The sequence below is a fragment of the Pseudomonas japonica genome (assembly GCF_900188455.1).
Classification (GTDB): domain Bacteria; phylum Pseudomonadota; class Gammaproteobacteria; order Pseudomonadales; family Pseudomonadaceae; genus Aquipseudomonas; species Aquipseudomonas japonica.
Genome location: NZ_FZOL01000007.1, coordinates 173,015 through 229,706 on the forward strand (window position 1 = coordinate 173,015; position 56,692 = coordinate 229,706).

Annotated in this window: 52 protein-coding genes and 1 pseudogene (1 of these 53 only partly in view); 33 read left to right on the plus strand and 20 right to left on the minus strand. The window is 63.9% G+C overall.

Features of this window, described 5'->3' with window-relative positions; genetic code table 11:
* Positions 1-146: 146 nt before the first annotated feature.
* From CHB99_RS11325 to CHB99_RS11360, 8 genes are read right to left on the minus strand one after another with little or no spacing between them, the layout of a single operon-like run.
* Positions 147-1,145, minus strand: coding sequence for a septal ring lytic transglycosylase RlpA family protein (locus tag CHB99_RS11325; protein WP_042123723.1), 999 nt, complete (start codon positions 1,143-1,145; stop codon positions 147-149).
* Positions 1,145-2,155, minus strand: a complete 1,011-nt coding sequence (gene mltB / locus CHB99_RS11330) for a lytic murein transglycosylase B (protein ID WP_042123721.1) — start codon at positions 2,153-2,155, stop codon at positions 1,145-1,147. Before mltB ends, CHB99_RS11325 begins: the two co-directional genes overlap by 1 nt.
* Positions 2,156-2,172: 17 nt before the next feature.
* Positions 2,173-3,276, minus strand: a complete 1,104-nt coding sequence (rodA, locus tag CHB99_RS11335) for a rod shape-determining protein RodA (RefSeq protein ID WP_042123811.1) — start codon at positions 3,274-3,276, stop codon at positions 2,173-2,175.
* 38 nt (positions 3,277-3,314) lie between these two features.
* Positions 3,315-5,216: a penicillin-binding protein 2 gene (gene mrdA, locus CHB99_RS11340; protein WP_042123719.1), complete on the minus strand. Its 1,902-nt coding sequence runs from the start codon at positions 5,214-5,216 to the stop codon at positions 3,315-3,317.
* 17 nt (positions 5,217-5,233) lie between these two features.
* Positions 5,234-5,701, minus strand: a complete 468-nt coding sequence (rlmH, locus tag CHB99_RS11345) for a 23S rRNA (pseudouridine(1915)-N(3))-methyltransferase RlmH (RefSeq protein ID WP_042123718.1) — start codon at positions 5,699-5,701, stop codon at positions 5,234-5,236.
* A 9-nt stretch (positions 5,702-5,710) separates the two neighbouring features.
* Positions 5,711-6,133 carry a ribosome silencing factor gene (rsfS, locus tag CHB99_RS11350; RefSeq protein WP_042123715.1) on the minus strand — a complete coding sequence of 141 codons (423 nt, stop codon included), beginning with the start codon at positions 6,131-6,133 and terminating at the stop codon, positions 5,711-5,713.
* Between the two features lie 51 nt (positions 6,134-6,184).
* Entirely contained in the window at positions 6,185-6,838 is a 654-nt protein-coding gene (nadD, locus tag CHB99_RS11355) for a nicotinate-nucleotide adenylyltransferase (protein WP_042123713.1), read from the minus strand.
* 1 nt (position 6,839) lies between these two features.
* Entirely contained in the window at positions 6,840-8,111 is a 1,272-nt protein-coding gene (locus tag CHB99_RS11360) for a glutamate-5-semialdehyde dehydrogenase (RefSeq protein WP_042123711.1), read from the minus strand.
* Between the two features lie 283 nt (positions 8,112-8,394).
* Between CHB99_RS11360 and CHB99_RS11365 the strand changes: the two genes are divergently transcribed.
* Together CHB99_RS11365 and CHB99_RS11370 are read left to right on the plus strand one after the other, a co-directional pair.
* Positions 8,395-9,087, plus strand: a complete 693-nt coding sequence (locus CHB99_RS11365) for a DNA-3-methyladenine glycosylase (protein ID WP_042123709.1) — start codon at positions 8,395-8,397, stop codon at positions 9,085-9,087.
* A 4-nt stretch (positions 9,088-9,091) separates the two neighbouring features.
* Positions 9,092-10,408 (plus strand): bifunctional DedA family/phosphatase PAP2 family protein, encoded by a 1,317-nt coding sequence (locus CHB99_RS11370; protein ID WP_042123706.1) that lies wholly within the window; start codon positions 9,092-9,094, stop codon positions 10,406-10,408.
* 3 nt (positions 10,409-10,411) lie between these two features.
* On the opposite strand, the gene CHB99_RS11375 is transcribed toward CHB99_RS11370, so the two are convergent.
* Genes CHB99_RS11375 through CHB99_RS11385 form a run of 3 tightly spaced genes read right to left on the minus strand, consistent with a single transcriptional unit; the run spans position 10,412 to position 12,087 of the window.
* Positions 10,412-11,002 (minus strand): LON peptidase substrate-binding domain-containing protein, encoded by a 591-nt coding sequence (locus CHB99_RS11375; protein ID WP_042123704.1) that lies wholly within the window; start codon positions 11,000-11,002, stop codon positions 10,412-10,414.
* Between the two features lie 9 nt (positions 11,003-11,011).
* Positions 11,012-11,728: an LrgB family protein gene (locus tag CHB99_RS11380; RefSeq protein WP_042123702.1), complete on the minus strand. Its 717-nt coding sequence runs from the start codon at positions 11,726-11,728 to the stop codon at positions 11,012-11,014.
* Positions 11,725-12,087: a CidA/LrgA family protein gene (locus CHB99_RS11385; protein ID WP_042123700.1), complete on the minus strand. Its 363-nt coding sequence runs from the start codon at positions 12,085-12,087 to the stop codon at positions 11,725-11,727. Before CHB99_RS11385 ends, CHB99_RS11380 begins: the two co-directional genes overlap by 4 nt.
* Before the next feature lie 172 nt (positions 12,088-12,259).
* Here CHB99_RS11385 and CHB99_RS11390 point away from each other — a divergent pair, with 172 nt between their 5' ends.
* From CHB99_RS11390 to CHB99_RS11400, 3 genes are all read left to right on the plus strand, one after another.
* Positions 12,260-12,715 carry a MaoC family dehydratase gene (locus tag CHB99_RS11390; protein ID WP_042123698.1) on the plus strand — a complete coding sequence of 152 codons (456 nt, stop codon included), beginning with the start codon at positions 12,260-12,262 and terminating at the stop codon, positions 12,713-12,715.
* An 88-nt stretch (positions 12,716-12,803) separates the two neighbouring features.
* The gene (locus tag CHB99_RS11395; RefSeq protein ID WP_042123696.1) at positions 12,804-14,525 is read left to right on the plus strand and encodes a C13 family peptidase; all 1,722 of its coding nucleotides are present in this window, start codon (positions 12,804-12,806) and stop codon (positions 14,523-14,525) included.
* Between the two features lie 27 nt (positions 14,526-14,552).
* Complete coding sequence (locus CHB99_RS11400) at positions 14,553-15,194, plus strand: oxidoreductase (protein ID WP_042123694.1); 642 nt, start codon at positions 14,553-14,555, stop codon at positions 15,192-15,194.
* 29 nt (positions 15,195-15,223) lie between these two features.
* Here the strand turns inward: CHB99_RS11400 and CHB99_RS11405 are convergent, their stop codons facing one another.
* The 4 genes from CHB99_RS11405 to CHB99_RS11420 all read right to left on the minus strand — a co-directional run bounded on the left by CHB99_RS11405 (position 15,224) and on the right by CHB99_RS11420 (position 19,481).
* A complete protein-coding gene (locus CHB99_RS11405; RefSeq protein ID WP_042123692.1) occupies positions 15,224-15,487 on the minus strand; it encodes a YceK/YidQ family lipoprotein in 264 nt (87 codons plus the stop codon).
* A 23-nt stretch (positions 15,488-15,510) separates the two neighbouring features.
* The gene (gene ubiX / locus CHB99_RS11410) at positions 15,511-16,140 is read right to left on the minus strand and encodes a flavin prenyltransferase UbiX (protein ID WP_042123689.1); all 630 of its coding nucleotides are present in this window, start codon (positions 16,138-16,140) and stop codon (positions 15,511-15,513) included.
* Positions 16,137-17,489 carry a UDP-N-acetylmuramate:L-alanyl-gamma-D-glutamyl-meso-diaminopimelate ligase gene (gene mpl / locus CHB99_RS11415; protein ID WP_042123687.1) on the minus strand — a complete coding sequence of 451 codons (1,353 nt, stop codon included), beginning with the start codon at positions 17,487-17,489 and terminating at the stop codon, positions 16,137-16,139. The genes ubiX and mpl overlap by 4 nt, the downstream gene beginning before the upstream one ends.
* Positions 17,490-17,555: 66 nt before the next feature.
* On the minus strand, positions 17,556-19,481 hold the full coding sequence (locus CHB99_RS11420) for a sigma-54-dependent Fis family transcriptional regulator (protein WP_042123686.1): 1,926 nt from the start codon (positions 19,479-19,481) through the stop codon (positions 17,556-17,558).
* 267 nt (positions 19,482-19,748) lie between these two features.
* Here CHB99_RS11420 and exaC point away from each other — a divergent pair, with 267 nt between their 5' ends.
* The 20 genes and pseudogenes from exaC (at position 19,749) to CHB99_RS11530 (ending at position 43,325) form a co-directional block, all read left to right on the plus strand.
* Positions 19,749-21,269: an acetaldehyde dehydrogenase ExaC gene (gene exaC, locus CHB99_RS11425; protein ID WP_042123684.1), complete on the plus strand. Its 1,521-nt coding sequence runs from the start codon at positions 19,749-19,751 to the stop codon at positions 21,267-21,269.
* A gap of 199 nt (positions 21,270-21,468) precedes the next feature.
* Positions 21,469-22,917, plus strand: a complete 1,449-nt coding sequence (gene eat / locus CHB99_RS11430) for an ethanolamine permease (RefSeq protein WP_042123681.1) — start codon at positions 21,469-21,471, stop codon at positions 22,915-22,917.
* Between the two features lie 48 nt (positions 22,918-22,965).
* The gene (locus CHB99_RS11435) at positions 22,966-24,360 is read left to right on the plus strand and encodes an ethanolamine ammonia-lyase subunit EutB (RefSeq protein ID WP_089266508.1); all 1,395 of its coding nucleotides are present in this window, start codon (positions 22,966-22,968) and stop codon (positions 24,358-24,360) included.
* A gap of 12 nt (positions 24,361-24,372) precedes the next feature.
* A complete protein-coding gene (gene eutC, locus CHB99_RS11440; RefSeq protein WP_042123678.1) occupies positions 24,373-25,191 on the plus strand; it encodes an ethanolamine ammonia-lyase subunit EutC in 819 nt (272 codons plus the stop codon).
* 110 nt (positions 25,192-25,301) lie between these two features.
* A complete protein-coding gene (locus CHB99_RS11445; protein ID WP_042123677.1) occupies positions 25,302-25,754 on the plus strand; it encodes a GNAT family N-acetyltransferase in 453 nt (150 codons plus the stop codon).
* Positions 25,755-26,005: 251 nt separating this feature from the next.
* Positions 26,006-26,656 (plus strand): DedA family protein, encoded by a 651-nt coding sequence (locus CHB99_RS11450; protein ID WP_042123675.1) that lies wholly within the window; start codon positions 26,006-26,008, stop codon positions 26,654-26,656.
* Positions 26,657-26,665: 9 nt separating this feature from the next.
* Positions 26,666-27,481 carry a M90 family metallopeptidase gene (locus CHB99_RS11455; RefSeq protein WP_042123672.1) on the plus strand — a complete coding sequence of 272 codons (816 nt, stop codon included), beginning with the start codon at positions 26,666-26,668 and terminating at the stop codon, positions 27,479-27,481.
* A gap of 91 nt (positions 27,482-27,572) precedes the next feature.
* Positions 27,573-28,100 (plus strand): inorganic diphosphatase, encoded by a 528-nt coding sequence (ppa, locus tag CHB99_RS11460; RefSeq protein WP_009397414.1) that lies wholly within the window; start codon positions 27,573-27,575, stop codon positions 28,098-28,100.
* Between the two features lie 209 nt (positions 28,101-28,309).
* On the plus strand, positions 28,310-29,023 hold the full coding sequence (locus CHB99_RS11465) for a LexA family transcriptional regulator (protein WP_042123670.1): 714 nt from the start codon (positions 28,310-28,312) through the stop codon (positions 29,021-29,023).
* A gap of 276 nt (positions 29,024-29,299) precedes the next feature.
* Positions 29,300-29,955 (plus strand): annotated as a pseudogene (locus tag CHB99_RS11475) (IS5 family transposase); the annotation flags it as partial.
* Between the two features lie 161 nt (positions 29,956-30,116).
* A complete protein-coding gene (locus CHB99_RS11480; protein WP_042123668.1) occupies positions 30,117-30,320 on the plus strand; it encodes a DUF1329 domain-containing protein in 204 nt (67 codons plus the stop codon).
* A gap of 325 nt (positions 30,321-30,645) precedes the next feature.
* On the plus strand, positions 30,646-33,108 hold the full coding sequence (locus tag CHB99_RS11485) for a LuxR C-terminal-related transcriptional regulator (RefSeq protein WP_042123666.1): 2,463 nt from the start codon (positions 30,646-30,648) through the stop codon (positions 33,106-33,108).
* Between the two features lie 371 nt (positions 33,109-33,479).
* Positions 33,480-34,316, plus strand: coding sequence for a phytanoyl-CoA dioxygenase family protein (locus CHB99_RS11490; RefSeq protein ID WP_042123665.1), 837 nt, complete (start codon positions 33,480-33,482; stop codon positions 34,314-34,316).
* A 28-nt stretch (positions 34,317-34,344) separates the two neighbouring features.
* Positions 34,345-34,749, plus strand: coding sequence for a RidA family protein (locus tag CHB99_RS11495; protein ID WP_042123663.1), 405 nt, complete (start codon positions 34,345-34,347; stop codon positions 34,747-34,749).
* A 138-nt stretch (positions 34,750-34,887) separates the two neighbouring features.
* The gene (locus CHB99_RS11500; protein WP_084702653.1) at positions 34,888-36,363 is read left to right on the plus strand and encodes an MFS transporter; all 1,476 of its coding nucleotides are present in this window, start codon (positions 34,888-34,890) and stop codon (positions 36,361-36,363) included.
* Positions 36,364-36,475: 112 nt separating this feature from the next.
* Positions 36,476-37,807, plus strand: a complete 1,332-nt coding sequence (locus CHB99_RS11505; RefSeq protein ID WP_042123661.1) for an NAD(P)/FAD-dependent oxidoreductase — start codon at positions 36,476-36,478, stop codon at positions 37,805-37,807.
* Between the two features lie 37 nt (positions 37,808-37,844).
* Positions 37,845-39,146 carry a flavin monoamine oxidase family protein gene (locus CHB99_RS11510; RefSeq protein WP_042123659.1) on the plus strand — a complete coding sequence of 434 codons (1,302 nt, stop codon included), beginning with the start codon at positions 37,845-37,847 and terminating at the stop codon, positions 39,144-39,146.
* Between the two features lie 392 nt (positions 39,147-39,538).
* Positions 39,539-39,910 (plus strand): DUF2946 domain-containing protein, encoded by a 372-nt coding sequence (locus tag CHB99_RS30560; protein WP_084702650.1) that lies wholly within the window; start codon positions 39,539-39,541, stop codon positions 39,908-39,910.
* A 140-nt stretch (positions 39,911-40,050) separates the two neighbouring features.
* A complete protein-coding gene (locus tag CHB99_RS11525; protein WP_042123655.1) occupies positions 40,051-42,087 on the plus strand; it encodes a TonB-dependent receptor family protein in 2,037 nt (678 codons plus the stop codon).
* 296 nt (positions 42,088-42,383) lie between these two features.
* On the plus strand, positions 42,384-43,325 hold the full coding sequence (locus tag CHB99_RS11530; RefSeq protein WP_170946378.1) for an MBL fold metallo-hydrolase: 942 nt from the start codon (positions 42,384-42,386) through the stop codon (positions 43,323-43,325).
* Between the two features lie 9 nt (positions 43,326-43,334).
* On the opposite strand, the gene CHB99_RS11535 is transcribed toward CHB99_RS11530, so the two are convergent.
* Positions 43,335-44,351, minus strand: a complete 1,017-nt coding sequence (locus CHB99_RS11535; RefSeq protein ID WP_042123653.1) for an AraC family transcriptional regulator — start codon at positions 44,349-44,351, stop codon at positions 43,335-43,337.
* A 105-nt stretch (positions 44,352-44,456) separates the two neighbouring features.
* Here CHB99_RS11535 and CHB99_RS11540 point away from each other — a divergent pair, with 105 nt between their 5' ends.
* Positions 44,457-46,013, plus strand: a complete 1,557-nt coding sequence (locus tag CHB99_RS11540; RefSeq protein ID WP_042123651.1) for a flavin-containing monooxygenase — start codon at positions 44,457-44,459, stop codon at positions 46,011-46,013.
* Between the two features lie 238 nt (positions 46,014-46,251).
* Positions 46,252-46,908: a TetR/AcrR family transcriptional regulator gene (locus CHB99_RS11545; RefSeq protein WP_052419411.1), complete on the plus strand. Its 657-nt coding sequence runs from the start codon at positions 46,252-46,254 to the stop codon at positions 46,906-46,908.
* A gap of 90 nt (positions 46,909-46,998) precedes the next feature.
* On the opposite strand, the gene CHB99_RS11550 is transcribed toward CHB99_RS11545, so the two are convergent.
* The gene (locus tag CHB99_RS11550; RefSeq protein WP_042123649.1) at positions 46,999-47,898 is read right to left on the minus strand and encodes a proline iminopeptidase-family hydrolase; all 900 of its coding nucleotides are present in this window, start codon (positions 47,896-47,898) and stop codon (positions 46,999-47,001) included.
* Between the two features lie 98 nt (positions 47,899-47,996).
* A complete protein-coding gene (locus tag CHB99_RS11555; RefSeq protein WP_042123647.1) occupies positions 47,997-48,758 on the minus strand; it encodes a LuxR family transcriptional regulator in 762 nt (253 codons plus the stop codon).
* A 177-nt stretch (positions 48,759-48,935) separates the two neighbouring features.
* Between CHB99_RS11555 and CHB99_RS11560 the strand changes: the two genes are divergently transcribed.
* The 6 genes from CHB99_RS11560 to CHB99_RS11585 are packed head-to-tail and all read left to right on the plus strand — an operon-like array spanning position 48,936 to position 55,154.
* Complete coding sequence (locus CHB99_RS11560; protein WP_042123644.1) at positions 48,936-49,823, plus strand: proline iminopeptidase-family hydrolase; 888 nt, start codon at positions 48,936-48,938, stop codon at positions 49,821-49,823.
* 3 nt (positions 49,824-49,826) lie between these two features.
* Entirely contained in the window at positions 49,827-50,774 is a 948-nt protein-coding gene (locus CHB99_RS11565; RefSeq protein WP_042123642.1) for an ABC transporter permease, read from the plus strand.
* Positions 50,771-51,628: an ABC transporter permease gene (locus tag CHB99_RS11570; protein WP_042123641.1), complete on the plus strand. Its 858-nt coding sequence runs from the start codon at positions 50,771-50,773 to the stop codon at positions 51,626-51,628. The genes CHB99_RS11565 and CHB99_RS11570 overlap by 4 nt, the downstream gene beginning before the upstream one ends.
* Positions 51,625-52,611, plus strand: coding sequence for an ABC transporter ATP-binding protein (locus tag CHB99_RS11575; protein ID WP_042123639.1), 987 nt, complete (start codon positions 51,625-51,627; stop codon positions 52,609-52,611). The genes CHB99_RS11570 and CHB99_RS11575 overlap by 4 nt, the downstream gene beginning before the upstream one ends.
* Complete coding sequence (locus CHB99_RS11580) at positions 52,608-53,582, plus strand: ABC transporter ATP-binding protein (protein ID WP_042123638.1); 975 nt, start codon at positions 52,608-52,610, stop codon at positions 53,580-53,582. The genes CHB99_RS11575 and CHB99_RS11580 overlap by 4 nt, the downstream gene beginning before the upstream one ends.
* Before the next feature lie 30 nt (positions 53,583-53,612).
* The gene (locus CHB99_RS11585) at positions 53,613-55,154 is read left to right on the plus strand and encodes an ABC transporter substrate-binding protein (RefSeq protein WP_042123636.1); all 1,542 of its coding nucleotides are present in this window, start codon (positions 53,613-53,615) and stop codon (positions 55,152-55,154) included.
* A 119-nt stretch (positions 55,155-55,273) separates the two neighbouring features.
* Here CHB99_RS11585 and CHB99_RS11590 read toward each other — a convergent pair whose 3' ends face one another.
* Positions 55,274-56,422: an SGNH/GDSL hydrolase family protein gene (locus tag CHB99_RS11590; protein ID WP_042123634.1), complete on the minus strand. Its 1,149-nt coding sequence runs from the start codon at positions 56,420-56,422 to the stop codon at positions 55,274-55,276.
* A gap of 1 nt (position 56,423) precedes the next feature.
* Positions 56,424-56,692, minus strand: the 3' portion of a protein-coding gene (locus CHB99_RS11595) for a DUF459 domain-containing protein (RefSeq protein WP_042123632.1). Its footprint extends 868 nt past the window's final position; 269 of the gene's 1,137 nt are visible here — the last part of the coding sequence; its start codon lies beyond the right edge, outside the window — the gene reads right to left on this strand; it ends in the stop codon at positions 56,424-56,426.

Sequence of the window (56,692 nt, forward strand, 5' to 3'; positions counted from 1 at the left end):
CCGTCTCTCGAAATGGCTAATGGGCTCATGCCCCAACGGGGCAAAACGTTATCAAGGCTGCGGCAATCCGCCGCGCCTGCGAGCAAAACCGCCATTGTACATGGCTGTTCGGCCCGCTTGCATGACAAACCGACCAGTCCCCCCGGTCAGTCCGCCGTGACTACTTTGGCTTGTCCCAGGTTGGCCAGGCGCACGCTGTCCTGCATCTGCTGGACCTCTCCCTGGCTGCGGATCGGCCCCATGCGCACCCGGTGCAGGGTTTGCTGGTTACGCACGATGGAGCTGATGAACACCGGCGCGCTGACCATGCCGCTCAGCTTGGAGCGTAGCAACTCCGCGGCATCCGGGTTGGCGAATGCGCCGACCTGCAGGTAAGTGCCGTTGCCGGCCGGCACGCTGTTGCTGGCGACCTGCACCGGCAGGACCGCGGCAGCGTGCTGCTGCGGTGGCGGCGTCCACTGCTCGACGGCACCGGTATTGGCGGGAATTGCCCGGGTCTGCGCCACTTGCGGCTGGTCCAGGACCAACGGCGCCTGGCGACCGCGCTGGGCCCACCACTGCTGCGGGTCGATACCTTCGACCCGGACCCGCGCGGTGCCGGTTTCGGCATAGCCGAGCTTCTTCGCCGCGGCGTAGGACAGGTCGATGATGCGATCGGAATAGAACGGGCCACGGTCGTTGACCCGCAGGATCACGCTGCGGTTGTTGTCCAGGTTGGTCACCCGCACGTAGGCCGGCAGCGGCAGGGTCTTGTGCGCCGCGCTCATGCCGTAGAGATCGTAGACCTCGCCGTTGGCGGTGTTCTGCCCGTGGAACTTGGTGCCGTACCACGACGCGGTACCCTCGGCGACATAGTTGCGCGACTCGGGAATCGGGTAGTAGGTCTTGCCCAGCACCGTGTACGGGTTGGCCTTGTAGGCACCGGTGTGCACGGTCGGGGTGGCGTCGGGGATCTTCGAGACATCGACGTCCCACCATGGCGCGCCGTCCTTGTGCGCCCGGTTGATGTCCAGGCCGGGCTTGGAACGGACGATGTTGCCGCTGCCCTGGGACGTCGGACGGCTCGACGAGCAACTCACCAGCAACACGCCGATGACCGCGCAACTCAGCAGTTTGAGGGATGAAGCGGAAAACATTACGCGCATTACCGGGCGCCCCTTGCCTGAACCAGCAGGTCTGAAAGTTGATGTACCGCCATGGCGTACATCACGCTGCGGTTGTAGCGAGTGATCGCGTAGAAGTTCTTCAGGCCGAGCCAGTATTCGGGGCCGTTATCGCCTTCGAGCCGGAAAGCGGTGACCGGCAGATCATCGCGCAGCGCATCATGACTCGACCAGCCCAGCGCCCGCAACTCCCCGACTGTCTTGACCGGATCGATGCCCGGGCTCAGGCCCTCGTCGACCCGCTCGCCGCGGACCATGGCGCGGCTCACCACCGGCTCGCCGTTGACCCAGCCGTGACGCTTGAAGTAGCTGGCGACACTGCCGATGGCGTCGTCGGGGTTGTTCCAGATGTTGATGTGGCCGTCGCCGTCGAAGTCCACGGCGTAGGCGCGGAAGCTGCTCGGCATGAACTGCGGCAGGCCCATGGCACCGGCGTAGGAGCCCTTCAGGGTGAGCGGATCGACCTGTTCCTCGCGGGACAGCAGGAGGAATTCGCGCAGTTCCTTGCGGAAGAACGGAGCCCGTGGCGGGTAATCGAAGGCCAGGGTCGACAGCGCGTCGATCACCCGGTAGTTGCCGGTATTGCGGCCAAAGAAGGTTTCCACGCCGATGATCGACACGATCACCTGGGCTGGCACCCCGTATTCCTGCTCGGCGCGGGCCAGGGTGGCCTCGTGCTGGCGCCAGAAGTCCACGCCGCGGGCGACCCGGGCGTCGGTGAGGAACATCGGACGGTATTCCTTCCACGGCTTGACCCGCTCCGCCGGACGGGAAATCGCGTCGAGGATCGCCTGCTTGCGCTGGACTTCACGGAACACGCCCATCAGCTGTTCACCGGCAAAGCCATGGTCACGGGTCATTTCCCCGACGAACTCGGCGACCTGGGGAGATCCCTCGTAGTCGCCGGCGCTGGCCTGCGGCACACCGCCGAGCAGACCGACGAGACCCGCCAGGGGCACACAACGGGCCATCCAGCCCCGTATTGCTTGCATCAAGAAATTCACCTTACTCAAACCTGCGCGATCCATTTGCGGTGGGTATGGATCGACATGAGAACGCCAAACGCTGACAGCAGCGTCACCAGCGAAGTTCCACCATAACTAATGAAAGGCAGCGGTACCCCCACGACGGGCAGCAGACCGCTGACCATGCCGATGTTGACGAAGACATAGACGAAGAAGGTCATGGTCAGGCTGCCGGCCAGCAGCTTGCCGAACAGGGTCTGGGCCTGGGCGGTGATGACCAGGCCACGGCCGATCAGCAGCAGGTAGATCAGCAGCAGCGCGCAGATGCCCACCAGGCCGAATTCCTCGCCGAGCACGGCGATGATGAAGTCGGTGTGGCTTTCCGGGAGGAAGTCCAGGTGCGACTGGGTGCCCAGCAGCCAACCCTTGCCGAACACACCGCCGGAACCGATCGCCGCCTTCGATTGAATGATGTTCCAGCCAGTGCCCAGCGGGTCGCTTTCCGGGTCGAGGAACGTCAGGACCCGCTGCTTCTGGTAATCGTGCATGACGAAGAACCACATCGCCACGGCCACCGGCACCGCCGCCGCGATCACGCTGAGGATCCAGCGCCAGCGCAGGCCGCCCATGAACAGCACGAACGCACCGGAGGCGAGGATCAGCAAGGCCGTGCCCAGGTCCGGCTGGCGGACGATGAGGATGAACGGCATGCCGATCAGGATCAGGCTGATCATGACGTGCTTCAGGTGCGGCGGCAGGGTGCGCTTGGACAGGTACCAGGCGATGGTCGCCGGCATGATGATCTTGAGGAACTCCGAGGGCTGGAAGCGAATCACCCCGGGAATGTTGATCCAGCGCGTCGCGCCCATGGCGTTGTGGCCCATGATGTCCACCACCACCAGCAACATCACCCCGACCACGTAGGCCAGCGGTACCCAGCGCGCCATGAAGCGCGGTTCCAGCTGGGCGATGACGAACATCGAGACCAGGCCGATACCGAACGAGGAGGCCTGCTTGAGCAGCAGGTCCCAGTTCTTGCCGCTGGCCGAATAGAGCACGAACAGGCTGCCGGCGGCCAGGGTCAGCAGGAGGATCAGCAGGGGGCCGTCGATATGGATGCGCTGCAGGAAGCTGGCGCGGCGGCGCATCACGTCCTCGCTGGAGAGCATGCGGTCGAAATTACTCTTCACTGGGCCGGTTCCTGGGCAACGGTGGCGGTGGTGTTGGGCGCGCTGTATTCAGGTTTAAGGCGGCCATGCTCGTCGAGCAGCCAGGCATCCATGACCTGACGCAGCACCGGCGCGGCCACGCCGGAACCGGACTCGCCGTTCTCGACCATCACCGAAATCACGATGCGCGGATCCTCGGCCGGGGCGAAGCCGACGAACAGGGCGTGGTCGCGGTGGCGCTCCTGGACCTTGTTGCGGTCGTATTTCTCGCCCTGCTTGATCGCCACGACCTGCGCCGTACCGCTCTTGCCGGCGATGCGGTACTGGGCGCCGATGGCGGCCTTGCGCGCGGTACCGCGGGCGCCCTGCATCACCTGCTCCATGCCGTGGGTGACCTTGGCCCAGTCGGACTTGTCACGCAGGATGATGTCTTCCATCGGGTTCGGGTCCACCGGCGGCTGGCCTTCGATGGTCTTGGCCAGGTGCGGGCGGTTCCACTTGCCCTTGGCGGCGATCAGCGCGGTGGCCTGGGCCAGTTGCAGCGGCGTAGCCTGCATGTAGCCCTGGCCGATGCCGAGAATCAGGGTTTCGCCGGGGAACCAGGCCTGGCGGCGGGTGGCGCGTTTCCATTCGCGGGACGGCATCAGTCCCGGCGACTCTTCGAACATGTCGAGGGCGACCTTCTGCCCGATACCGAAGCGGTTCATGTAGCTGGACAGCTTGTCGATGCCCATCTTGTGCGCGAGGTCGTAGAAGTAGGTGTCGTTGGACCGCATGATCGCCGTGTCGAGGTCGACCCAGCCGTCACCGGTGCGGTTCCAGTTGCGGTATTTGTGATCGTAGTTGGGCAACTGGTAGTACCCCGGGTCGAACACCCGCGACGACGAGGTCACCACCCCGGCGTCCAGACCGGCGATGGCCACCGCCGGCTTGATCGTCGAGCCCGGCGGGTACAGGCCGCGCAGGACGCGGTTGAACAACGGCCGGTCGATGGAATCGCGCAGCTCGGCATAGGCCTTGAAGCTGATGCCGGTGACGAACAGATTGGGGTCGAAGCTCGGCTGGCTGACCATCGCCAGCACTTCACCGGTACGCGGATCAAGGGCGACGATGGCGCCACGGCGCCCGCCCAGGGCCTGTTCGGCGGCTTCCTGCAGCTTGATGTCGAGGCTCAGGACGATGTCCTTGCCGGGAATCGGGTCGGTACGCTTGAGCACCCGCAGCACGCGGCCGCGCGCGTTGGTCTCGACTTCCTCGTAGCCCACCTGGCCGTGCAGCTCCGACTCGTAGAAACGCTCGATGCCGGTCTTGCCGATATGGTGGGTACCGCTGTAGTTGACCGGGTCGAGGGTCTTCAGCTCTTTCTCGTTGATCCGTCCGACATAGCCGACCGAGTGAGCGAAATGCGCGCCCTGTGGATAATGCCGCACCAACTGCGCCACCACTTCCACGCCGGGCAGGCGGAACTGGTTCACCGCGATCCGGGCGATCTGCTCCTCGGTCAGCTCGAACAGGATCGGCACCGGCTCGAACGGCCGGCGCCCCTGCTTCATGCGTTTCTCGAACAGCGCGCGGTCGTCCGGGGTCAGCTCCAGCACTTCGACGATGACGTCGAGCACCTGCTGCCAGTCGCCGGAGCGTTCGCGGGTCATGCTCAGGCTGAAGCTGGGTCGGTTGTCGGCGATGATCACGCCGTTGCGGTCGAAGATCAGCCCGCGGGTCGGCGGAATCGGCTGCACATGCACCCGATTGTTCTCCGACAGCGTGGAGTGGTACTCGTACTGGATCACCTGCAGGTAATACAGGCGGGCGATCAGCACGCAGATCAGCAGCAGGATCGCCACCGCACCGACCACGACGCGGCTACGCACCAGACGGGCGTCTTTCTCGTGGTCCTTGAGGCGAATCGGCTGCGACATTGAAAGGGCTTACAGGCTTATTTGTGGTAAGGGTGCCCGGACAGCACGGTCCAGGCGCGATAGATCTGTTCGCCGATCAGTATCCGTACCAAAGGGTGCGGCAGGGTCAGCGGCGACAGCGACCAACGCTGCTCGCTGCGCGCGCAGACCTCCGGCGCCAGCCCTTCCGGGCCGCCGACCATGAGGTTGACGGTGCGCGAATCCAGCCGCCAGCGGTCCAGCTCGACCGCCAGTTGCTCCGTGCTCCAGGGCTTGCCATGGACCTCCAGGGTGACGATCCGTTCCCCCGGCTGGACTTTCGCCAGCATGGCCTCGCCCTCCTGACGGATCAGGCGGGCGACGTCGGCGTTCTTGCCCCGGGTATTGAGCGGGATTTCCACCAGCTCCAGGGACAGCTCCGCAGGCAGGCGCTTGGCATATTCATGCCAGCCTTCCTCGACCCACTTGGGCATGCGCGAGCCGACCGCGATCAGACGCAGACGCACGACGCTACCTCAGTCCAGGTCTTTGTTGAGCTTGACGAAGTGCTCGTGGGTGTTTTCCGGGCTGTGGTGCTTGCCATCGGCGGCACGGCTCTGCTCGGCACCCAGCCACAGACGCTCCAGGTCGTAGAACTGGCGGGCGGCGGCGGTCATCATGTGCACGACGACGTCGTTCAGGTCGAGCAGTACCCAGTCGCTGTCGCCCTTGCCTTCTTCGCCCAGGGGCATGACGCCTTTCTGCTTGACGATCTCGCGGACCTTCTCGGCCATCGCGTTGATCTGCCGGTTGGACGTACCGGTGGCGATGATCATGTAGTCGGTCAGGCTGTGCTTATCGCGCACGTCGATGACCTGGATGTCCTGGGCCTTGACTTCTTCCAGGGCCAGTTTGGCCAGCTGGACCAGCTCTTCGCCGGCGATGTTTTGCTTGGTCATATAAAACTCGTTCAACTCATTGAAAGCAGCGCCCACCGGGCGCCTGCCGTTCTACGCACGATACAGGCCGTGCGTCTCGATATAGGCCAGTACTGCGTCCGGCACCAGGAACCTCACCGACTTGCCGCTGGCCAGCAGCTGTCGGATCTGCGTGGCGGACACCGAAAGCGGTGTCTGCCAGACGAACGAAATGTGCCCCGCCGGGCCGGACATGGCGGTGGGATCGCTCTCCGAGCGCGCAGCCAGCAGGTTGCGCAGCTCGTCTGGGGGTTCGACATCGGCATCCGGGCGTTGCAGCACCAGGATGTGACAGTGTTTCAGCAACTCTTCCCAGCGATGCCAGCCGGGCAGTCCACAGAAGGCATCCCAGCCCATCAGCAGGAACAGCTGGTCGCTGGCGCCCAGTTCGGCGCGCAGCGACTCCAGGGTGTCGATGGTGTACGACGGCTTGTCGCGGGACAGCTCGCGGTCATCCACGCTCAGCCGCTCGACGCCGTCCACCGCGCAGCGGACCATGGCCAGACGATCTTGCGCCGCCACCTGCGGTGTGTCGCGGTGTGGCGGACGGGCGTTGGGCAGCAGGCGCAGTTCGTCGAGCCCCATGAACTCGGCCACCTCCAGCGCGCTGCGCAGGTGACCGATGTGCACGGGGTCGAAAGTACCGCCAAGAATGCCGATCCGCCGGACCGTCGGGGCCTTGCTCAACTCAGCAGGACTCCTGGCCACGCAACTGGCCGTCGCCGACGACCACGTACTTCTCGCAGGTCAGGCCTTCCAGACCGACCGGGCCGCGGGCATGCAGCTTGTCGGTGGAAATGCCGATCTCCGCGCCCAGACCGTACTCGAAGCCATCGGCGAAGCAGGTCGGGGTGTTGATCATCACCGACGCCGAGTCCACTTCGGCGACGAAGCGCCGGGCCAGACCCTGGTGCTCGGTGACGATGGAATCGGTGTGGTGCGAACCATAGTGGTTGATGTGCTCGATCGCCGCGTCGACGCCGTCGACGATGCGGATCGAGAGAATCGCCGCCAGGTATTCGGTGTGCCAGTCTTCCTCGCTCGCCGGGGTCGCCTCGATGACCATGCGGGTGCGCTCGCAACCGCGCAGTTCGACGCCTTTTTCCCGGAATTGGCGGGCCATTTCCGGCAGGAACTCGGCAGCGACGCTCGAATCCACCAGCAGGGTTTCCATGGCACCGCAGATGCCGTAGCGGTAGGTCTTGGCGTTGAAGGCGATGCGCCGGGCCTTGTCCAGCTCGGCGTGCTCGCCGACGTAGACGTGGCAGATGCCGTCCAGGTGCTTGATCACCGGCACCCGGGCGTCACGGCTGATGCGTTCGATCAAGCCCTTGCCGCCGCGCGGCACGATGACGTCGACGAACTCCGGCATGCTGATCAGGGCGCCCACCGCTTCGCGGTCGGTGACCTCGACGACCTGGACCACCGCCGCCGGCAGGCCGGCCTCGGCCAGGCCGCGCTGGATGCAGGTGGCGATGGCACGGTTGGAGTGGATGGCCTCGGAACCGCCGCGCAGGATGGTCGCGTTGCCCGACTTCAGGCACAGACTGGCCGCATCGATGGTCACGTTCGGCCGCGATTCGTAGATGATCCCGATCACGCCCAGCGGCACGCGCATCTTGCCGACCTGGATGCCCGACGGCCGATAGCTCATGTCGCGGATCGCACCCACCGGGTCCGGCAGACTGGCGACCTGGCGCAGACCGACGATCATGCCGTCGATGCGTGCCGGGGTCAGGGCCAGGCGATCGAGCATGGCCGGTTCCAGACCATTGGCCCGGCCGGCGGCCAGGTCCAGCTCGTTGGCGGCGGACAGTTCGGCGCGAGCGGCGTCCAGGGCATCGGCGGCAGCATGCAGGGCGCGGTTCTTCTGCGCGGTGCTGGCACGGCCGATGACGCGGGACGCCTCGCGGGCGGCGCGACCCAGGCGGGTCATGTAGTCAAGAACGGACTCAGTCATGGGGCTCAGTGTCTTGGCGGAGGGGAAAATCGGACGAGTATAACTGTCACAGGGTTATACGCCCAGCGGTGACAGTCGGATGGTAGGAACTGTAGGAGCTGGCTTGCCTGCGAAGGACCGCGGTAGCGGTCCCGGACCCCACTGCAATCTGGGACCGCTTTGCGGTCCTTCGCAGGCAAGCCAGCTCCTACGGACAGCGCGCAGCCTTCTTCTGTGCTGTTCAGCTTCGATATAGCTTGAAGTTGCTATCATCCGCGAATCATTTCCCGATTCCAGACGCCCCATGCCGCAACCCGCCCCCTGCCCCACCCGCGCCCTGCCCGATTCGTTCTTCGACCGTGACGCCCAGGTCCTGGCCAGGGACCTGCTGGGCAAGATCATTCGCCATCGCCACGGCGCGTACTGGCTGTCGGCGCGAATCATCGAGACCGAGGCCTACTACCTCGACGAGAAAGGCAGCCACGCCTCCCTTGGTTACACCGAGAAACGAAAAGCCCTGTTTCTCGATGGCGGGCATATCTACATGTACTACGCCCGCGGCGGCGACTCGCTGAACTTCAGCGCCCAAGGGCCCGGCAACGCCGTGTTGATCAAGTCCGGCTTCCCCTGGGTGGATGCGCTTTCCGATAGCAACAGCCTGGCACAAATGCAATTGAACAATCCCGACGCCAGCGGTCGGATGCGTCCAGCGGAACGCCTGTGCGCGGGTCAGACCCTGTTGTGCAAGGCCATGGGTCTGAAGGTGCCGAACTGGGACGCCAGGCGCTTCGACCCGGAACGACTGTTCGTCGAGGATTGTGGAATCATCGTGCAACACATAATCCAGACCAGCCGGCTGGGCATTCCCGAGGGCCGCGACGAACATCTGCCGCTGCGCTTCGTAGATGCCGAATATGCCCGTTATTGCACGCGTAACCCGCTGCGTCGCGGCCAGATCGAAGGGCGCGACTTCACTTTTCTGACACAAGGACACTGACACGATGGGCCCATGGCTCGACAGCCTGACCGGCTGGCTCACCGCGAACCCGCAATGGCTGGGGTTGGCGATCTTTCTGGTGGCGTGCGTGGAATGCCTGGCGATCGCCGGGATCATCGTGCCCGGCACCGTTCTGCTGTTCGCCGTCGCCGTGCTGGCCGGCAGCGGCGCGCTGGCGCTGCATGAAACCCTGCTGCTGGGTTTCCTCGGCGGCCTCCTGGGTGACGCGATTTCCTACACCCTGGGCCGGCGCTTCCACCAGAACATCCGGCGTCTGCCACTGCTGCGTCATCATCCGGAATGGATCGGCAGCGCGGAGACCTATTTCCAGCGCTACGGCATCGCCAGCCTGCTGGTCGGCCGCTTCATCGGCCCGTTGCGACCAATGCTGCCCATGGTCGCCGGCATGTTCGACATGCCATTGCCGCGCTTCATCGCCGTCAGCCTGGTCGCCGGTGCCGGCTGGGCCGTGGCCTACCTGCTGCCGGGCTGGGCCACCGGCGCGGCGATGCGCCTGCCCCTGCCGGAAGGCTTCTGGCCACAGGCGGGGATCGTGGCCGCGGGGCTGGCGGTTCTCGTCGGGGTGAGCATCAGCAGCAGCCTGCGCGCCTTGCCTCGCGGCACCCGCCTGATCGGCGCGCTGAGCCTGGCGATGCTGGTCGCGATGTTCATCGGCTGGCCCTATCTCAACCAGTTCGACCAGGGCCTGATGACGCTGATCCAGGAACACCGCAGCGCCTGGCTGAACAGCGGCATGGTGGTCATCACCCGCATGGGCGACTTCCGGACCCAGTTCATCGCCGCCGCCGCACTGGTCGCCTTGCTTTTCCTCGCCCGGCAATGGCGTCCGGCATTCTTCGCCGCCGCGACACTTGGCGGCACGGCGGTGTGCAACGCGGCATTGAAATGGTTCTTCGCCCGTGCCCGCCCGGAAGTGCTGACCGATCCCCTGACCACCTACAGCATGCCCAGCGGTCACAGTTCGGCATCGTTCGCCTTCTTCCTGGTCCTGGCGGTCCTGGCCGGTCGCGGCCAGCCGCCGCGCATGCGCCTGACCTGGATCCTGCTGGGCTGCCTGCCGGCGCTGGCGATCGCCACGTCACGGGTCTATCTCGGCGCGCACTGGCCGACCGACATCCTCGCCGGCGGCCTGCTCGCCTGCTGTGTCTGCGCAATCAGCCTCAGCGTGATCCAGTACCGCGAGTCGCTGACCGCCATGCCGCTGCGGGTCTGGTGGCTGATCCTGCCGGCCTGCGTCGGCGTGCTCGGCTTCTTTGCCTTGCACGCCCTGCCGCACGCCTTGCAGCGTTATCAGTACTGAGGTTCAGGCGAACAGTTCACCCTGGATGCGATCGAGCAGCGACTGGATGGCCACCAGTCGCTGCGTCGGCGAGTCGATGGCCAGCAGTTTCAGCTTGTCCTGGTCATCGAACGGCAGCAGATAGGCCAACTGATTGGCCAGGGCCTGCTTGCCGCTGACCCCGCTGGCCATGTCCAGGCCCGAAACCATCGGGTGCTCGGCCAGGGCCAGGAGCAACGCCAGCAGGTCATCGTCGTCTTCGTCGAGAGGCTGATCGGCCTGCTCGTCGAGCCAGCGCACGTCGGCCACCAGCAGGTTGTCCTTGCGCACCTCGAAGTCATCGACCAGGAAGCGTCGCTCGCCCTTGACGCGAATGCCCAGCAAGCCGTTGTCCTGTTGCTGGAAATCCTCGATCAGTGCCTGACAGCCGATACTGGCGAAGGATTCCGGCGCCTTGCCGACCTGTTCGCCCTCGATGATGCAGACCACGCCAAAGCCTCCGCCCTGCTTCATGCAGCGGCCGATCATGTCCAGGTAACGCGCCTCGAAGATCTGCAAATCCAGGTTGCAGCCAGGGAACAGCACGGTATTCAGGGCAAACAGGGGCAAACTCATTGAGGTTCCTCAAGCAACCAGGCTGACCGCCAGCGGCAGGAATACCGCGGTAGCCACACCCATCAGGCTCATCGCCAGGGCCGCGAAAGCCCCGCACTCTTCACTTTCCTGCAAAGCCACCGAGGTCCCCACCGCGTGGGCCGTCAGGCCCAGCGCCATGCCCCGTGCCTCGGGGCTGCGCACGCCGAGGCGGGTCAGCAGCGCCGGGCCGAAGATCGCCCCGATCACCCCGGTGATCAGCACGAACACCGCGGCCAGGGCGGCCACGCCACCGATCTGCTCAGCCACCAGCATGGCGATCGGCGAGGTCACCGACTTCGGCGCCAGGGTCATCAGGATCATGTGCTCGGCGCCGAACCACCAGCCCAGCAGCAGGCAGATGCCGGTGGCGAACACGCCTCCGACTACCAGCGTAGTAAATGTCGGCCAGAACAGTTGGCGGATGCGCCGTAGATTGAGGTAGAGCGGTACGGCCAGGGCGACGGTGGCCGGGCCGAGGAGGATGTTCATGATTTCCGTGCTCTTGCGGTACTCGGCGTAGGTGAGGCCGCAGCCGAGCAGCACGCCGACCACCACCAGCATCGAGACGAGCACGGGCTGGAGGAAGATCCAGCGGGTCTTTTCGTAGGCGGCGATGACGATCTGGTAGGCCGCCAGGGTAATGCCGATGCCGAACAGCGGATGATGGATCACCGCCTGCGTCGCGCCATGCCAGTCGAGCATCATGGGCGCTCCTCGCGGTGCTTGCCGCGGTTGATCAGCTTCTGCATCAGCACGCCGCAGAAGGCCATGGCCAGCACCAGCGAGAGCACCAGGGCCCCGGCAATGGCCCAGAAATCGGCGACGATATCGGCGGCATAGACCATCACGCCCACCGCCGGCGGCACCAGCAGCAAGGGGAGGTAGCGCAGCAGACTGGAGGACGCCTCGCTCAGCGGCGCACCGACTTCGCCCCGCAGCATGAGGAAGATCAGCAACAGCACCAGGCCGATGATCGGCCCGGGCAGGATCGGCACCAACAGGTGATTGATCGCCGTTCCGAGCAACTGGAACAGCACGAGCCAGGTCAAACCGCGCAGCAACATCGCATACCTCCCGTCGAAACCGGCGGCCATTATAAGCACGCTATCGACAGCTCTATACCCCCGACATTCGCCCCACCCATGGGCACTTGACCAGGCCATCCGCGCGTGCTGATCTTAGGCACTCGTATCTTTGTTGGTCACAAATAACTCAAAGAAACTCAGGAGAGTCGCGATGCCCTATGTACCCGTTGCAGAGCTGTCGCAGTACGTTGGTAAGGAACTTGGACGTTCCGAATGGCTGAAGATCGACCAAGAGCGCATCAACCTGTTCGCCGAGGCCACCGGCGACTTCCAGTTCATTCATGTGGACCCGGCGAAGGCGGCAAAAACGCCATTTGGCAGCACCATCGCCCACGGATTCCTCACGCTTTCGCTGATTCCCAAGCTGATGGAAAACATCCTGGTCCTGCCCGAAGGACTGAAGATGGTGGTCAACTATGGCCTGGACAGCGTGCGCTTCATCCAGCCGGTGAAGGTCGACTCGCGGGTGCGCCTGGCGGTCAGCCTCGGTGAAGTCATCGAGAAGAAACCCGGTCAGTGGCTGCTCAAGGCCACCGCCACCCTGGAAATCGAGGGCGAAGAAAAGCCTGCCTACATCGCCGAACCGCTTTCCCTCGCTTTCGTCTGACCCCGCCTTACCGAAACGGCCTACGGGCCGTTTCGCCATATCCCAAGTTGTGCGGCATACTCGGGGCCTCAACCGCCCGGACCCTGTCATGCGCTCACTCGCTCCATTCGCCCTGATTCTGCTGCTCGCCGCCTGTGGTGACGGTGAGTCGCTGTCGCCACCCGATGCCCGCCTGCCCGATGGTGGGCGCTACCGGGGCCAGGTGGTGGACGGACTGCTGCAGGGCGAGGGACGCATCGACTACCCCAACGGCAGCTGGTACGCCGGCCATTTCAAGAACGGGCAGTGGGATGGCGAAGGCGAGTGGCACGGCAGCAACGGCGAGCGCTATGTCGGCCAGTTCCAGCAGGGCCTGTTTCACGGCCAGGGCAAGCTGAGCACGGCCACCAGCAACTACAGCGGCGGTTTCAAGCTCGGTCGCCGCGACGGTGAAGGCATCCTGCGTGACAGCGGCGGGCATTACCGCGGCCAGTTCAAGGACGACCAGTACAACGGTGCCGGGCAGCTGGTGCTGGAGGATGGCAGCCAGTACCAGGGCCAGTTCGCCAAGGGCAAACCGAACGGCGAAGGTGTACGCAGCGACTCCAGTGGCAACCAGTTCAGCGGCAAGTTCGTCGATGGCGAACTGAATGGCACCGGCACCTTCAGCAGCGTCGAGGGTGACCAGTACATCGGCGAGTTCAAGGCCAACCATCTTGAAGGTCGCGGGCGTTATGAAAACGCCGACGGCGACGTGTGGATCGGTGAATTCAAGGACGGCTCGCTGACCGGCGCGGGTGAACTGTTCGCCGTCGATGGCAGCCACTACAAGGGCGGCTTCCACGAGTGGCGCTTCGCCGGCAACGGTCGCCTGCAACTGGCGGACGGCAGTGTGTACACCGGCGGTTTCGAGAACGACGCCTACCAGGGCAGCGGGCGCCTGGTGCTGAGCGATGGCAAGGTCGAGGCCGGGCACTGGCGCAACGGCCTGCGGGTCCGTGATGAAAAGGGCCAGCTGTTGTCCGATCCGCTGGAGGAAGCACTGCTCAACCAGGGCGCCCTGCTGGAAGGCGAACTGGCGCAGGTGCCCGCCTCCTCCGCCGATATCGAGCTGTACAGCCTGGTGCTGGCCGGCGACGGCAACCAGAGCGTGTTCCTGCGCGAAGCCGATTACGTCAGCGAGATGCTCAAGACCCGCTTCGGCGCGATCGGCCAGATCACCCTGGTCAACCACCGTGACCACCTCGCCGACCGCACCATGGCCACCCGCGAGAACCTGGCGCGCGCCGCCGGGCGCCTGGCCGAACGCAGTGGCCCGGAAGACCTGGTGTTCATCTACCTGACCAGCCACGGCAGTCACGAGCACGAACTGGTGCTGGACCAGCCCCGCCTGCAACTGGCCGACCTGCCCGCCGACGAACTGGCCGCCGCCCTCGCCCCGCTCAAGGAGCGCGACAAGGTAATCGTCATCTCCGCCTGCTATTCCGGGGGCTACATCGAACCGCTCAAGGATGAACGCACCCTGATCATGACGGCCTCGCGGGCCGACCGGGTGTCCTTCGGCTGCTCCGAGGAAGCGGACTTCACCTATTTCGGCGATGCCCTGTTCGCCCAGGCCCTGAACCAGACCGACGACCTGCAACAGGCCTTCGAACTTGCCAGGACCCGTGTGGCCCAACGGGAACAGGCGGAGGACTTCGAGGCGTCCGAGCCGCAGTTATGGGCGCCGAAAGGGGTACTGGCGCATTGGCAGAAACTGCGCCAGCAACAAGCCCGCAAAGCCTTGCAAAGTACCGCCGCGGCCAAGGAAAAAAATGTCACCAGCCACTAAGCTGATGTGTATCAAGGGAGAAACATTATGTACTTGACGCCGCAGCACATTCTGCTTGCCGGAGCTACCGGCCTCACTGGCGAACACCTGCTCGATCGCCTGCTCAACGAGCCGACCATCAGCCGCGTGCTCGCGCCCACCCGCCGGCCGTTGGCCGAACACCCGCATCTTGAGAATCCGGTCGGCGACCCGGCGGTGTTTCTGCCGCAGTTGAGTGGCCGGGTCGATATCGCCTTCTGCTGCCTGGGCACCACGATCAAGCAGGCTGGCTCGGAACATGCCTTCCGTGCCGTCGACCTGGACATGGTCGTGGCGTTCAGCAAGCGCGCCCGGGAGATGGGCGCGCGGCACCTGCTGGTGGTCAGCGCGATTGGCGCCGACGCAAAGTCGTCGGTGTTCTACAACCGGGTCAAAGGCGAGATGGAAGAAGCGCTGAAGGCCCAGGACTGGCCGCAACTGACCATCGCCCGGCCTTCGCTGCTGCTGGGCGAGCGCGCCCAACCGCGGCTGGCGGAGAGGGTGGCGGGGAGTCTGTCGCGGTTGATTCCGGGCAAATACCACGGCATCGAGGCCTGCCAACTGGCGCGGGCGCTGTGGCGCCTGGCGCTGGAGGAGCAGGACGGGATCCGGATCGTCGAGTCCGATGAATTGAGGAAATTGGGGAAATAGCCTTGGGGCCGCGTTGCGGTCCCAGAACCTCAGAGTCCGCCCGAAGCCTGGAACCCCACACCCAACGCAGTCAACACCGACAACGGCAACAACAGCGTATCCAGCAGCGCACTCCCCGGCAGGTCCAGCCCCGGATACGCCGGTGCTTCAGCGCCGAAACGATCCTGCGCGCAACACCCGCCCTTCAACGCATACAGGTCCAGCCGCGTCCCGGAATAGACCACCGGTGCCCCTGGCTTTGCCGCGTCGAGGGTCCGCACCGTGGCGCAACCACTGACGGCCAGCACACCCATCAGCAGCGCCAGCGGCGCAACCTTCACTCCTCGCCACCGAGGTGATGCTCGCCCCAGCGCGGCAGCATGTCCTGGGGAATGTTCAGCAGGTTGAGAATCCGCGCGACGACGAAGTCCACCAGGTCATCGATCGTTTGTGGCTGGTGGTAGAACCCGGGAGCGGCCGGCAGGATCACCGCGCCCATCTGCGACAGCTTGAGCATGTTCTCCAGATGGATGGTGGAGAACGGCGCCTCTCGCGGCACCAGGATCAGTTGCCGACGCTCCTTGAGGGTCACGTCCGCCGCCCGCTCGATCAGGTTGTTGCAGGCGCCGCAGGCGATGGCCGACAGGGTCCCGGTGGAACAGGGCACCACCACCATCGCCGCCGGCGCGCCGGAGCCGGAAGCTACCGGCGACATCCAGTCTTCCTTGCCGTAGACGCGAATCTGCCCGGCACTGGCGCCGGTGTATTCGGTCAGGAACGCTTGCATTGCCTGGGGCTTGGCCGGCAGCACCACGTCGGTTTCGGTGGACATCACCAGTTGCGCCGCCTTGGAAATCAGGAAGTGCACCTCGCGGTCTTCCCGTACCAGGCAATCCAGCAGGCGCAGGCCGTACTGCGCCCCGGAGGCGCCGGTCATGGCCAGGGTGATGCGTTCCGGCCCGCTCATCCGCGCAGCGCCTCGGCCAACTTGCCGTGCAGGCCGCCGAAGCCGCCGTTGCTCATGATCACCACCTGGGTACCGGCACGGGCCTGGCCCTTGACCCGCTCGATGATGGCTTCGAGGCTGTCGGCGACCACCGCCGGCACCGCGCACTGCGCCGCGGTGGCGGCAAGATCCCAGCCGAGGTTCGGCGGGGCGTACCAGATCACCTGGTCGGCGTGCTTGACGCTCTCCGGCAGGCCATCGCGGTGGGCACCGAGCTTCATGGAGTTCGAGCGTGGCTCGATCACCGCGATCACCGGGGCGTCGCCAACGCGCTTGCGCAGGCCGTCGAGGGTGGTGGCGATGGCCGTCGGGTGGTGGGCGAAGTCGTCGTAGATGGTGATGCCGTGAACCTCGGCGACCTTTTCCATGCGCCGCTTGACGCTCTTGAATGCGCTCAGCGCGGCAATCCCCAAGGCTGGGACCACGCCGACATGACGCGCCGCCGCCAGGGTCGCCAGGGCATTGGCGACGTTGTGCTGGCCGGTCAGTTCCCACTCGACCACGCCCTGCACTTCGCCCTCGAAGCTGACCTCGAAGCGCGAACCATCGGCGCTGAGCAGGCGCACCTGCCACTGACCACCGGCGCCGGTCGTCTGCACCGGGGTCCAGCAGCCCATCTCGACGACGCGCTGGAGGGCCGGTTCGGTGGTCGGGTGGATCACCAGCCCTTCGCTCGGGATGGTCCGTACCAGGTGATGGAACTGCCGTTCGATCGCCGCGAGATCAGGGAAGATGTCCGCGTGATCGAACTCCAGGTTGTTGAGGATCGCGGTACGCGGGCGGTAGTGGACGAATTTCGAGCGCTTGTCGAAGAAGGCGCTGTCGTATTCATCCGCCTCGACCACGAAGAACGGCGTGGCGCCCAGACGCGCCGACACCGAGAAGTTCTGCGGCACGCCGCCGATGAGGAAGCCCGGGCTCATGCCGGCATGCTCCAGGACCCAGGCCAGCATGCTGCTGGTGGTGGTCTTGCCATGGGTGCCGGCCACCGCCAGGACCCAGCGCCCCTGCAGCACATGGTCGGCCAGCCACTGCGGGCCGGAGACGTAGGGCAGACCCTTGTTCAATACATATTCCACCGCCGGGTTGCCCCGCGACAGCGCGTTGCCGATCACCACCAGGTCGGGAGCCGGGTCCAGTTGCGCCGAGTCGTAGCCCTGGGTCAGCTCGATGCCCTGGGCTTCGAGCTGGGTGCTCATGGGGGGGTAGACGTTGGCATCGGAGCCGGTGACGTGGTGGCCGAGCTCCTTGGCCAGTACCGCCAGCGAGCCCATGAAAGTGCCACAGATACCAAGAATATGAATGTGCATGGTCAACCTCGGAAAACGTGCAGGCAGGGTAGCCCAGGGTGGGAAAAATCTCACCCTGTGTTTCGCTCAGACGCCCCGGGAAAGACCGTGTTTGCGCAGCTTCCGATACAAGGTGTTACGACTCACCCCCAACTGCGCCGCCACCGCCGTCATGTGCCAGCGTTTTTGCTCCAGGGCCGCCAACAATGCCTGGCGTTCGGCATCGTCCAGCGGGTGCGGCGGGTTATCCACAGGCACGACAGGTTCGGCCTTGAACGGCGGCGCGTTGCGGATCAGGGCCGGCAAGTCGGGCACGCCGATGCGCCCGTCTTCGCTCAGCGCCACCAGGGTCCGCAGCACGGTACGCAGTTGGCGCACGTTGCCCGGCCAACTGAAGTCCAGCAGCAGGCGGCGCGCCGCCGGGTCGAGCTGGACCGGCTGGCTGCCGGCCTCCTCGGCGAGAAGAAAATCGAGCAACGGCCCCTTGTCGCTGCGCTCGCGCAGGGCCGGCAGGGCCACTTCCAGGCCGTTGAGCCGGTAATAGAGGTCTTCACGGAAACTGCCGTCCTCGACCCGCTCCAGCAGGTTGCGGTGCGTGGCACTGACGATGCGCACATCGACGTCCTGCGGCTCGCCGCCGATCGGCACCACCCGACGCTCTTCCAGCACCCGCAGCAGGCGGGTCTGCAGGGCCAGCGGCATATCGCCGATCTCGTCCAGCAGCAGGGTGCCGCCATCGGCCTGTTGCAGCTTGCCGCGCATGCCTTCCTTGCGCGCGCCGGTGAAGCTGCCGCCGCGATAACCGAACAGCTCGCTTTCGATCAGGCTTTCCGGGATCGAGGCGCAGTTGAGGGCGACGAACGGTTTGCTGGCGCGCTGGCTGGCATGGTGCACGGCCTTGGCGAAGGCCTCCTTGCCGGAACCGGTCTCGCCGTTGAGCAGCAGCGGCACATCGCGTTCGAACACCCGCAGCGCACGGCGGAAATCGTTTTGCAGGGCGGGGTCGAGCAGGCAGATTTCCGCGCTCTTCGCCGCGACGGGCGCGGGCGCCACGGGTGCGATCGGCTGGGCCAGCGCCCGGGTCTGCCCACGCAGGCTGGCGAACAGCAGGCGACCGTCGCGGGTACGCAGCGGCCAGTTGGTAGTGGCCATCGCGGTGGCGCGGCCGAGCAGGTCGTCGAGACGGCAATCGAAGAACATTTCCACCGGCTGCCCGAGCAGGCCCCCGCGCCCATTGCCGAGCAGATTCAGGGCACTCTGGTTGACCGCGCAGACGCGCCCCTCACCGTCGAACGCCAGCAAGCCTTCGCTGAACAGACCAACGGACTCGGCCTGCAAATGGAAGCGCAGCAGCCAGTGGTTCTCGAAACAGCGCAGGAAATAGCAGCTCTCGATCATCTTCGCCGAGAGGTTGACCAGGGCCATGGTGTGGAACTGGCTCTGCCGCGAGGCATCGGCCCGCGCCGAGGACACGTCGAGCACCGCCAGCAGTTCGCCATGGGGATCGAACACCGGGCTCGCCGAGCAGGTCAGCCCGGTGTGGCGGCCGCGGAAATGCTCCTCCTGGTGAATCGTGACCGCCTGGCGCTCGACCAGGCAGGTGCCGATCCCGTTGGTGCCTTCCCGCGCTTCGCTCCAGTCGGCGCCCAGCCACAGCCCGGCGCGCTCGAAGATGCGCCGTTCGGTGGGCGCGGTGACGCAGTTGAGGATCACCCCGCGGGCATCGGTCAGCAGCACGGCATGGCCGGCGCCGGAGAGTTGCTGGTGCAGGCTGGTCATCTCGCCATCGGCGATCCGCAGCACCTGGCGCAGGCGCTCGCGGCTTTCCAGCACGCGCTCGTGTTCGAGCACGGTGGGCGCCACGGCCAGGGCCGGGTCGAGGTGATAGTCCTCCAGGCAGCGCAGCCAGGACCGGGCGATGGAAGGATCGCTGCCGGGCCCCTGCAGGCCACCCTTGCCCTGGGTGACGGTGAGCACTTGCCGGGCATGCCGGCTGAGATGATTGCCCTGCACTTTTTATTGTTCTCCGCGGGTCAGAGAAAACCAGCATCCTCCAGGCGCTGGCGCTTTGCAATGCCAGCTTGACCACCGGGTCACCGGCTGTACCGCAAGCGGTACAAAGTGTCACCCGCAGCGTACCGAACACGTCGCAGAGCGCGCCGAACACACCGGTAAAACTGCGCCAAGTCATTGATCCAGCGCCCTCCCCCGGCGCTGGCCCGACCTTTGCTCTACGCTTGCAATCCTCCCCAACAAAACTCATAAGCCAGGAGAGACACCATGCGTTACGCACATCCGGGTACCGAAGGCGCAAAGGTTTCGTTCAAGAGTCGCTACGGTAACTACATCAATGGCGAGTTCGTGCCGCCGGTGAAAGGCGAGTACTTCACCAACACCTCGCCGGTCAACGGCCAGCCGATCGCCGAATTCCCCCGCTCCACCGCCGAAGATATCGACAAGGCCCTGGATGCCGCCCATGCCGCCGCCGACGCCTGGGGCCGCACCTCGGTGCAGGACCGCTCCAACGTGCTGCTGAAGATCGCCGACCGCATCGAGCAGAATCTCGAAGTCCTCGCCATCACCGAAACCTGGGACAACGGCAAGGCCGTGCGCGAGACGCTCAATGCCGACATCCCGCTGGCGGTCGATCACTTCCGCTACTTCGCCGGCTGCATCCGCGCCCAGGAAGGCGGCGCCGCCGAGATCAACGAAGGCACCGTGGCCTATCACATCCACGAACCGCTGGGCGTGGTCGGGCAGATCATCCCGTGGAACTTCCCGATCCTGATGGCCGCGTGGAAACTCGCGCCAGCCCTCGCCGCCGGCAACTGCGTGGTGCTCAAGCCCGCCGAGCAGACGCCGCTGGGCATCACCGTACTGGTGGAACTGGTCGGCGACCTGCTGCCGCCGGGCGTGCTGAACATCGTGCAGGGCTACGGCCGCGAAGCCGGTGAAGCCCTGGCCACCAGCAAGCGCATCGCCAAGATCGCCTTCACCGGCTCGACCCCGGTCGGCTCGCACATCATGAAGGCCGCCGCCGAGAACATCATCCCGTCCACCGTCGAGCTGGGCGGCAAGTCGCCGAACATCTACTTCGAAGACATCATGAAGGCCGAGCCGTCCTTCATCGAGAAGGCCGCCGAAGGCCTGGTCCTGGCCTTCTTCAACCAGGGCGAGGTGTGCACCTGCCCGTCCCGCGCACTGGTGCAGGAATCCATCTACGACGAGTTCATGAGCGTGGTGATGGACAAGGTCAAGAAGATCAAGCGCGGCGACCCGCTGGACACCGACACCATGGTCGGCGCCCAGGCCTCGCAGCAGCAGTTCGACAAGATCCTGTCCTACCTGGAGATCGCCGAGAAGGAAGGCGCCCAGTTGCTCACCGGCGGCCAGGTGGAAAAACTCGAAGGCAGCCTGTCCACCGGTTATTACATCCAGCCGACCCTGCTCAAGGGCAACAACCGCATGCGCGTGTTCCAGGAAGAAATCTTCGGCCCGGTGGTCAGCGTCACCACCTTCAAGGACGAAGCGGAAGCCCTGGCCATCGCCAACGACACCGAGTTCGGCCTGGGTGCCGGCGTGTGGACCCGCGACATCAACCGCGCCTATCGCATGGGCCGCGGGATCAAGGCCGGCCGCGTCTGGACCAACTGCTACCACCTGTACCCGGCCCACGCCGCGTTCGGTGGCTACAAGAAGTCCGGCGTCGGCCGTGAAACCCACAAGATGATGCTCGACCACTACCAGCAGACCAAGAACCTGCTGGTGAGCTACGACATCAATCCGCTCGGGTTCTTCTAACCCCCATTGGGGCCGCTTTGCGGCCCTTTCGCGGCGGTTCGGCGCCCCGACAAGCCACGCTCCTACAGAAGCACACCGTCCCCGGTAGGAGCTGGCTTGCCTGCGAAGGACCGCAAAGCGGTCCCCAAATCCAGAGCCAACCGCTCTGGCTCGCTTCCTGCAACGCAATCACCGCTTAACAACAACTACAGGTGACTCCATGCCAAGCGATCATTCCGCCGGTGCGCCGGCAGGCTCTTCCGTAGATTTCGAAAAGGTCGGTTCCGACTACTTCCAGCAACGTGAACTGAAAAAGGGCGCGGCAGGCTGGGTGCTGCTGGTCGGCCTCGGTGTCGCCTACGTGATTTCCGGCGACTACGCCGGCTGGAACTTCGGCCTGGCCCAGGGCGGCTGGGGCGGGATGTTCCTCGCCACATTGCTGATGGCCACCATGTACCTGTGCATGTGCTTTTCCCTGGCCGAGCTGTCCTCGATGATCCCCACCGCCGGCGGTGGCTACGGCTTCGCCCGCAGCGCGTTCGGCCCCTGGGGCGGTTTTCTCACCGGCACCGCGATCCTCATCGAATACGCCATCGCTCCCGCGGCGATCGCCGTGTTCATCGGCGCCTACTGCCAGTCGCTGTTCGGCATCGGCGGCTGGATGATCTACCTGGCCTTCTACATCATCTTCATCGGCATCCATATCTTCGGCGTCGGTGAAGCGCTCAAGCTGATGTTCATCATCACCGCGGTGGCGGCCATCGCCCTGGCGGTGTTCCTGCTGGCGATGGTGCCCCATTTCGATGCGAAGAACCTGTTCGACATCGTCCCCACCGAGGCGGTCGGCGCCAGCAGTTTCCTGCCCTTCGGCTATGTCGGCGTGTGGGCGGCGATTCCCTACGCGATCTGGTTCTTCCTCGCCGTCGAAGGCGTGCCCCTGGCCGCCGAGGAAACCAAGAACCCCAAGCGCGACCTGCCCCGCGGCCTGATCGGCGCCATGCTGGTACTGCTCGCCTTCGCCCTGCTGATCCTCGTGGTCGGCCCTGGCGGCGCCGGCGCCGAAGCGCTGAAAAGCTCCGGCAACCCGCTGGTGGAGGCCCTGGCCAAGGCGTATGGCGGCTCGACCTGGATGGGCGGCTTCGTCAACCTGGTCGGTCTGGCCGGGCTGATCGCCAGCTTCTTCTCGATCATCTACGCCTATTCCCGGCAGATCTTCGCCCTGTCCCGCGCCGGCTACCTGCCACGGGCGCTGTCGCAGACCAACAAGAGCAAGGCGCCGGTGCTGGCCCTGATCATCCCCGGCATCATCGGCTTCGCCCTGTCGCTGACCGGCCAGGGCGACCTGCTGATCCTGGTGGCGGTGTTCGGCGCTACGCTGTCCTATGTACTGATGATGGCCGCGCACATCACCCTGCGCATTCGTCGCCCGAAAATGGAGCGTCCGTACCGCACCCCGGGCGGCATCTTCACGTCGGGCGTCGCCCTGGTACTGGCCTGCCTTGCAGTGGTCGCCGGTTTCCTGGTGGACCCACGGGTGGTGATCGGCGCCGCCATCATCTACGGCGTGCTGATCGCCTACTTCGCCCTGTACAGCCGCCATCACCTGGTGGCCGGTACGCCGGAAGAAGAGTTCGCGGCGATCCAGAAGGCCGAAGAAGCCTTGCACTGACGGAAACACCGCGCCGCCGGTCGAACGGCGGCGCTCTGGAGATTGCACATGGCAAGTTTCGTACACACGGTCGGCCAGCAGACCTTCCGCTTCGACAGCCTCAAGGAAGTGATGGCCAAGGCCAGCCCGGCCCGCTCCGGCGATTTCCTCGCCGGGGTCGCGGCGAGCAACGACGGCGAACGGGTCGCCGCGCAGATGGCCCTGGCCGACATTCCCCTCAGCCATTTCCTCAACGAAGCGCTGATTCCCTACGAACAGGACGAAGTCACCCGACTGATCATCGACAGCCACGACAAGCAGGCCTTCGCCCCGGTCAGCCACCTCACCGTCGGCGGCCTGCGCGACTGGCTGCTCGGCGACCAGGCCGACGAAGCCAGCCTGCGCGCCCTGGCCCCGGGCCTGACCCCGGAAATGGCCGCGGCGGTATCGAAGATCATGCGCGTGCAGGACCTGGTCCTGGTGGCGCAGAAGATCCGTGTGGTCACCCGTTTTCGCGGCACCATGGGCCTGCGCGGGCGCCTGTCGACCCGCCTGCAGCCCAACCACCCCACCGACGAGCCGGCGGGCATCGCCGCGAGCATTCTCGACGGCCTGCTCTACGGCAACGGCGATGCCATGATCGGCATCAATCCGGCCACCGACAGCATCGCTTCGATCTGCGCGCTGCTGGAAATGCTCGACGCCATCATCCAGCGCTACGACATCCCGACCCAGGCCTGCGTGCTGACCCACGTCACCACCTCGATCGAAGCGATCAACCGTGGCGTGCCGCTCGATCTGGTGTTCCAGTCCATCGCCGGCACCGAGGCGGCCAACGCCAGCTTCGGGATCAACCTCAACGTCCTGCAGGAAGGCTACGAAGCCGGGCTCAGCCTCAAGCGCGGCACCCTCGGGCAGAACCTGATGTACTTCGAGACCGGCCAGGGCAGCGCGCTGTCGGCCAACGCCAACTTCGGCGTCGACCAGCAGACCTGCGAAACCCGCGCCTACGCCGTGGCCCGACATTTCAAGCCGTTCCTGGTCAATACCGTGGTCGGATTCATCGGCCCCGAATACCTGTACAACGGCAAGCAGATCATCCGCGCCGGCCTCGAAGACCACTTCTGCGGCAAGCTGCTCGGCGTGCCCATGGGTTGCGACATCTGCTACACCAACCACGCCGAAGCCGATCAGGACGACATGGACACCCTGCTGACCCTTCTCGGGGGCGCCGGGATCAACTTCATCATGGGCATCCCCGGCTCCGACGACATCATGCTCAACTACCAGACCACCTCGTTCCACGACGCCCTCTACGCGCGCCAGACCCTGGGTCTGAAACCGGCACCGGAATTCGAGGCGTGGCTGGCGCGCACCGGCATCTTCACCCAGGCCGACGGCCGGGTGCGTTTCGGCGACAACCTGCCACCAGCCTTCCGCCAGGCCCTGGCGCAACTGGGATAAGCGAGCGATTTCATGGACAAGCAACCCACGCCCAGCGACAACCCCTGGCTGGAACTGCGCCGCCTGACCCCGGCGCGGATCGCCCTGGGGCGCACCGGTACCAGCCTGCCGACCCAGGCGCAACTGGACTTCCAGTTCGCCCACGCCCAGGCCCGCGACGCGGTGCACCTGCCCTTCGATCACGCCGGTCTGCGCGCGCAACTGCAGCAGCGTGGCCGTGACAGCCTGCTACTGCGCAGTGCCGCCCAGGATCGTCATCACTATCTGCAGCGCCCGGACCTTGGCCGGCGTCTGCACGAGGACTCCGCCGAACGCCTGCGCGAGCATGCCCGCGCCAATCCCGGCGGGGTCGACCTGGCCATCGTGGTCGCCGACGGCCTGTCCGCCCTGGCCGTGCACCGGCACACCCTGCCGTTTCTCACCCGCCTGGAAGAGCAGATCAGCGGTGACGGCTGGTCGACCGCGCCGGTCCTGCTGGTGGAACAGGGCCGCGTGGCGGTCGCCGACGAGATCGGCGAACTGCTCGGTGCGCGGATGACCGTGATTCTCATCGGCGAACGCCCCGGCCTCAGTTCGCCGGACAGCCTCGGCCTGTATTTCACTTGGAACCCGAAAGTCGGCCTGACCGACGCCTACCGCAACTGCATCTCCAACGTCCGCCTCGAAGGCCTGAGCTATGGCATGGCGGCACACCGCCTGGTGTACCTGATGCGCGAGGCCTTTCGCAGACAGCTTTCGGGGGTGAATCTGAAGGATGAAGCGCAGGTACAAACACTGGAAACGGAAACAAGCGCGCAACAAAACGGAAACTTCCTACTTGGAAAGTCCTGAGTAACCGCTACTTTTTTCGCCGATTGCGCTTTTTTTCCGCTTTAGGCAGCATCTGGGGCGACGGCTGCCCGAGATTCGCCGCCATTCCCAACGAAACACGAGGCCTGCTTATGCGAATCATCCAAGCAACCCTTGAGCACCTGGACCTGCTCGCCCCGCTGTTCGTCAAGTACCGCGAGTTCTATGGGCAACTGCCCTATCCGGACAGCTCCCGCGCTTTTCTGCAAAAGCGCCTGGAACGCGGCGAGTCGATCATCTATCTGGCCCTGCCGGACGACGATGACAGCAAACTGATGGGGTTCTGCCAGCTGTATCCGAGTTTTTCCTCGCTGTCGCTGAAGCGTGTGTGGATCCTCAACGACATCTACGTCGCCGAAGACTCGCGCCGCATGCTGGTGGCCGACCACCTGATGCGCGAAGCCAAGCGCATGGCCAAGGACACCAACGCCGTGCGCATGCGCGTATCGACCAGCAGCGACAACGAGGTGGCGATGCGCACCTACGAGTCGATCGGTTTTCGCGAGGACACCGAGTTCAAGAGCTACGTGCTGCCGATCAACTGAGGGCTTGCACAACCCCTTGTGGGAGCTGGCCGGCCAGCTCCCACAAGGCCTCTACAAACCTCGAAGGCGTGCTGCAAGCGCCCGTCCCCGCACATTCAGCTACAAACTGCGTAAGCAGAATCCCCTCATAGCCGTATAATGATTCCCTTCGCCCTGTGTGAATTTTTACCTCCCCTGCAGGTAGCGCTCACGCCCTCGCACTGCCAGCCATCGCACGCCCGCAAGACCGGGTTCTGAACAAGGTGCTGTACATGGATTTCAACCCGCTGGACCTCATTCTGCATCTCGACGCCTACCTCGACTTGCTGGTCAACAACTATGGTCCCTGGATCTACGCGATCCTGTTCATGGTGATCTTCTGTGAAACCGGCCTGGTGGTCATGCCGTTCCTGCCTGGCGACTCCCTGCTGTTCATCGCCGGCGCCGTGGCCGCGGGCGGCGGCATGGACCCGGTGCTGCTGGGCGGCCTGCTGATGCTGGCGGCGATCCTCGGTGACAGCACCAACTATGTGATCGGGCGAACCGCGGGCGAACGCTTGTTCCGCAACCCCAACTCGAAGATCTTCCGCCGCGATTACCTGCAGCAGACCCATGATTTCTACGAGCGCCACGGCGGCAAGACCGTGACCCTGGCGCGCTTCCTGCCGATCCTGCGCACCTTCGCGCCGTTCGTCGCCGGTGTGGCGAAGATGCCCTACCCGCGCTTCTTCGGCTTCAGTGTCGCCGGCACCGTGCTCTGGGTCGGCGGCCTGGTGACCCTCGGCTACTTCTTCGGCAACGTCCCGTTCATCAAGCAGAACCTGTCGCTGATGATCGTTGCCATTATTCTGCTGTCGCTGCTGCCGGTGATCATCGGCGTGGTCCGCGGCCGCATGAACCGTGGCCCGGCCAAGGCACACTGACCGACCACCATGTGGAGTTTCAGCGCCTGGCGGCGGCGGCGGACGATCGCGCGGCATCCGATCGACCCGGAGAGATGGCAGCAGGTGCGCGAGCGCCTGCCGATCCTCGACGGCATCAGCGAGGCCGAGGACCTGTGGCTGCGCGAAGCCTGCGTGCTGTTTCTCGCCGACAAGCACCTGACCTGCCTGCCCGGCGTCGAACTGGACGACACCGAGCGCCTGTTCCTCGCCGCCCAGGCCCAACTGCCGCTGCTGCACCTGGGCGAGTTGAACTGGTACCAGGGCTTCCACGAACTGATCCTCTACCCCGACGACTTCCTCAGTCCGCAGCGCTATCGCGACAGCAGCGGCATCGAGCACGAGTGGGACGCCGAGCACAGCGGCGAGGCCTGGCAACAGGGGCCGGTGATCATGGCCTGGCCCGGTGTGCTGGCCAGTGGCGGCTGGGAAGGCTACAACCTGGTGATCCACGAACTGGCGCACAAGCTGGACATGCTCAACGGCGGCGCCAATGGCCTGCCGCCGCTGCACGGCGACATGCACGTCAGCGACTGGGCCGAGGCCATGCAACAGGCCTATGACGACCTCGACCGCCAGCTCGAGCGCAACCCCGACGCCGAGACCGCCATCGATCCCTACGCCGCGGAAAACCCGGCGGAATTCTTCGCCGTCACCAGCGAATATTTCTTCAGCGCCCCCGACGTACTGATGCAGGCATACCCCACGGTCTACGCGCAGTTGCGCCATTTTTACCGCCAGGATCCGCTGGCGCGCCTGCACCAGCTGCAGGCCAGCCATCCACTCTACAAAGATGCCGTGGAGTGAAACGGTCAAGCATCGGGGCGGGCGTGGCAAGCATTGGCGAATGTGCCTATAATCGCGGCCAATTTTTGGTCAAACACGGGGGCAACGCCCAATGAGCTACAGCAAGATCCCGGCTGGCAAAGACCTGCCGAACGACATCTACGTCGCCATCGAGATCCCGGCCAACCACGCGCCGATCAAGTACGAGATCGACAAGGACAGCGACTGCCTGTTCGTTGACCGCTTCATGGCCACCCCTATGTTCTACCCAGCCAACTACGGCTTCATCCCGAACACCCTGGCCGACGACGGTGATCCGCTGGACGTGCTGGTCGTGACCCCATACCCGGTCGCCCCGGGTTCGGTGATCCGCGCCCGTCCGGTTGGCGTGCTGAACATGACCGACGACGGCGGCGGCGACGCCAAGATCATCGCCGTACCGCACGACAAGCTGTCGCAGCTGTACGTCGACGTGAAGGAATACACCGATCTGCCAGCCCTGCTGCTGGAGCAGATCAAGCACTTCTTCGAGAACTACAAGGATCTCGAGAAAGGCAAATGGGTCAAGATCGATGGCTGGGGCAACGCTGACGCTGCCCGCGCCGAGATCAGCAAGTCGGTCGCAGCCTACAAGGGCTGAGTCTCCTTGCCACGAAAGAGCCCCGCATTCGCGGGGCTTTTTTGTTGGCGCGGACGGCAGAACCATCCGAACAAAGTGAATACGACATAAATAGAGAAAAGCCCTACAAGATTGTCGGCATCTACTGTAATCACACCCTAAAAGTACCCGACGATCCCTCAACCGAATGTTTATAGGAAGCCTTGCCCCGGGCCTCTAGAATCGAGCGCATGAATACATCCGGTGATCGATTGAAGGCCCTGCTGAGCGAGTGCAACCTGAGTGCTTCGGACTTCGCGGCGCAACGCAAGGTAACCCCCCAGCATGTGAACAACTGGTTCCATCGTGGCGTGCCCCAGGCCCGGCTCGATGAAATCGCCGAACTGCTGTGCGTACGCAGCAAGTGGCTGCGCACCGGCGAAGGCCCCAAGCACAGCATCCCCCTGCCGCGGATCAATCGCGGCGATACCGGCCAGTGTCGAAACGAAGCACCGGATCACAGCGCCCTCTTCGCCTACGGCGAGAACGACGTCCAGGTGCCATTCCATTACCTGCGCGGTTGCCAGCTGGAAGCAGTGGAGGCGCGCTACCTGAGCCTGCCGCGTCATGTCCTCGACCGCCTCGGTGTCGATCCGGCCCAGGCCGTCGGCCTGAGCATGCCCGACTATAACATGACCCCGCTGATTCCCTACGGCGCACCGCTGGCCATCGACCTCGGCCTGACCCGCGTGGTCGACGGCGAGCTCTATGCCGTGCTGCACAATGGCCATCTGCGCATCAACAGCCTGAGCAAGCGCGGCAACGGCGCCTTGCGCCTGCACAGTCATGACAGCGAGGGCTTTCCCTGCGAGAACTACAGCATCGGCCAGTCGCGCAGCCAGCAGCTGGAAGTCCTCGGCTGGGTGTTCTGGTGGGCGCAATTCCGCGGCGAACGCCCGGACTAGTGGATTTTTTGCTGGGCATTGCGAGTCATTCCCAGTATGCTACGCGCCACCTCCGCCCCTGACTGCCGCTTGCACGTCACGGGCCGGGCGAGGCCTCACACAGCCCTCGCCCTACGACATCCCAGTGTGTCGTCCAACGATTTGAAGGCGGTTGCGGCTTGCCAAAAGCCAGCCAAGACTGTCCCCGAGAAGCCGGCCACAAGCCGGCTTTTTAATGCCTACAGAAATCCACCAAGATCTACCAACCTTAGAAAATCAAGGGTTTGAGGCGTAGCCTTGTCTCAAGGCATCCACCTACGATTGGCAGAATCCATCGCCAAAGTGTGGGTGAAGGTGTGGGTAAGGCGAGGAGTCTGCGAGATGGGGCTCGGCCCACTCCCGACCATTCCCCCAAGCCAAGCGCGCCAGCTCGCAGCGGATCAACGAAAACTTCTCGCGACGGGGATTGATCCCCTGGAAGCCCGAGATGCAGAGCGAGAATCGAAACGAGAGGCTGAGCGTCAGGCAGCAGCGCGGCGCAGAGACATGCCTGAGCGATACGGTCCTTGGTCCACGGTTTATCAGCGATTTCGGGATTGGCGGAATCAGGGCATCTTCAACAAGATGCTCAAGCGGATGCACGTCAAACTCAACGCACAAGGGCTGATCGATCTGGACACCTGGTGCATTGATTCAACGGCAGTCAAAGCAACCCGGGCTTCCTCTGGGGCAGGCCAAAAAGGGGGGCGGAAGAACCAGCGGACCACGCACTTGGGAGAAGTCGGGCAGGGTTAACGACGAAAATTCATAGGGTCTGCGACGCCCGAGGTGTGCCACTGCATTTCACTCTCTCTGGCGGGCAAGCCAGCGATATTTCGCATGCTCAACCCTTACTCGATGGTGTCCAGGTTCCAACCGGCTGGGGCAGGCCTCGCAAACGATGCCGCAAGCTCGCAACAAGTTATGCGGCCATGGCCAGCATTGGCCTGCTGGCGGCGGTGTTTACGACACCTCATTTCGTACAGTGCATAGAACAGTTACCAGTTGACCTCACCTGCGCTCAGGTACGACGAGGTCATCGAACCCGGGCACATCAACCAGGACCTGACTCGCCATGAACTGCACCGGATCAGGGGGCGAGGCCAAAGTGCGCGAAGGACAACGGAACAATTACGCCAAGCGTGTCTTCCTCGTGGACGAGGGCAGCCGGCAAATTGCCTTGTCCGAGCAATATTACGGTCGTGGCCAGCTCTGGCATGTCGAGGAGGGCCCTGCCATGCGCTACTTCAATCGCCAACACATGGGGCTACACGCTTAAAAGTACTGTACAACCTGCTGGCCGGCCGATATTTCGCGCCGGACATGAAGAACGAGGAAAGCCGCAGCTTGGAGTATGATTTCACGGCGAGAATGAGTGACTTCACGCCTTTGGCGCTGCACAAGAGCGGGGTCCGTTGAGGATATGCCGGTCCGGGGGGAACCGCCTTGGACGGGACTAAGGATTCAAAAGACCCAGATGAATGACGAGTGGAAAGGCAATCGCTCGGCGCCTTCCACCTGAAGCACTTGCCGGGCGGTGGAATGAATGCTGTCACCGGGACTTTCCCATACCTCCTCAACCCGGAAACGGGAGAGCAGAAAACATGACCCATTCTGATGAAGTGTCGAAGGCGACCGACCTGCTTGTTCGTCCTCGTCTATTGGAAAAGCTGGATTCTGGTCGGCGCATTCGCCTGCTGTGCGCGCCGGCAGGGTTCGGCAAGAGCGAACTGGCCCGGCAGTTCGCTGCACGCGTGTCGCATTGCCCGCTGCTGTGGCTCGACCTGCAGAGTACCGAGAAAGGCCTTGATCAACTCCAGGGCCGATTCGCCGAGGTTCTGGACCTCGATGAACTGTCGCCATCGGTAGAAGAGGTGCTGAAGCGCCAAAAACAGGGCCTAGTCGTACTGGATGGCTACTGCCCGGAAAAAACCACGGATAAATGGCTCGAGCATCTGTTCGAGCACTGTCCCTGCACGCTCCAGTGGCTGGTCTGCACACGTCGCCTTCCCTCCTGGAGAGTCGGCAGGTGGCTGCTGGCCGACGAACTCACCCTGCTGGATGCAGAGGAGCTGGCGCTGACCGTAGCCGAGACAAAGCTGCTGCTTTCTCAGCTCAGGATGAGCCGACGCATCTCCGCAATGGAGCTACAGCGACAGAGCGATGGCTGGATAGCGGGCATCAGCCTGCACCTGCTGTCACTGCAGTCAGGAGTCGACAGAGCCTTCGGCCTGTTGCATCGCAATGCGTTGGTGCAGGACTATATTGACAGCGAAGTACTGGAACACCTGCCGGCGGAGATGCTTTCTCTCCTGTGCATCATCGCCCAGGCACCTTTCGTCGACGCCCCGCTCTGCGCGTTCCTGGCCGATGATCCCATGGCCTTGCGCAAGCTGCGCCGCGAGCAGGTGTTCCTCCGCCACCTGTCGGGCTCAACGGACCGCTTCACGCTATTCGAACCACTCAAGCGGCTTCTGCAGGAGCGCTACCCCGACCAGGCCGCTCCCCTGCTCGCCGCCAGCCAATGGCTACACCTGGCCGGTGCCCACGTGGAAGCCTTCCGCTACACGCTGGCCATCCCGGACACCTCACGCGGGCTGGTGTCCGTAGGCCAGATCGCCCTACGGGAGCTGTATTCCGGACAGAACCTGAACTACCTCCTGGAAGGTATCGACCGGCTTGGCCTCACCTGGATCGAACAAAACCCGCAAGGTCTGGAGGTCGTTTCCAGGGCCTTGCTGCTGGGGGGACGCCTGCAGCAGGCCGAGCGCACCATCCATCTCATTGCAGAGCAAGACATCGACCTGCACCTCGCCCTGAGCGCCGAGTTGGCTCTGCATCAAGGGCACGCTCAGGAAGCGCAAAAAACCGGATACCGGGCTCTGGAGCGCCTGGCGGAAAATGAGCGCTGGGCGCAAATGATTCTCTGCTTCTCGTGCCTGTCGCGTGCCAGCCTCACCTTGGGTGACGTTGTGACGGCCAAGCGCCTTCAACACCAGGGTATCGAGCTTTCGCGCCGCAAGGGAGAAACGCTGTTCGAGTGCCTGCTGATGCTGGACGACGTACTGATCCAGGAACTGGCCGGCAATCTGCTTCGGGCTCTACAGGCACTGGACCAATTCGATCAACTCCTGGTCCAAGGCCCAGGCTCGGCACTTCTGCAAGGTGCGGCGTTGATCCGGCGCGGCTGGCTTCTGATTCTGACCGGACAAGAAAGGCAGGCTCGTGACGCCTTGGAAGAAGGCTTGTTGCTCTCTTGTGCAAGCCGTAATCCGGTGGCTTGCCACGCCCCGGCGATGCTTGCGCAGCTCGATGCTAACAATGGCGACTTCGCAACGGCACAACAGCGACTGGCGGATGCGCAACGACTGATGCATTCCTGGAACGTCGCCGAAGTGATTTATAGAGGGGTCCTCGACCTGTGCACCGTCAGGATCTGGATGAAGGCCGATCGCTACGACTCGGCATCCCGACTGCTTTCCCGCGTACGCGAGCAGTACGAAGGCGAGCATGCCCTCACTCCGCCCAGTACATACCCCGATCTTTACGCCCTGGTGGGCTTCCTTCAAGCAGAAGTACTATGCTCCCGGGGTTCCTTCGGCGAGGCCAGCACGCTACTCGACCAGCTACTGCAACGAGCCGAGGGCAATGCGTTCAATATCATCGTCTGCCAGGCCCAACACGCCTTGGCCGAAGTTGTCCGCCTGAGGGGAGACCTGCACAAGGCAGAACGGCTCCTGGCCTCCGCGGCCGCCATGGCATTACGCCAAGGACAACATAACCTGCTCATGGGACCCCATACGGAAACCCTCCAGCTCAGCCTGCAAGCGGGGCCGATCGCGGCCTTGCCGACAGCCCCGGCGCCAGAGGTCGAGTTGCTAAGCCCGCGCGAGCTGGCAGTACTCAGCTTGATAGCCAAGGGCTACTCCAACGTCGAGATCGCAAAAATCCTCTCGCTGTCCCCCTACACTGTCAAAACCCACGCCAAGCACATCAACTCAAAATTGAAAGTCAGCAGCCGGACGATGGCGACGGCCCGTGCGAAGGCCCTCGGTCTTTTGCTTTAAGCCAAGGCAATCGATCCCGAGCCCGGCTCTCGCGTCGGGCCACCACTTCGGACCAGTCCTCAGCGTTCACCCTGCCTCGTACATCGCGACCCGTTGCGCGCCCTAGCCAAAGAGCCCCTCACAGCCCGCAAACAAGCCCGTTCGCTGCACATTTGACTGACGACCAGATCACCTCGCTGGCGGACCACCGTGCCCGTCAGAAGCCGGCAAGGACGACGACCCCGGCCAGCGATAGCGTAAACGCGCACCGCCCGGGCCCTCAGCGCTGAGGGGGGGGGGGTAATACCGAATACCCACTTGGAGGCATTCACCTTGCCAGGCCCTATCCGTGAGTCTGCTCCCTACACCCCCGACAAAAAAGGAGACTCCCCATGCCCATCACCCCATCAGTGCGCAAAGCCTTTCGCAATGACGGCGCCGTCCTTGTCGAAAACTGCCTCGACGAGACGCAACTGGCGCAGTGCTACGAGGCGTTCAAGTGGAACGTTGCCAACCCAGGGCCGTACAAGTTCCAGGCGCTCGACGGGACCAAGCTGCAGACCCACATCGACAATGCCAACCCGGTCGTCAAGGACAAGTACGACGATCTGGTGATGACGCTCCCGTTCGGGAAGCTGTTCCAGGAGCTCTGGGGCTCTGAGCATGTCTGGTACTTCGCCGAGGAGGTGTTCGTCAAGGAAGGCGGCAAGAGCGGTCGCGGGCCGTGGCATCAGGACACCGCGAACCTGCCCTGGGCCGGCGAGCACTGGGGCAACGCCTGGATCACCTTCAACAAGATTCCCAAGCGGAACTCGCTGGAGATCGTACGTGGCTCGCACCGTGGCATCCAGTACGACGGGGCCAGCTTCGCCAACGCAGAGGATCCGACCGACCCGCTCTACGGTGACGGCTCCCTGCCTCGCCTGCCGCACATCGACAAGGAGCTCGCGGAAAAACCCAACGCCTGGGACGTAATCTCCTGGCCGATCACGCCCGGTGATGTCGTTTTACTTCACCCACGTTCGCTGCACGGCGGCGCAGCTGTCGATGCCGATACCCCGGATCGCCACACACTGGTGCTGCGCTTTTTCGGTGACGACGCCAAGTTCCGCTGCCTACCGACGTCGAACCCGACATACGCACGCAACGGCGTCCTCTTCTCCGAAGAGATGGCCAAGCTCAACGAGGGAGAACCGTTCCGCTCGCCCATTTTCCGCCAAATCGTCTGATCTGAGCATTGCCAGGAGTATTTCGAACATGAAACGACTGATGATCAACCCACCGCATACCGAGGAGCTGTACGACCGACTCCACTTCTCACAAGCAACCCGAGTCGGCGATCTGATCTGGGTGTCCGGTCAGGTAGGAGTCGATCGGATAACGCAGGCGGTGGGAAATGGGATGGAGGCACAGGCCCGGCTGGCATTCGACAACCTGAAAAGCGTCCTCGAAGCAGCGGATGCCAGCATGGCCGACATCGTCGAGCTGATGACGTTCCATACCGATCTGCGGGGCGACATCCAGGAATTCATCAAGGTCAAGGATGAATTCATCTCCGACCGCTACCCCTCGTGGACAGGCATCGGTGTCAGCCAGCTCGCTCGCCCCGAGTTCCTGATCGAAATCCGCGTCGTCGCGGTGGCCGGCAGCGGTGCCGACTGATACCGCCATAGGATTTCCGCTGAATGGCGCTTTGACGCACTGGCGCAACTGCTGGCGTCTCATCGTCCGTAATCACGCGTCGGTACAGCTTCATCAAGAAGACAACAGAACAAATACAAAAAACTGATGGAGACAACCATGAACCGCCTTGACGGCCCGGGGCAATCCGCTCCCCACGAAAACCCGCTGAACCTGACGGCCCGGCTCGATCGCTTGCCAGTGATGGCCACTCACTACATCTGGGCTCTGTTACTTGCGGCCAACCTGATGCTGGAGTACTACGACAACGCCATCTTTGCCTACTCGATACCGACGATTAAAACGCACACCGACCTGAGCCTGGACCAGATCGGCTTCATCAGTAGCGCCTTCTTCGTGGGAATGGTGATCGGAGCACTGGTGGGCGGGAGGCTCTCGGACAAGTGGGGACGCCGCTCCGTGCTCGTCTGGTCCACCGTCCTCTACTCCCTGGGAGCACTGGCGACGGCGTTCGCGCCGGACTTCGAGATCATGCTGATCTCCCGTGTGATCACGGGCATCGGCGTACAAGCGGCCACATCGGTCCTGCTCGTGTACATCGCCGAGATGTTTCCGAGCAAGGCGCGTGGCCGCTTCGTGTCCATCGTGACGCTGGGTTTCGTGGTTGCCGGAGTGGGTGCGGCGGCACTCGCCATGTTCTTTCTCCCCCATGGTGGCCCCAACGCCTGGCGTCACCTGCTCCTCGCCGGCAGTGTCGGTCTGCTGATCGCTCCCATTGTGCGTTACGTCCTGCCGGAATCGGTGCGCTGGTATGTCTCGCGGGGGCAGATCGAGCGCGCCGAGAAGATCGTCCGCAAGCTGGAAGCGCGAGCACTACGCCACGGCCCGCTGAGCGAACCGCAGGTTGCGAACCTGGAAAGGGTCGAGGAGCCATCGCTGCGCCAGCTCCTGAGAAACAAAGCCGTGCTGCGCACCATGGCCGTGGTCACCGTCGGCTATTTCGGCTCGAGCCTGGCCTACTACCTGTTCGCGAACTGGGGCGTCTACGCACTCATCCATGGCCTCCAATACACTGAGGACCAAGCGTACCGGACCATGTTCGCCTGGAACCTGGTGTATTGCGTCACGCCATTCCTCACCTACCTGTTCCTGGACCGGTTCGAGCGCAAGACAACCATCCTCGCTACCTCCATCCTCAGCGCGATACCGCTTGTGATGCTCGGCCTCTCGACCAACAGCACAGTGGTCATAGTCGCGGGCGGGGCCACCGCCATCATCACCGGGCTCGTCATCAACGCCTACTACACCTATATCCCGGAAACCATTCCCACCCGGTTGCGTGCCCTGGGCAGCGGCATCGTGATGTCCGGAGGCCGATTCGGCGGGGCCGCCTCCGGCGTCCTGGGCGCAGCGCTCTTCTCCAACGGGGGTATCGAGAGCGTGATGCTCACCGCAGCGGCCTGCTACGTCATTTTCGCCATCCCTGTCGTCCTCTATGGGCCTCGTACCACGAAGCGTTCGCTCGACCTGGTCACTGGCCAGGAACTCGGCGCTGCAGACGGATCGCAACCGGGCTCGGGAGCACGCAGAACACTGGCATCTCACCTGCCCGACTCAGGAGGGAAATTTTCATGACCGATCTGTACGACGCTGCGCGGGCTGGGGCTGCGCTCGCCAGCGTGACCGTGGCCAGGGCAATTCGGCCAAGCAATGCGTGCAAGCTGAAACAATGGAAAGAGGCCGTGCGATGACCAGACTCGACGACAAGTATCGAACCCTGGGCGGATGGGAAGAAAAGCCGGAGGACCTGCAGCCGGATCTGGTAGGCAATGTCACTGCGGATGTGGTGATCGTTGGCGCTGGGCTGGCCGGCCTTTGCGCGGCATTGGAGCTTGCCAGGCAAGGAACCCGCGTGGTCGTCCTCGAACGTGAATTCGCCGGCTTCGGCGCAAGCGGGCGTAACGCGGGCTATCTTGCCGGCGGGCAAGGGCTCGGATACGACTTCTTCCTCAAGAAGATCGGCACCGAGAAAGCGAGGCAGGTCGTCCGGTTCTACGAGCAAGGCGTCGCTTTCGCCGAAGCGAAGTTCGAAGAGCACGAGATCGACTGCGACTATCTTCAGTCGGGGTTGATCCGCGCCGGCGTCGATCCCTCCCAGGAAAGGCGACTGCGCGAAAACATGCGGATCGGCGCCGAGCTCGGTTGTTCATCGGAGTTTCTGGATCAAGCCGAGATGCGCGCGCGCGGAATCCCGCCGGCGTTCCTGTTCGGTAGCTACGTGCCGCGCGGCGGCACGCTCAACCCAGGCAAGTACGTCCTGGGGCTGCGGCGTGCGGCCATTCGGGCTGGCGTGCGGCTCTACGAGAACACGCCACTGCTGTCCTATACCGAAGGGCCGCTTATCGAGGTGCAGACTCCGCGAGGCAGCACGAGCGCACCGGTGCTGATCTTCGCCACCAACGCCTATACGCCGCAGCTCGGCTTGCTCGGCAACAAGATGGTGCCGTTGCGGGTCTCGGCAATCGAGACGGAACCTCTTTCCTCGTCGCAGCTGGCGGCACTGGGCTGGCCGGGACGCGAAGGCATAACCACTGCGCATTTGACCATGGAAAGCCACCGCCTGACGGCACGCAACACACTCGTGCTGACGACCAAGCGGCTGCGCTATGCCTATGGCTCGAAAACACCGAGCACGCCTGAGCACCGTCACTATCAGGCGCTGAGGGTGGCTTTGCACGAGCGCTTCCCGACCTTGAAGGGCATCCCCATCAGGAGTTGCTGGAGCGGCTACATCAGTTTTGCCAACGATACGTTACCCGTCATCGGTACAACCGGACCCCATCGGAACATCTACTACACCGCAGGCTGTTCCGGGCATGGTCTCGGCACCCAGGGCCTGGTCGGACACATGCTCGCCGAGCGAATTCGAGGCGTCGAGAACTCGCTGCTGACGATGCTGATGAGCCACGACACGCCATCGACATTGCCCGAGCCACTGCGTTGGTGTGCCGTCAACGGGGCATTCGCGACCGCAAACAGCATGGACGAGCGCATCAATCGCAAAGTACGCACCGCCTAAGCGGCACTTACCCCTTCCCTCTCGAAGAGAAAGTCATATGACAGATCTGTACGACGTCGTCGTGATCGGCGCTGGCTTCGCCGGCGTGAGCGCCGCCCGCGACCTCAGCATGGCGGGCCACTCGGTTGCGCTGCTCGAAGCGCGCGACCGCATCGGCGGCCGCACCCACCTGGGCGAAGCATTCGGCCGCCGGCTGGAGCTGGGCGGCACCTACGTGCACTGGACCCAGGCGCATGTCTGGCGAGAGCTCAAGCGATACGGCATTGGCTTGGCAACACCACTGCCGATTGCCAAATCCTACTGGCTCGCCAACAGCCAGGTGCACTGTGGAACCCCGGCTGAATTCGCCCGGCTGACCGACCCGCTGATCGCCCGGCTCTTTGCCGACGCGCGAGCGCACTTTCCACAGGTGGACGACATCGAGGGCATCGACGCCAGTACAGTCGACCAGCAGACCATCGGAGACCGGATCGATTCACTGAACCTTTCCGCCCATGACCGTGATCTCCTGGTCAACGTGATGGCAACCCTGATCAGCTCCGAGAGCGAACAAGGGCTTGCCCAGTTCCTGTTCTGGAGCGCGATCTACTTCGGCAACTGGAACGCCTTCATGGAAGTGGCCGGGCACTGGCCGATCGAAGGCGGAACCGGACGACTGCTCAGCGCGATGGCTGCCGATTCGACAGCCGAACTTCGCCTGTCTACGCCGGTGGCTGCGATCGAGGACAATGGGGACGAAGTCATCGTGACCACCCGTGACGGACAGCGTATCCGCTCGCGGCATGCAGTGGTGGCACTCCCCCTCAACACGCTGGGCGACGTTTCCATCGAACCGCCGCTTGCACAAGCGGTACGCGCCATGGTCGAGCAGAAGCACCCGATTATGCCGAGCAAGATTTGGGCGCGGGTCAAAGGCGAGATCGAACCCTTTCTCAGCCACGCCCCGGTCGGCAAGCATCCCATCAGTACCGCCCGTACCGAATGGCGTCACGACGGCGACACGCTGGTCGTATGCTTCTGCTCGGATGCGTCGGCGCTCGATGGCAATGACCACGACGCCGTGCAGCGAGCACTACGGGTCTTCGTCCCGGATATCGAAGTGCTGGAAACCGCCTGGCATGATTGGGCGAGCGATCCCTTCTCACAAGGTGGATGGGTTCATCACCGTCCTGGCAACCTGACCCAGGTGGTTCCCCAGATGCGTAGGCCCCATGGCCGCATCCATTTTGCCGGAGGGGATATCGCGGCGATTGGTGTCGGTGGCATCGAGGGTGCCATCGAGACTGGCGCCAAGGCTGCCTGTGACATTGCTCGCGCATTGGGTGGCGCTGGCCATTGACAGCACTTGTTGTCGATGGGGCTGGCATTGTGGCAGGCCGCAGCCCCATTGAATCCCCATTCGGGGCGTCAAAGAAGAACTGCCAATTCAGGAAAGAAGCCACCATGGACCCGGCAGCAAGCCATCCCGCTTCGCACGTATCCATCCAACGTCTCGATTTCGGCCGAGTCTCTGTCTTCTTCGGCGAGAAGAGCGGGAAGTATCCGGACGGAAACCAGGTGCTCATCCACGGCTCCGACATGCGTGCGGCGTTCGACACGCCCATCGTGTGCTGGTCTAATGCCCCCGGACACCTCAATGGGTGGGCACACATCAATCGGCTAGCAAAAAGCCATTTACTGTGGCCATGATAAGAAACAACAAAAAACCACCTTATCCACAGAGTCACCTTCATGCGTGTTGTTCGGCGTCATCGCTCTCTGATCGCTTGGATTCTCTATGCCTGTGTCGTGTACAGCGCATTGGTGTGCAGCATCAATCACGGCCAGCAGAGCGCTTTGGAACTGGGAATCGGTGGCATCTTTTGCTCGATCGACAACCATTCCAGAGTAGCGCCGAACATCGATACCGGTGACTCGCAAAGTCCTGTTCCGATGCCCAGCACGGGCTGCCCGTTGTGCAGTGTCGTCACCCTGAGCATTGCGGCGCTGCTCTGTCTCAGTTGGTTACTGCGCTCACCTGGCAAGACCTTCGTCGCTACTGAGCAACGAACCAATGCTTCTCCCCGCGTCACTTGGCCCCCGGCCAACCCCCGCGCTCCTTAGTTTCGTTCGACGCATTCACATCTGCACCTTCACTGCGGGCACCTGCGTGCGCCTGCCTGAATGGTTCAGCTGGTGCTAGCTGGCCAGAAAAACACTCTCTGCCAAACCGAACGACTACAAACTGAAGTAAGGAGCGCGCGATGCGCCGTATCCATTTGCTGAGCCTGGCTGTGAGCCTGGGCCTGATCCCTCTTGCATCCGCCGAGCAAGTTGAACTCGGAGAAACCCTGGTCAACGACGAGTACCGCAAGGACCCGACCGCGCCAACCATTAGCGAAAAACGCGCCGATTTCTCGCGCATCCCCGGCGGTGCCGAGGTGGTCGACGCCGAAACCTACAAGACCGGCCGCAGCAGTACCCTGCAGGATGCTCTAGGCCTGGCCACAGGCGTACTCATCCAGCCGAGGTTCGGCGCAGAAGAATCGCGGCTGTCGATCCGTGGTTCCGGCCTGCAACGCACCTTCCACGGCAGGGGCCTTTTGCTGATGCAAGACGGTGCTCCGGTCAACCTGGCCGACGGCAGCTTCGACTTCCAGACCATCGAACCACTGGCCACCGACCACATCGAGGTGCTGCGCGGCGCCAACGCCTGGCGCTACGGCGCGGCCAACTTGGGCGGCGCAATCAACTTCGTTACGCCCACCGGCAAGACCGCGCCACCGGTAGACCTGCGCTACGAGGGCGGCAGTTTTGGCTACCAGCGCCGCTATGTTTCTTTTGCCCAGGACTTTGGTGACTGGGATGGTTTCGTGAGCCTGTCCGATTCAAACCAGGATGGCTACCGCGATCACGCCAAACAGGATAACCAGCGCTATTTTGCCAACCTTGGCGGGCGCATCAATGAGCGCCTGGCCACTCGGTTCTACCTGACCCATGTGGAGAGCGACTCCGATCTGCCCGGTAATCTGACCAAGGCACAAATGCGCAGAGATCCCAAGCAGGCGTCAGCAGCTAGCATCAGCGGCGATCAGCAACGTGATTTCCTCCTGAACCGCGTCGGCAACATCACCACCTTGCAGCTGGAAGGTGGCCACAGCCTGGAACTGTCGACTTACTACAGCGAAAAGTCGTTGTTCCACCCAATATTCCAAGTACTCGATATCAACAGCGAAGACTATGGAGCGCGACTGGCCCACAAGTGGCAGAACGAACAAGGCTGGCGGTCGATCGTTGGTGTAGAAGCCAGCCAGGGACGTAACTGGGACTCCCGCTATATCAATGTTTCCGGGCACAAAGGACGCAAGGTTAACGAACTGCACCAGACCGCGCGCAACCTCAATGCTTTCGGCGAACTGGAGATCCCGGTGGCCGAGCGCTGGGCGCTGATCGGTGGTGCTGCGTGGCTGCATCAGCAACGCGAAGTAGACGACCGCCTCAAGTGCAACGCTTTCGTCTCGGCGTTTTGCCTACCACAAGATGAGTCGTTCAACGCCACCTACCAGGGTTATATCGGTCGCATCGGTGTACGCCATGATTTAGCCGAAGGCGTGCAGATGTTTGCCAACCTGAGCCAAAGCCTGGAACCGCCGACCTTCAGTGAACTCACCGGCGGCCAGGTGGTGACCCAGAACGACGAGCAAAAAGCCAATACCCTGGAAGTCGGAATGCGTTGGTCGCGTGAAACCCTCGACCTGGACCTCGCGGTGTATCGCAGCGAAATCCATGACGAACTGCTCGCACTCAATGACAGCAGTGGCCAGCCACTGGGAACAGTGAACGCCGAGCATACGATTCACCAAGGTATTGAATTGGGCGCAACCTGGACTCTTGGCCAGTTCGTCCTACGCGGCCAGTACCTGCTCAATGACTTTCGCTTCGATGGTGACAAGGTCTATGGCGATAACCGCCTGGCCGGTGTCCCACGGCAATTTATCAAGGGCGAAGCCTTGTGGCAGTTGCATGGTTGGTACGTCGGGCCGACATTCGAGTGGGTACCCACTCATTACAACGTGGACCACGCTGAAACCTTGTATGCCGATGGCTATGCAATCTGGGGCCTGAAAGGTGGTTATCGGCCGGCGACAGGACTGGGCTTCTTCGTTGAAGGGCGCAACCTCTCCGACAAGACCTACGTCGCTACGACTGGGGTGATTGCCGACGCCAAGGGGCAGGACAGCGCTCAATTTCTCCCAGGCGATGGGCAAAGCGTGTTCTTTGGACTGGAATGGCGGATGTAAAATCGCTATCGCCCCCCATCCTCGTGACGGTGCTCTTGCGGCCACCGTCACGAGGATGGCCGCGTTACCCCTTGGATCACGCACTCTTTCAGGCAGTCAGCGCAGGCTTTGCATTCGGCGTGCTTGTTCTCGTCCTTACGGCGTTGCATTTCGCAACGGGCAAACACGCCGGCGATATAGCACACCAGCACCACCACTCTCGCCAATCACGCCACATTCACGCGCCAAATCCTGTTTCCTGACGGCGCCAACTTTGTAGTACCTAATTACCGCTCGTCTGAGTGGAGATCACCAGAATGTCCAGCGTGAATGCGAGCAGCGACAGAAGCCGGTCACCACTGCCTGTCGAATGCCTGGAGTTCGGCCGTGTATCGGTGTTCTTCGGCGCAAAGAACGGCAAGTACCCGGATGGCAATCAAGTGATCGTTCGCGGTTCGGACACCCTCGCGGCCTTCGACACCCCGATCGTCGCGAACCATATCGGCCCCCGGTTCGACGCGACCGAACTGGTGGTCATGGGGCATGTGCACGAAGACCATATGGCCGGCCTTCACCGTATCCCCAATGCTCGTGTCTACGTGCATGAGGCCGACCTCGAAGCGGCACGTAGCTGGGAGGGGATGCTCGCCACCTTCGGTATCAGCGACGAAGCCCGCGCTCAGGAGACACTGCAAAAATTCCAGCGCGAATTCTTCTACGCTCCCCGTCCAGACGCGCTGGGCTATACCGATGGCGCTTCCTGGGATGTCGGTCAGTCCACCATCCACGCCATCCACATGCCCGGCCACACCGCGGGACACACGGCGCTGCTGGTCGAGCCGGAGGGTGTTCTTTTTATCGGCGACATCGACCTGACCGGCTTCGGACCTTATTACGGAGACGCCAGTTCCAACCTGCAGGACTTCCGACGCAGCCTGGCACGCCTGGCGCAGATACCGGCGAAGGTCTGGGTCACATCGCACCATCGCGGCGTCTATACCGATCATGCACGCTTTCTTCATGATCTCGCCGAGTTCACCGGCAAACTGGAAAAACGCGAACAGCAGTTGCTCACCTGGCTGAATGAGCGCGCGCAGACATTGCCGCAACTGGTCGAGAAGCGCCTGCTGTATCCACCCGGCTATGACGCGGCCTGGGTAGCGGATGCAGAGGCTCGGACCATCCTCCAGCATCTGGACGAACTACGGGCTCAGGGCCGGATTCAAGTAGACGCCAGTGGCTTCTATTCCCTGGCCTGAATCGTGCCGTCAAGGCCGCTGTGCTCGCCGCCATGCCGCCGGCGAGCACCCGGCCCACCGCTGAAATGCGCGAATGAACGCGGCGGACTCCGCATAGCCGAGCGACGCGGCCACTTGCTCCACCGACTGCTGCGAATCGCCAAGCAGCCGGCGTGCCCGCGCGAAGCGCGCCTCGTCAAGCAACTGACGAAAACTGCTGCCCGCCCCCGCCAAACGAAAGCGCAGCGTACGCTCCGCGATGCCCAATGAACGTGCCACTTCATCGGCAGCAGGAAATCCTTGCTGAAACAGTGCCAGATGACTTCGAACCTGGGCCGCCAGGTCAGCATTGTCCGGCTCATGGGACTTGCCCCTCAGCCACTCCTCGCATTGTTCACGGTAGTAGACGTGCGCCGTGGGATCCGCCGTGAGCAGGCGGCTCTGAAGCACGTCATTGCGCATCCAGATACGCGCGCGATCGCTTCCAAAGTGCATCGGGCAGCCATAGAAGCTGGCATAGCTCCCCACATTCGGCGGCGCCGGATATGGCACCTCCACTCGCGTGGCAATCCCCTTCCTGCCCTGCGTGGATAGAAGATCGAGAATCAGCTTGTAAGTACCCGCCATCTCGACGTCGATCAAAAAGCGGCGCCCCGGTTCTGGCAGATCGAGCGGATCGAGACACAGCGCACTTTCACGCTCACCGGGGACGAAACTCAACGGGCTGAACAGGAACGTCTGTTGCTGATAGCGCAAGCCGCACTGCAAAGCGGCGTAGGCCGTCTCGCTGGTCAGTAACAGGAAACTGACCGGCCCATAACCGGCGAAGCCGAAGGCCTGCCCAAGCTCAAGCCCCTGGTCCAGCCGCGGCAGTCTTCTGGCCAGGTCGCACATCAGCCGCAGCGCCAATCCCCGCTCGATACGCCCACCGGGGGCCAACTGCGCCTCGGTCAGTCCATGGTCGGCCAGCAGAGGAGAAAGATCCTGCCCCTGGCTGCGCAGGGCATTGAACAGGTAGAGCAGCGCAAGTACGGGTTGGGTTGTCATGAGCGCCTTGCCGAAAAGATCAATTTTCCCCGCGACACTAACATACCCACACAAAAACAAAGCCCATTAAATGGACGTCACGCACAACAACAATGGAGCTGTCTCATGAATGCCCGTCTAACCCATTCGTCGCCTACTGCCTGCGCCTCGCCACTGCATGTCGAGGTTGCGATCATCGGAGCCGGTTTCGGTGGCCTTTGTACTGCCATCCAGTTACTCGAACGGGGCGAGAGAAATTTCCTGCTTCTGGAGAAAGCCGACGAAGTCGGCGGCACCTGGAGGGACAACAGCTATCCCGGCGCCGCCTGCGATGTCCAATCGCACCTGTACTCGTTCTCCTTCGCCGGTAAATCGGACTGGACCCAGCGTTACGCACCCTGGCATGAGATCCAGCAATACATTCTCGACACCACCGAACGGTATGACCTGCGTCGTTACATTCGCGGCAACAGTGAAGTCTGCGCGGCGCACTTCAATGACTCGACCGGCCGCTGGCACCTGAGTACCACCCGTGGCGATGAGATCGTGGCGCATCATGTAGTCCTTGCCTCGGGACCCCTGCACGTCCCCTCGATGCCCAGCCTGAAAGGCATGGAACGCTTCAAGGGCAAAACCTTTCATTCGGCGCAATGGGCCCACGACTATGACCTCAAGGGCAAGCGCGTCGTCTCCATCGGGACCGGTGGCAGTGCCATTCAGTACTGCCCGGAAATCGCCCCCGATGTTGAAAAGCTGTACGTTCTGCAGCGCAGTCCCGCCTGGGTCATCCCTCGCGACACCCGAAAGTATCCGCAATGGCAGAAAACCTTGTTCGCCCGCTTTCCACTCCTGCGCAAACTGCACCGCGCCCGCCTGTACTGGACCAATGAATCGCGCGTGTGGCCGATCTTCACACCCTGGCTGGCGCGGCGCCTGCAAAGCCTTGCCGCGTTCTTCATCCGGTGCCAGGTACGTGATCCGGACCTGGTCCGTCGCCTCACCCCTGACTACGTCCTCGGCTGCAAGCGCCTCCTGATCTCCAACAAGTGGTATCCGATGTTCAACCGGGCCAATGTCGAACTGATCGACGACGGCATCGCCGAGATTCGAGAGCACTCGGTAGTGATGCGAAGCGGTCGCGAGTTGCCGGCCGACTGCATCATCTACGGCACGGGCTTTCAGGTCGACCCGCGCCTGTACATGAAGGACTTTCCCTGCAGCGGACTGCCGGGGCGCCAACTGATGGACGACTGGAAGGACGGTTCCGAGGCCTATCTGGGCATACATGTTTCCGGTTACCCGAACCTGCACCAACTGGTCGGTCCAAACACTGCGTTGGGCCACAACTCGATCCTCTTCATGATCGAGGCACAGGTGAACTACATTCTTGACGCGATGCAGGCAGTGCGCACCCGCGGCGCCGACTACCTGGATGTCCGGCCCGACGCTCAACGTCGCTTCAACGAAAGGGTCCAGGACGCGTTGAAGAACACCGTCTGGACCTCCGGCTGTGTCAGCTGGTACCAACAGAGCGACGGCAAGAATTTCGCGATGTGGCCCTGGTCCACCTGGCGCTACTGGCTCGCCACCCGGCGGCTGCCACGCCAGGACTACAACTTCCAGCAGTGCACTCCGTCAAAACAGCCCACCCCACACACAACGGAAACGCTGGAAACGGCCTGAGTCGCTCTCGCCAGTGAATGCACGGAGCGCCCCCCGGACATTCACTGGCATGACCTGTATTGGCCGCGAAGCAAGTGCCGGCCAGAAGCGGCGCCAGGCTACTGCCGTAGAGCAGCGCCATCGGCAAAACCGGCTCGCTATATAAATTTGAATACAGCGAGCCCTCTACTACCGCTGTATATTTTTGTATATTTCGAGTCCCGCCCCCGGTCCTGTCGGTACCCAGAAGGAATTCGCGATGTACATCATGCCGTTCGATCCCCGCCTCGATGCACCGCGGGCTGCCAGCACGCCCCCTGGCGAGACCGACGATTCGGTCCGCCGCACCATCCTCGATGCCGCCAGCGAGGCCTTCGCCGACAAGGGCTACGCCGCGACCAAGGTCGCCACCATCGCCGAACTGGCCGGGCTGCCGAAGTCCAACGTGCACTACTACTTCAAGTCTAAGGAAAACATCTACGCCAAGGTCCTGGAGGACATCGCGCCCTCTTATCTCGATGCCTGCATGCCGGTGACGGACGCTGACGAAACGCCGATCGAGGCACTGACCCAGACCCTGCTGCGCATGATCCGCCTGTTCGAGCGCCAGCCGTTCGCCGCCAAGGTGTTCATGGCAGAGCTGCGCGAAGGCGCGCGGCGCCTGCCGGGGGAATTCTTCACGCGCTGGACGGTGCAGACCCAGAAGAGCCTGGCCGACATTCGCCAGTGGGTCGATCGTGGCCTGCTCGCCCCCGTCACCCCGGAACACGCCCTGCTGACCATCTGGGCCATGGCCCAGTCCTGCGTCAGTCGCGGCTGGCAGATGCCCGGGCTGTCCGGCGAGTCGATGGACTACGACGCGGCGGCGAGCAATGCCGCACGCCTGCTGCTGGGCGGACTGATGCCGAGGTTGTAGGCGCCACAAAGAACTCAGGCCCACCGGGCGAAACGCCACGACAGGCCTGAGCAAGGGAAAAAAACTGGCCGCCAGGCGGCCAAAGGGAAATCAGAGATTCTCGTCGAGGAAGGTCACCACGGTGCCCATGCACGCCACTCGTTCTTCGACGTGCGGCATATGGCTGGAGTTCTCGAACAGCGCCCAGCGGATCCCCGGGATGATGTCGATGAACGGCTTGACCACCAGCGGGGTAGCTTCGTCGTAGCGCCCGGAAATCAGCAGGCACGGCACGTTGATCTTGCCCAGGCAGTCGAGGACGCTCAGGTCCTTGGTGTTGCCGATGATGTGGAACTCGTTCGGGCCGGCCATGGCGCGGTACACGGTCGGATCGGCATCGACCTGCTCGAAGGTCCGCACCACCTCGTCCGGCCATGGGTCCAGGCGGCAGACGTGACGGTCGTAGAACACCCGGGTAGCGGCAATGTATTCCGGGGCACTGAAGTCGCCCGTGGCTTCGTGGCGCAGCAGGGTTTCCTGTACTTGCGGTGGCAGTTCGGCGCGCAGGCGGTTGGCTTCCTCGACCCAGACACGCATGTCCACCGGCGAGTTGGCGATCACGAAGCAGCGCAGGCCCGCCGGGCGGCGTGCCGCGTGCAGGCTGCCGAGCATGCCGCCCCACGACTGGCCGAGAACCGCATAGCGCTCCTGGATACCCAGGTGTTCGAGCAGGTTGTCCAGCTCGTCGAGGAACAACTGCGGCGTCCAGAACGACGACGGCTTGTCCGGCAGGTGGGTCGAGCGGCCGTTGCCCAACTGGTCGTAGTGGATGACGGGATAGCCACCGGCGGCGACATCCTTGTAGGCGTCGACGTAATCATGGGTGCAGCCCGGCCCGCCATGCAGGATGACCAGCGGAGTGCGTCCGCACTCCAGGTCACCGGTGATGCGGTACCAGGTCTGGTAGCTGCCGAAAGGGGCAAAGCCTTCACGCGATTTGATGAGTTCCATTTCATCGGGCTCCGTGTGAATTTGTAGGACACACGATAGCCGCCAGCGCGTCAGTGCATAACTAGAGAATTCTCTAGGTTTTCGCGATTTTTCCGCCGTCAGATATCAAGAAGCCGGTAATGCACGGCACGGGCTACCGCTTGCACGCGATTTCTTGCACCAAGTTTGTGCATGGCCGACGTCAGGTGCAGGGAGATGGTTGCCAGCGAGCGGTTCAGCTGTTCGGCGATCTCCGCCGCGGTCAGGCCCTCGGCGGCCCAGCGCAGGCATTCCAGTTCGCGCCGGGTGAGGCGGATGGCCTTGTTCGCGCCTTCCTTCAATAGCAGCGGATAGGCGGCCTCCTGCAGGGAATGGGCGAGCAGGCTGAAGTCGGAGAGAAAATGACGGGCTTCGGCCAGGTCGCGTTCGCTGGTGTGGGTGCGCAACCCCGTCAGGGTGGCGAGGCCGCCGCGGGGCAGGTGGATGGGCACGGTGACACCGCAGCCCAGCTGGGCATCCTGCAGGTAGCCGCTGACGGGGGCATGGCGGCGGTCGAGGTGGCGTTGCAGGACGGTCTCGTCCTCGGGCCGGTAGGACCAGACGAATGGCGCAATCGAGGTGATCGCCAGGTGCTGCACCGGGTCTATCTGGTAGTAGCCCTCGGAGCACCAGAGGTCTTCCCAGTCAGCGGGGGTATTGCGCACGCTGACCACGGTGGGTGTGAGCACTTCGCCCACGTGGTCCAGCGGGACCGCCGTGTAGTCGTAGGACAGGGCGTCGAAGCCCAGTTCCGCCGCCACCTCCGCGGCGACGTCCATCTGTTCGTCCAGGCTCCTGCCAGACAACAGACGGGCATTGAGATCAGCCAGCTTGGCCCGCATTCCTTGCTCTCCCTGTGTGTGTACCCCTGCCAGATTTCCATCTTGAAGTCCGCCAAGTAGAATGCCACGGCTCGGCGCGGGACTGCCAGACGAAACCTATAGGAAATACTAGCTTGTAGGCGAAGCAATCTCCTGCGCAGGGTATAGCCGAATACCATTGCCGACAGGAGAGTAGCGATGTGGCGTGAGATCCAAGCAGACCAGCAGTTCGACGTTTCGGTCGATGGCCATAATCTCGTGGCCTACAGCTACGGCGAAGGCGACGAGGTGCTGCTGCTCCTCAACGGCGGACCCGGCCTGCCCTGCGACTATCTGCGCGATGCCCATTCATGGCTCAAGGACAAGGGACTGCGCGTGGTCGCCTTCGACCAGCTCGGCACCGGCGCGTCCGACCGCCCCGACGATCGCTCCCTGTGGAACATCAGCCGCTACGTCGCCGAAGTGGAGACGGTGCGCCAGGCCCTCGACCTCGGCCGCGTGCACATGCTCGGGCATTCCTGGGGCGGCTGGCTGGCGATCGAGTACGCCATCCATCACCCGCAAGCGTTGAAAAGCCTGATCCTGGAAAACACCGTCGGCGACATCCCGCACCTGTCCAGCGAGCTGGACCGCCTGCGCGGCGCCCTCGGCAGCGAAACCGTGGCGATGATGCAGCGCTTCGAAGCCCTCGGTCAGCTCGACCACCCGCAGTACCAGGCCGCCATCACCCTGCTCAACTACCGCCATGTCTGCCGCCTCGACGAATGGCCGGCGCCGGTCCAGCGCTCCCTGGGCGACTGGAACATGGGCCCGTACTGCACAATGCAGGGCCCCAACGAGTTCCTCTATACCGGCAACCTGAAGGACTGGAACCGCCTGAAGGAGATGGGCGACTTCCGCATGCCGGTGCTGATCACCACCGGCCAGCACGACGAGCTCACCCCGGCCTGCGCCATGCGCATGAAGCTGGCGCTCGAGGAGGCCGAGCTGCAGGTGTTCCCCAACAGCAGCCACATGCCGTTCTACGAGGAGCCCACGGCCTACTTCCCGGTATTGCTGGACTTCCTCCAACGCAACCGGGGCTGATCGATGAACCTGGCGCGCTACCGCTTCGTTCTCACCCGCCCGCTGCAACTGCTGCCGGTGCTGTTCGGCATCAGTGTCATCACCTTCGTCCTGGTCCGCTCGATTCCCGGCGACCCGGCCCGGGTACTGCTCGGGGCACGGAGCACGCCGGACGCGATCCAGAAGATCCGCGCCCAGTTCGGTCTCGACGAGCCGATCTGGGTGCAGTACCTGTACTTCCTGAAGAACCTGCTCAACGGCGATCTCGGCCAGTCGCTGCTGTACCGGGTCGATGCCCTGAAGCTGATCTCGACACGGATCGAACCGACCCTGATGCTGGTGGCCGGCAGCGTGCTCCTCGCGCTGCTGATCGCCGTGCCGCTGGCCACCGTCGCCGCGCGCAACAAGGGCGGCTGGGCCGACAACCTGATCCGCCTGTTCACCACCGCCGGCCTCGGTCTGCCGGCGTTCTGGCTGGGGCTGATGCTGATCCTGCTGTTCAGCGTGCACTGGGGGCTGTTCCCGGTGTCCGGCTATGGCCGCGAGTGGCCGGAAAAACTCCACCACCTGGTGCTGCCCTGCCTGACCATTGCCCTGGCCCTCTCGGCGGTACTGGTACGCAACCTGCGCGCCAGCATGCTCCTCGAACTGCAGGCCGACCACGTCACCGCCGCCCGCGCCCGCGGCCTCTCGGAAAGCGCCGTGTTCCGGCGTCATGTGCTGCCCAACTCGATGGTGCCGACGGTCAACCTGCTGGCGGTGAACATCGGCTGGCTGATCAGCGGCACTGTGGTGATCGAGGCCCTGTTTTCCCTGCCCGGCATCGGCCAGTTGCTGGTGCGCGGCATCTTCACCCGCGACTACATGGTGGTCCAGGGCGTGGCCATGGTCCTGGCCTGCGCCACCGTGGCGGTGAACTTCATCGCCGACGTGGTGACCACCGCCATCGACCCGCGGGTGAAGATCCAATGACCAGCCCGAGCGTCACCCTGCCCGCGCGCTGGCGCCTGCGCTGGAACCTCGGTGATGGTCGCCTGACCCTGTATTGCGGTCTCGCCATCGTTCTCGGCTGGGGCCTGCTGGCGCTGTTCGCGCCCTGGGTCGCGCCCTACGATCCACTGCAGCAGAACGGCGACCTGCGCCTGCTCGCACCGACGCTCGCGCACCCTTTCGGCACCGACAACTTCGGCCGCGACATCCTCTCGCGGGTAATCTGGGGCGCCCGCATCGACCTGCAGATGGCCCTGATCGGGGTGATCTTCCCGTTCCTCCTCGGCACCTGCATCGGGGCGATTTCCGGCTACATCGGCGGGCGTTTCGACGCGGTGTGCATGCGCCTGATCGATATCGTCCTGGCCTTCCCCTTCCTGGTCCTGATGCTGGCGATCATGGCCATCCTAGGCCCCGGCCTGAGTAGCTTCTACATCGCCATGGCCCTGGTCGGCTGGGTGTCCTACGCCCGGCTGATCCGCGCGCAGATCCTCGTGCTCAAGGAAAGCGATTTCGCCCTGGCCGCGAAGAGCCTCGGTTTCAGCCACCGGCGCATCCTCTTCGGCCACCTGATGCCCAACGCCCTGTTCAGCTCGGTGGTGTTCTGCATGTCCGACGCCGTGCTGGTCCTGCTCAACGGCGCCGCGGTCAGCTACCTCGGCCTCGGCGTGCAGCCGCCCACCGCCGAATGGGGCACGATGGTTGCAGAAGGTCAGAGCTTCATCACCAGCGCCTGGTGGATCTGCACCTTCCCCGGCCTGGCCGTGGTGACCCTGGCGATGGGTTTCAGCCTGCTCGCCGACGGCGTCGCCGAACGCCTGGGAGACCGTTCATGAGTACCGCCCTGCTGCGCGTCGAAGACCTCAGCGTGATCGCCCGTGTCGACGGGCGCGATATCGCGGTGGTCGATCGCCTGTCGTTCAGCCTTGGCCAGGGCGAGATCCTCGGTCTGGTGGGCGAGTCCGGCTCGGGCAAGACCATGGCCTGCCGCGCGCTGATGCGCCTGCTGCCCTCGCCCGGCCTGCGGGTCGAAGGCACGGCGGTACACCTGGCCGGGAAGAACCTGCTGCAACTGGACGAGGCCGGCATGCGCCGGATGCGCGGTGGTGAACTGGGGATGATCTTCCAGAACCCGAGCAGCCACCTCGATCCGCTGATGCGCATTGGCGAACAGATCGCCGAAGGCATCCGCCTGCACCAGGGCGCCTCGCGCCGCGAAGCGCGGGCCGAAGCCATCGAAGTGCTGCGCCAGGTGGGGATTCCCGATCCGCAGTCGCGGGTCGACAACTATCCCCACGAGTTTTCCGGCGGCATGCGCCAGCGGGCGATGATCGCCGTGGCCCTGGGCTGCAGCCCCAAGGTGCTGATCGCCGACGAACCGACCACGGCGCTGGACGTCACCGTGCAGGCGCAGATCCTCCGCCTGCTGCTCGACCTGCGCGACCGCCGCGGCCTGTCGATCATCCTGATCAGCCACGACCTCGGCGTGGTCGCGCAGAGTTGCGACAGCATCGCCGTGATGTATGCCGGGCGCCTCTGCGAACACGGCAGCAAGACGCAGTTGCTGGCCCGGCCGCAACACCCGTACAGCGCCGGCCTGCTCGCCTGCCACCCGGCGGCGGACAGTGGCCAGCGCCTGATGAACACCATCGGCGGCCAGCCACCGCTGCTGGGCGCCATGCCCGCGGGCTGCCGCTTCGGTCCGCGATGCGCGCAGGCCTCGACGCGCTGCCGCGAGCACCTGCCGGAACTGCGCGAGAGCGAACCCGGCCATCGCCTGGCCTGCCACACACCGCTGCTCGCCGGAGGCTGGTCATGACCACGCTGTTGCAGGTCAAGGACCTGCGGGTGCAGTTCCCCGCCGCCGGCGAAGGCCTGTTCAGCCTGCGCCCACGCAAGGTCAGCGCGGTCAATGGCGCCTCGCTGCGCCTGGCCGCCGGGGAAACCCTCGGCCTGGTCGGCGAGTCCGGCTGCGGCAAGAGCACCCTGGCCCGGGCCATCCTCCACCTGGCCCCGGTGGCCGACGGGCAGATCCTCTTCGACGGTATCGACATGGCGCACGGCAGCAAGGCCGATATCGCCCGCCTGCGCCGTGAAACCGCGATGATCTTCCAGGACCCGTACAGCGCCCTGAACCCGCGCCAGCGCGTCGGCGAGATCCTCGCCGAAGTGCTGCGGGTGCAGCGCAAGGTGACGGACGATCAGATCGCCACGCGGGTTGCGCAACTGCTCGAACAGGTCGGCCTGCGCCCCGAACTGGCCGAACGCAAGCCGCGCGCCCTCAGCGGCGGCCAGTGCCAGCGGGTCGGCATCGCCCGCGCCCTGGCCATCGAGCCGCGGCTGATCGTCGCCGACGAATGCGTCGCCGCCCTCGACGTGTCGATCCAGGGCCAGATCATCAACCTGCTGCTGGAACTGCGCGAACGCATGGACCTCGCGCTGCTGTTCATCACCCATGACCTCACCGTGGTGCGCCGCCTGTGCGACCGCGTGGCGGTGATGTACCTGGGGCGGATCGTCGAGGAAGGCCCGGTGCACGAGGTCTTCGCCGCGCCGCGCCACCCGTACACCGCCGCGCTGATCCAGTCCATCGCCGATATCGACCCGGCCCGCCGCCTGCCCGAGCAACCACTGCCGGGCGAGCCGCCGAGTCCGCTGCACCTGCCGAGCGGCTGCGCCTTCCATCCCCGTTGCCGGCATGCCCTGCCGGCCTGCCGGGAAAACGCACCGCCGACCCATTCGCTGGGCGCGCGGCAATACGCCTGCGTCCATACTGAGCCGCTGTTCTGATCCAACAACATCGTCAAATGGAGCTTGAGCATGAAACCTGGAGCATTGAAGTTACTCACCGCCGCCCTGCTGGCCGCCAGCGCCCTGACCACCGGCGTGGCCCATGCCGCCGGCGTACTGACCATCGGTTGCCGTGAGGAAAGCACCACCTTCGACCCGATCAAGAGCGCGCAGAACCGCGACAGCTGGGTCTTCGGCAACGTCTACGACGTGCTGGTCCGGGTCGACAACTCGGGCACCAAGCTGGTACCGGGCCTGGCGGAAAGCTGGACGATCTCCGACGACGGCCTGACCTACACCTTCAAGATGCGCAACGCCAAATTCTCCGACGGTTCGCCGATCACCGCCGAGGATGGCGCCTTCACCCTGCTGCGTATCCGCGACAACCCCGGCTCCATGTGGGCCGACGCCTACAAGGACATCGCCGACGCCAAGGCGGTCGACGCCCACACCCTGGTGGTGACCCTGAAGAGCAAGTCGGTGCCGTTCCTCTCCCAGTTGAGCACGGCCAACCTGTCCATCGTGTCGAAGAAGGCCATGGAGCGCATGGGCGAGGACGCCTACGCCCAGGAGCCGGTGACTTCGGGCGCCTTCCGGGTCAAGGAATGGGTGCATGGCGACCGGGTGATCCTGGAGAAGGATCCCAACTTCTGGGAGGCCGACAAAGTCAGCCTGGATGGCGTCGAGTGGATCTCCATTCCCGACGACAACACGCGCATGCTCAAGGTCCGGGCCGGCGAGCTGGACACCGCGATCTTCGTGCCGTTCTCCCAGGTCGACGAGCTGAAGAAAGACCCGAGCCTGAACATCCACAGCGACCCGTCGACCCGCGAAGACCACCTGCTGATCAACCACTCCAAGGGCTTGCTGGGCAAACAGGAAGTGCGCGAGGCCATCGACCTGGCGATCGACAAGAAGGCGCTGGTCGACACCGTCACCTTCGGTCACGGCGAAGTCGCCTACTCGTACATTCCGAAGGGGGCGCTGTACCACAACGCCAACAACCTGCAGCGTCCGTTCGACCCGGCCAAGGCCCGCGAACTGCTGAAGAAGGCCGGCGCCGAAGGCCTCAAGGTCAACTATGTGGTCAATGCCGGCAACGAGGCCGACGAGCAGATCGCCGTGCTGGTGCAGAAGCAGTTGAAGGACGTCGGCATCACCGCCAACCTGCAGAAGGTCGACCCCACCGCGAGCTGGCAGATGCTGGTGGACGGCGACTACGACCTGTCGGTGATGTACTGGACCAACGACATTCTCGACCCGGACCAGAAGACCACCTTCGTGCTCGGACATGACTCCAACGAGAACTACATGACTCGCTACAAGAACGACAAGGTCAAGGGCCTGGTCGCCGCGGCGCGCCTGGAAAGCGACCCGGTCAAGCGTGGTCAGATGTACCAGGAACTGCAGAAACTGGCGAAGCAGGACGTGAACTGGATCGACCTGTACTACAGCCCGTACATCAATATCTCGCGCAGCAATATCGAGAACTTCACGCAGAACCCGCTGGGGCGCTTCACCCTGGAGGATACGGTGAAGCTGGAGCCTGGCGTCAAAACCGCCAAGAACTGAGTCGTACCCCGGGGACCGCTTTGCGGTCCTTCGCGGGCAAGCCTCGCTCCTACGGGAAGACGCCACCCCCTCGTAGGAGCGAGGCTTGCCCGCGAAAGGCCGCAACGCGGTCCCCGAACTCAGCGCAACCCCAACGCCTTGCGCAAGAATTCATGAAACCCACCCGCACTCCTGCGATACCCCTCCGCCGTCAGGTGAATCAGATCCCCCCGCGCCAATCCCCCGGCCTGCCACTGCTCGATCGAGCACGGCCCGCCCATGAACCCCTGCCAGTCCCAGAACAGCCCACTGTTGGCCTTCGCCACCTCGCGCTGCGCTTCGATGATCCCCGCCAATCCCTGTGGCACCCGCGCCGCGCAGCCCTGGGCAGTGCGCTGCCTGATCGAGTCCGGCGGCCCGAGCAGGACGATCAGCGCCCGTGGCAACTGGCGGCGCAGGTCGCCCACGATGCGGGTCAGTTGCTCGCGGTACTGCAGCGGATCGAAGCGCGGGTCGAAGGCTTCATTGGTCCCGTACTCCAGGATCAGCAGATCCGGGCGCAGCGCCTTGAGGGTTTCCTGCCAGCCCGCCTGCCACTTGTCCGTCACCGTCAGTTGCGCGCCATTGATACCCAGCGCGGACAGGGTCACACCGGCATTCTGCTGCCCCTGGACATACCAGCCGCCCAGCGCCAGCCCCGCCGGCGCCTCCACCGACAGTTGCAGCGGCAGACGCGCATTGTTCAGCAGCGGGCTGAAGCGCCACTGCCCAGCGGTGGCCGCCAGCATCACGCGGCGATCCGGGTTTTGCCCGTCGCGGGCCTCCAGGCTGGCGTGCCGCTGCGCCTGGTACAGCGCGGAAACCCGATAGCGCTGCTCATCCGGCTGGCGCGCCTCGATGCGCACCGTGGCCTTTTCCACCTGCGGCAGCGCCAGGTAGCCCCCCAGCGGGAACTGCTCACTTTGCTGATTGCGCGCCGACAGCTGTTTCCATTGCGCTTCGGCCGCCTTGAGCACGACCTGCTCGTAGCGGGTGCCGGCTACCGGCACGGCCGAAATCAGGCCGATACCGCCATCGCCATGCTCCTTCTGCAACAGCCGGCGCAGCTCTGCGCTGAACAGGTCGGCGGCGGTATGCGAGTCGCCGAGCTGGACGACGTTCACCGGCGCCCGGGCCGCCATGCGCAGCTTGCCGGCGAACAGCCCGAGGTTGCCGTCGCGGCTGATCGCCTGGGCGCCGCCCACGGGCAGCAGGCAGGCGAGAAGCAGCAGGGAAAGCAGTCGACGCATCTCAATGCCCCGTCACGTCAGGTCCGGGAAAGGCGATCAGGGCCAACACCTGGTTGGCGATCAGCTTCTGCCCGGGAATGGTGAAATGAATGCCGTCGTCGGCGCGGGTGCGTAGCTGCCCGCCCTGGCCGTTGTGAACGGTAGAAGAAAACTCGTCGGCCTTGTAGCCGAGCACGACGTTGGCCGACACATAGTGCTGGCCATGGCGCTGCGCCTGCTCGCGGTACAGCTCGCTGAGATAGGCCATCGCGGTCGACAGCCGCGGCTGAC

Bases quoted from the DNA above. Each gene is read 5' to 3' on its own strand.
- CHB99_RS11325 (WP_042123723.1), bottom strand. From the start codon at position 1,145: ATGCGCGTAATGTTTTCCGCTTCATCCCTCAAACTGCTGAGTTGCGCG.
- mltB (WP_042123721.1), bottom strand. From the start codon at position 2,155: ATGCAAGCAATACGGGGCTGGATGGCCCGTTGTGTGCCCCTGGCGGGT.
- rodA (WP_042123811.1), bottom strand. From the start codon at position 3,276: ATGCGCCGCCGCGCCAGCTTCCTGCAGCGCATCCATATCGACGGCCCC.
- mrdA (WP_042123719.1), bottom strand. From the start codon at position 5,216: ATGTCGCAGCCGATTCGCCTCAAGGACCACGAGAAAGACGCCCGTCTG.
- rsfS (WP_042123715.1), bottom strand. From the start codon at position 6,133: ATGACCAAGCAAAACATCGCCGGCGAAGAGCTGGTCCAGCTGGCCAAA.
- CHB99_RS11360 (WP_042123711.1), bottom strand. From the start codon at position 8,111: ATGACTGAGTCCGTTCTTGACTACATGACCCGCCTGGGTCGCGCCGCC.
- CHB99_RS11365 (WP_042123709.1), top strand. From the start codon at position 8,395: ATGCCGCAACCCGCCCCCTGCCCCACCCGCGCCCTGCCCGATTCGTTC.
- CHB99_RS11370 (WP_042123706.1), top strand. From the start codon at position 9,092: ATGGGCCCATGGCTCGACAGCCTGACCGGCTGGCTCACCGCGAACCCG.
- CHB99_RS11375 (WP_042123704.1), bottom strand. From the start codon at position 11,002: ATGAGTTTGCCCCTGTTTGCCCTGAATACCGTGCTGTTCCCTGGCTGC.
- CHB99_RS11380 (WP_042123702.1), bottom strand. From the start codon at position 11,728: ATGATGCTCGACTGGCATGGCGCGACGCAGGCGGTGATCCATCATCCG.
- CHB99_RS11385 (WP_042123700.1), bottom strand. From the start codon at position 12,087: ATGTTGCTGCGCGGTTTGACCTGGCTCGTGCTGTTCCAGTTGCTCGGA.
- CHB99_RS11390 (WP_042123698.1), top strand. From the start codon at position 12,260: ATGCCCTATGTACCCGTTGCAGAGCTGTCGCAGTACGTTGGTAAGGAA.
- CHB99_RS11395 (WP_042123696.1), top strand. From the start codon at position 12,804: ATGCGCTCACTCGCTCCATTCGCCCTGATTCTGCTGCTCGCCGCCTGT.
- CHB99_RS11400 (WP_042123694.1), top strand. From the start codon at position 14,553: ATGTACTTGACGCCGCAGCACATTCTGCTTGCCGGAGCTACCGGCCTC.
- CHB99_RS11405 (WP_042123692.1), bottom strand. From the start codon at position 15,487: ATGGGTGTGCTGGCCGTCAGTGGTTGCGCCACGGTGCGGACCCTCGAC.
- ubiX (WP_042123689.1), bottom strand. From the start codon at position 16,140: ATGAGCGGGCCGGAACGCATCACCCTGGCCATGACCGGCGCCTCCGGG.
- mpl (WP_042123687.1), bottom strand. From the start codon at position 17,489: ATGCACATTCATATTCTTGGTATCTGTGGCACTTTCATGGGCTCGCTG.
- exaC (WP_042123684.1), top strand. From the start codon at position 19,749: ATGCGTTACGCACATCCGGGTACCGAAGGCGCAAAGGTTTCGTTCAAG.
- eat (WP_042123681.1), top strand. From the start codon at position 21,469: ATGCCAAGCGATCATTCCGCCGGTGCGCCGGCAGGCTCTTCCGTAGAT.
- CHB99_RS11435 (WP_089266508.1), top strand. From the start codon at position 22,966: ATGGCAAGTTTCGTACACACGGTCGGCCAGCAGACCTTCCGCTTCGAC.
- eutC (WP_042123678.1), top strand. From the start codon at position 24,373: ATGGACAAGCAACCCACGCCCAGCGACAACCCCTGGCTGGAACTGCGC.
- CHB99_RS11445 (WP_042123677.1), top strand. From the start codon at position 25,302: ATGCGAATCATCCAAGCAACCCTTGAGCACCTGGACCTGCTCGCCCCG.
- CHB99_RS11450 (WP_042123675.1), top strand. From the start codon at position 26,006: ATGGATTTCAACCCGCTGGACCTCATTCTGCATCTCGACGCCTACCTC.
- CHB99_RS11455 (WP_042123672.1), top strand. From the start codon at position 26,666: ATGTGGAGTTTCAGCGCCTGGCGGCGGCGGCGGACGATCGCGCGGCAT.
- ppa (WP_009397414.1), top strand. From the start codon at position 27,573: ATGAGCTACAGCAAGATCCCGGCTGGCAAAGACCTGCCGAACGACATC.
- CHB99_RS11465 (WP_042123670.1), top strand. From the start codon at position 28,310: ATGAATACATCCGGTGATCGATTGAAGGCCCTGCTGAGCGAGTGCAAC.
- CHB99_RS11480 (WP_042123668.1), top strand. From the start codon at position 30,117: ATGAACTGCACCGGATCAGGGGGCGAGGCCAAAGTGCGCGAAGGACAA.
- CHB99_RS11485 (WP_042123666.1), top strand. From the start codon at position 30,646: ATGACCCATTCTGATGAAGTGTCGAAGGCGACCGACCTGCTTGTTCGT.
- CHB99_RS11490 (WP_042123665.1), top strand. From the start codon at position 33,480: ATGCCCATCACCCCATCAGTGCGCAAAGCCTTTCGCAATGACGGCGCC.
- CHB99_RS11495 (WP_042123663.1), top strand. From the start codon at position 34,345: ATGAAACGACTGATGATCAACCCACCGCATACCGAGGAGCTGTACGAC.
- CHB99_RS11500 (WP_084702653.1), top strand. From the start codon at position 34,888: ATGAACCGCCTTGACGGCCCGGGGCAATCCGCTCCCCACGAAAACCCG.
- CHB99_RS11505 (WP_042123661.1), top strand. From the start codon at position 36,476: ATGACCAGACTCGACGACAAGTATCGAACCCTGGGCGGATGGGAAGAA.
- CHB99_RS11510 (WP_042123659.1), top strand. From the start codon at position 37,845: ATGACAGATCTGTACGACGTCGTCGTGATCGGCGCTGGCTTCGCCGGC.
- CHB99_RS30560 (WP_084702650.1), top strand. From the start codon at position 39,539: ATGCGTGTTGTTCGGCGTCATCGCTCTCTGATCGCTTGGATTCTCTAT.
- CHB99_RS11525 (WP_042123655.1), top strand. From the start codon at position 40,051: ATGCGCCGTATCCATTTGCTGAGCCTGGCTGTGAGCCTGGGCCTGATC.
- CHB99_RS11530 (WP_170946378.1), top strand. From the start codon at position 42,384: ATGTCCAGCGTGAATGCGAGCAGCGACAGAAGCCGGTCACCACTGCCT.
- CHB99_RS11535 (WP_042123653.1), bottom strand. From the start codon at position 44,351: ATGACAACCCAACCCGTACTTGCGCTGCTCTACCTGTTCAATGCCCTG.
- CHB99_RS11540 (WP_042123651.1), top strand. From the start codon at position 44,457: ATGAATGCCCGTCTAACCCATTCGTCGCCTACTGCCTGCGCCTCGCCA.
- CHB99_RS11545 (WP_052419411.1), top strand. From the start codon at position 46,252: ATGTACATCATGCCGTTCGATCCCCGCCTCGATGCACCGCGGGCTGCC.
- CHB99_RS11550 (WP_042123649.1), bottom strand. From the start codon at position 47,898: ATGGAACTCATCAAATCGCGTGAAGGCTTTGCCCCTTTCGGCAGCTAC.
- CHB99_RS11555 (WP_042123647.1), bottom strand. From the start codon at position 48,758: ATGCGGGCCAAGCTGGCTGATCTCAATGCCCGTCTGTTGTCTGGCAGG.
- CHB99_RS11560 (WP_042123644.1), top strand. From the start codon at position 48,936: ATGTGGCGTGAGATCCAAGCAGACCAGCAGTTCGACGTTTCGGTCGAT.
- CHB99_RS11565 (WP_042123642.1), top strand. From the start codon at position 49,827: ATGAACCTGGCGCGCTACCGCTTCGTTCTCACCCGCCCGCTGCAACTG.
- CHB99_RS11570 (WP_042123641.1), top strand. From the start codon at position 50,771: ATGACCAGCCCGAGCGTCACCCTGCCCGCGCGCTGGCGCCTGCGCTGG.
- CHB99_RS11575 (WP_042123639.1), top strand. From the start codon at position 51,625: ATGAGTACCGCCCTGCTGCGCGTCGAAGACCTCAGCGTGATCGCCCGT.
- CHB99_RS11580 (WP_042123638.1), top strand. From the start codon at position 52,608: ATGACCACGCTGTTGCAGGTCAAGGACCTGCGGGTGCAGTTCCCCGCC.
- CHB99_RS11585 (WP_042123636.1), top strand. From the start codon at position 53,613: ATGAAACCTGGAGCATTGAAGTTACTCACCGCCGCCCTGCTGGCCGCC.
- CHB99_RS11590 (WP_042123634.1), bottom strand. From the start codon at position 56,422: ATGCGTCGACTGCTTTCCCTGCTGCTTCTCGCCTGCCTGCTGCCCGTG.